The organism is Streptomyces sp. CBMA123 (genome assembly GCF_014596465.1).
GTDB lineage: Bacteria > Actinomycetota > Actinomycetes > Streptomycetales > Streptomycetaceae > Kitasatospora.
Genome location: NZ_MECK01000257.1, coordinates 1 through 52,571, shown reverse-complemented (window position 1 = coordinate 52,571; position 52,571 = coordinate 1). Strand labels below are relative to the sequence as shown.

Genomic DNA, 52,571 nt, shown 5'->3' with positions numbered 1-52,571 from the left:
CCCGCAGCGCCCCGGCGACCGCCAGCAGCGCCGCCCCCGGGTAGGTGGCCGAACCGGCCGCCACCCCGACCACGCCGCGCCGGTACTTGTCGCTCTCCGCGCCCGGCAGCGGCAGCAGCGCCGCCACGTCCGCGTGCTGCAGGGCCGTCACCTCCGGCTCCGGCGGCGCCAGCCCGATGTCCACCAGCTGTACGGCGCCCGCGCAGGAGGCCCCCGGGTCGATCAGCAGCCCGGGCTTGTACGTGCCGAAGCAGACCGTGACGTCCGCGCGCAGTACCTCGCCGGGCACCTCACCGCTGTCCGCCGCCACCCCGCTGGGCAGGTCCACCGCCACCACCAGCCCGCGGCGCCCGGCCCGGGCGTACGGGACGGCCTCGGGGCGCAGCCCGCCCCGGCCGCCGATGCCGATGATGCCGTCCAGCACCAGGTCCGCGCGCGAGAAGTCGGCCAGGCCGACTTCCTGCTCCGCCGTCACCCGCCCACCGGCCGCCCGCAGAGCGGCCAGCCCACCCCGGTGTTCCTTGCCCGGCGCGAGCAGCACCGCTGTCACCCGCGCCCCCCGCCGGGCCAGCGCAGCCCCGGCGTACAGCGCGTCGCCCCCGTTGTCCCCGCTGCCCGCCAGCACCGTCACCCGGCTGCCGTACACCCGCCCCCGACGCCGGATCAGCAGCCGCGCACAGGTCGCCGCCAGCCCGGCGGCCGCCCGCTGCATCAACGTGCCCTCCGGCAGCCGCGCCATCAGCTCGGCCTCCGCGGCCCGGACGATGTCCACAGGGTGTGCATGACGCATGGGGAGAACTCCTTCAGCAGTCGGCTACCGCCGACGCTAGCCCGCGCCACCACCCCACGGCAGCCGGGCCTGCGGCACACTTTCGAGTGACACCCACGTCGATGCCCCACCGATGTCGGTCCGTACGCCCACCTTGTGGCTCGGCACGGACCCACACAGGAGGGAGAAGGGCCATGGTCGCCATGCCGGCAGTCGAGCGTCCGCTGGACCAGGACGGGCTTCTCCAGGCGTTTCTGGAGCTGGACACTCCGCCCGGATTCAAGGCCGAGCTCATCGAAGGGGAGATCACTGTGACGCCACCGCCGGACGGGCCGCACGAGGGCGCGTTCTCGAAGGTCGCCAAGCAGTTCTTCCGGAACGCCGCGATCGAACTGGACATCGCGGGTAACAAGGGCCTCATCACTCCCGGAGGCCGCTTCATCCCCGACGGCACGGTGGTCCCGGAGGACCACTTCGATCACTTGGACTCCTGGGCGCCGGCAGAAGGAGTCCTGCTCGTGTTCGAGATCACCTCGACCAACCCGCAGAAGGATCGCGAGCCGAAGCGCCGGGGCTACGCCGCCGCGGGCATCCCCTGCTACCTGCTGATCGACCGCACCGCAGGCAAGGTCACCCTGTTCACCGAGCCCGAGAACGGCGACTACAGGGCACTCTCCCAGACCGACTTCGGCAAGCCGATCGACCTGCCCGCCCCGTTCTCCTTCACGCTCGACACGGCGCCCCTGCGGTAGGGCACAGCCACCGCAGGGGCGCCACGAAGAGCCGGGCGGCTACTCGACGGTGACCGACTTCGCCAGGTTGCGCGGCTGGTCGACCTCGTGGCCCTTGGCCGTGGCCAGCTCGCAGGCGAAGACCTGGAGCGGGACGGTGGAGACCAGCGGCTGGAGCAGGGTCGGGGTGACCGGGATGCGGATCAGGTGGTCCGCGTACGGCACGACGGCCTCGTCGCCCTCCTCGGCGATCACGATGGTGCGGGCACCGCGCGCACGGATCTCCTGGATGTTGGAGACGATCTTGTCGTGCAGGATCGACCGCCCGCGCGGCGAGGGCACGACCACCACGACCGGCAGCCCCTCCTCGATCAGCGCGATCGGGCCGTGCTTGAGCTCGCCCGCCGCGAAGCCCTCGGCGTGCATGTAGGCGAGCTCCTTGAGCTTGAGCGCGCCTTCCAGGGCCACCGGGAAGCCGACGTGGCGGCCGAGGAACAGCACCGAGCGGGCGTCGGCCAGCGAGCGGGCCAGCTCGCGCACCGGCTCCATGGTCTCCAGCACCTGCTCGACCTGCTTCGGCGCGTCGCCGAGCTCGCGGATGATGGTGAAGATCTCGTCGCCCCACTTGGTGCCGCGCACCTGGCCCAGGTAGAGGGCGACCAGGTAGCAGGCGACCAGCTGGGTGAGGAACGCCTTGGTCGACGCGACGGCGACCTCCGGCCCGGCGTGGGTGTACAGCACCGCGTCCGACTCGCGCGGGATGGTCGAGCCGTTGGTGTTGCAGATCGCCAGCACCTTGGCGCCCTGCTCGCGGGCGTGCCGCAGCGCCATCAGGGTGTCCATGGTCTCGCCGGACTGCGAGATGGCGATGACCAGCGTGCCGGGGCCCATGATCGGGTCGCGGTAGCGGAACTCCGAGGCGACCTCGACCTCGCAGGGGATGCGGGTCCAGTGCTCGATCGCGTACTTGGCGATCATGCCCGCGTGGAACGCGGTGCCGCAGGCGACGATGACGACCTTGTCGACCGAGCGCAGGTCCGCGTCGGAGATGCGCAGCTCGTCGAGGGTCAGTCGGCCGTCGGTGCCGATCCGGCCGAGGAGGGTGTCGGCGACGGCCTTCGGCTGCTCGGCGATCTCCTTGAGCATGAAGTAGTCGTAGCCGCCCTTCTCGGCGGCGGAGGCGTCCCAGTCGACGTGGTACTCGCGCACGTCGGCCGGGGTGCCGTCGAAGTTGGTGACGGTCACGCCCTCCCGGCGCAGCTCGACGACCTGGTCCTGGCCCAGCTCGATCGCCTCGCGGGTGTGCGCGATGAACGCGGCGACATCCGAGGCGAGGAAGTTCTCGCCCTCACCGCGGCCCACCACCAGCGGCGAGTTGCGGCGGGCGCCGACCACCACGTCGGGCGCGTCCGCGTGGACCGCGACGAGGGTGAAGGCGCCGTCCAGCCGGCCGCAGACCACGCGCATGGCCTCGGCCAGGTCACCCTGGTACGCCTCGCCGAGCAGGTGGGCGACGACCTCGGTGTCGGTCTCCGACCGGAGGGTGTGACCGCGCTCGGCGATCTCGGCGCGCAGCTGGGCGAAGTTCTCGATGATGCCGTTGTGGACGACGGCCACCCGGAGGTCGTCGTCCAGGTGGGGGTGGGCGTTGGCGTCCGTCGGGCCGCCGTGGGTGGCCCAGCGGGTGTGGCCGATGCCGGTGGTGCCGCCGGGCAGAGGGGACTCGGCGAGCGACTTCTCCAGGTTGGCGAGCTTGCCCGCCCGCTTGTCCGTGACGAGACTCCACTGCCCCTCGGAGTCCTGCGCCTGCACCGCGACACCGGCCGAGTCATAGCCCCGGTACTCCAGTCGCTGCAGGCCCGCGATTACTACGTCGAGGGCGGACTGCGCGCCCACGTATCCAACAATTCCGCACATGCGTGCCAGCATAAGGGCGGTTCTGTGGCCGTTTTCCCGCCCCTCGCCAACGCTGCGTGACCGACACCACAGCCACGGTGAACACCGTGACGGCTCACAATGGAGCATGTGCTGACCGAACTGTGTACGCGGGGCGCCGCCGCGCCCGGCCCGTCCCCGTCCCCCTACGTGGACCTCAGCCGGGCCGAGTGGAGCGCGCTGCGCGAGCGTACGCCACTGCCGCTGACCGCCGAGGAGGTGGAGCAGTTGCGCGGTCTCGGCACGGCTCTCGACCTCGACGAGGTACGTGACGTCTACCTGCCCCTGTCCCGGCTGCTGAATCTGTACATCCACGCCACGCACGAGCTGCGCGGCACGCTGGGCACCTTCCTGGACACCCCGGACACCGAGCGCACCCGCACGCCGTTCATCATCGGCGTGGCCGGCTCGGTGGCCGTCGGCAAGTCCACCACCGCCCGCCTGCTCCAGGCCCTGCTGGCCCGCTGGCCCGAGCACCCCCGGGTCGAGCTGGTCACCACCGACGGCTTCCTGCTGCCCAACGCCGAGCTGCGCCGCCGGGGCCTGATGGCCCGCAAGGGCTTCCCGGAGTCGTACGACCGCCGGGCGCTGATGCGCTTCGTGGCGGACGTGAAGGCGGGCAAGGACCGGGTCACCGCGCCGGTGTACTCGCACCTGGTGTACGACATCGTGCCGGACCAGCGGCTGACGGTGGAGCGCCCGGACATCCTGATCGTCGAGGGGCTGAACGTGCTCCAGCCGGCCCTGCCCGGCACCGACGGCCGCACCCGCCTCGCGGTGGCCGACTACTTCGACTTCTCGATCTACGTCGACGCCCGCACCGACGACATCGAGCACTGGTACCTGGACCGCTTCCGCAAGCTGCGGCAGACGGCCTTCCAGGACCCGAACTCCTACTTCACCCGCTTCACCGAGGTGCCGGAGGAGGAGGCGATGGAGTACGGCCGCCAGGTCTGGCGCACCATCAACAAGCCCAACCTGGTGGAGAACGTGCTGCCCACCCGCGGCCGGGCCACCCTGGTCCTGCAGAAGGGCTCGGACCACAAGGTCCGCCGGGCGCTGCTGCGCAAGCTCTGAGACCCCCTCGAAACCCCACGGACGGGCAACACGGACGGCCCCCACCGGCCGGCTTCGAACCGAAGCCGACCGGTGGGGGCCTTCGCCGTACGGGGGCCTCAGCCCAGGTGGGTGCGCACTGCCTCGGCCAGGCGCTGCCCGACCGCCTCGGCCTGCGCCGGGTCGGCGGCCTCGACCATGACCCGGACCAGCGGCTCGGTGCCGGAGGGGCGCAGCAGCACCCGGCCGGTGGCGCCCAGCTCGGTCTCGGCCGCGGCGACGGCGGCGGCCAGCTCGGTGCTGGTCCGCACCCGGCTCTTGTCGACGCCCTTGACGTTGATCAGCACCTGCGGCAGCCGGGTCATCACGGCGGCCAGGTCGGCCAGCGGCTGCTTGGTGGCAGCCAGTCGGGCGCCCAGCATCAGGCCGGTCAGGGTGCCGTCGCCGGTGGTGGCGTGGTCCAGCAGGATGACGTGGCCGGACTGCTCGCCGCCCAGCGCGAAGCCGTGCTCCTTCATCGCCTCCAGCACGTAGCGGTCGCCGACGGCGGTCTCCACCAGGTCGATGCCCTCGCGCTCCATCGCCAGCTTGAAGCCGAGGTTGGACATCACGGTGGCGACCGCGGTGTTGCGGCGCAGGGTGCCGGCCTCCTTCATGGCGACGGCGAGGATGGCGATGATCTGGTCGCCGTCCACCTCGTTGCCCTCCGCGTCGGCGGCCAGGCAGCGGTCGGCGTCGCCGTCCAGGGCGATGCCGAGGTCGGCCTGGTACTCCTTCATCGCGACCCGCAGCCGGTCCAGGTGGGTGGAGCCGACGCCGTCGTTGATGTTGAGGCCGGTGGGCTCGGCGCCCAGGGTGTGGACGACCTCGGCGCCGGCCCGGGCGAAGGCCTCGGGGGCGACGTACGCGGCCGCGCCGTGGGCGCCGTCGATGACGACCTTGATCCCGTCCAGGCGGTTGGGCAGCACGCCGATCAGGTGGGCGACGTACTTGTCGAAGCCCTCGGTGTACTCGCGGACCCGCCCGACGGCCGCGCCGGTCGGGCGGTTCCAGTCCTCGCCGTCGACCGTGTGCTTGCGGTAGTGGGACTCGATCGCGTCCTCGATCCGGTCGTCCAGCTTGTGGCCGCCGCGGGCGAGGAACTTGATGCCGTTGTCCGGCATGGCGTTGTGGCTGGCGGACAGCATCACGCCGAAGTCGGCGCCGAGGGCGCCGGTGAGGTAGGCCACGGCGGGGGTGGGCAGCACGCCGACCCGGAGCACGTCGACGCCGGAACTCGCCAGGCCGGCGATGACCGCGGCCTCCAGGAACTCGCCCGAGGCGCGGGGGTCACGGCCGACCACCGCGACCGGCCGGTGCCCGTCGAAGGCGCCGGCCTCGCCGAGCACGTGGGAGGCCGCGACCGACAGGCCGAGCGCCAGTTCCGCCGTCAGGCCCTCGTTGGCCACGCCGCGTACGCCGTCCGTACCGAAGAGTCGTCCCACTGTCCCGTCCTCCATCACCATGCTCGGAACCCACCGATGATCCCGGCCGCCGCACGTTAGCCGGGGAACACGTCGCCCCGGAGTACACGAGGTACTCCGGGGCGACGGTTTGCGCAACCAGGGGGTGCGCCGCCAGGGCGGACCGCACCCCCGGGGACGCGATTAGCGCTTGCTGTACTGCGGCGCCTTGCGGGCCTTCTTCAGACCGGCCTTCTTGCGCTCGACGGCGCGGGCGTCACGAGTCAGGAAGCCGGCCTTCTTGAGGGCGCCGCGGTTGTTGTCCACGTCGGCCTCGTTCAGGGCACGGGCCACGCCGAGGCGCAGCGCGTAGGCCTGGCCGGAGACGCCGCCACCGCTGATGCGGGCGACGACGTCGTAACGGCCGTCCAGCTCGAGGAGCTTGAAGGGCTCGTTCACGGTCTGCTGGTGCACCTTGTTCGGGAAGTAACCCTCGAGGGTGCGACCGTTGATCTTCCACTGGCCGGTGCCGGGGACGATGCGCACGCGGGCGATCGCCTCCTTGCGACGGCCGAGGCCGGCGCCCGGGGTGGCCTCGCCGAAGCGGCCGGCCAGGGACTCGGAGGTGTAGCTCTCCTCGGAGGTGTACTCGCCCTCGACGGCCTCAGCGGCCTCGTCGAAGTCGACCTCAAGGGTTTCAGTGGTCTCGGCCACGATGTTCCTCAGCTCTTTTCAGTGTTGGGGGGCTTGGTGGCCGAATTACTGCGCGACCTGGGTGATCTCGAACGGCACCGGCTGCTGGGCAGCGTGGGGGTGCTGGTCGCCCGAGTAGACCTTCAGCTTCGAGAGCATCTGGCGGCCCAGGCTGTTCTTGGGGATCATGCCCTTGATGGCCTTCTCGACGGCCTTCTCCGGGTTGTTCGCCAGCAGGTCGTCGTAGCGCACCGAGCGCAGACCGCCCGGGAAGCCCGAGTGGCGGTAGGCCAGCTTCTGGGTCTTCTTGTTACCGGACAGGTGCACCTTGTCGGCGTTGATGATGATGACGAAGTCACCAGTGTCAACGTGCGGCGCGTAGATCGCCTTGTGCTTGCCCCGGAGGAGGTTGGCGGCCTGGGAGGCCAGGCGGCCGAGCACGACGTCGGTCGCGTCGATGACGTGCCACTGACGCTGGACGTCGCCGGGCTTGGGGCTGTACGTACGCACGGTCGTAGCCTTCGCTTTTCAGTGAGTGAGTCCTGACAGGAGCACCCGGACGGATGAGCAGCCTGGCCAACCTTGGACGCAATTCAAGGGGGGACCGCTGGTCGTCGACCTGATGTCTCCGGCGTACCGACCTCTCACGTGAGATAGAGCGAGCCAATACGCACATCAAGCGTCCAGGTTACCGGGCGGGCGGGAAGCGGTCAAAATCGCCGGCCGCCCACCCCGCGGTCACTCAGCGTTCGCGCTCGACCCGGGTGACGTCCCAGACCGGCTCGGCCGATTCGAAGACCCGCCCGTCCGCCCCGAACACCAGGAAGCGGTCGAAGGTCTTCGCGAACCAGCGGTCGTGGGTGACACACAGGACGGTGCCCTCGAAGGCCTCCAGCCCGGCCTGCAGCGCCTCGGCGCTCTCCAGGTCCAGGTTGTCGGTCGGCTCGTCGAGCAACAGGGCCGTCACACCGTCGAGTTCGAGCTTGAGGATCATCAGCCGGGCCTGCTGTCCGCCGGACAGCGACTCGAACTTCTGCTCCTCCTGCCGGTCCAGCTCGTACCGGCGCAACGCGCCCATCGCGGCGCCGCGGCTGAGCGCGTGCTCCTCCTCGATGATCGAGCGGACGGTGCGCCCGAACAGCTCCGGGTGGGCGTGGGTCTGCCGGAAGTGACCGGGGACGACCCGGGCGCCGAGCTTCCAGTCGCCGGTGTGGGCCACGCTGTCGTCGCCCGCGAGCAGCCGCAGCAGGTGCGACTTGCCGGCGCCGTTGGCGCCCAGCACCCCGATCCGCTCGCCGTAGAAGACCTCCAGGTCGAAGGGCTGCATCAGCCCGGTGAGCTCCAGCCGCTCCATGGTGAAGGCGCGCACACCGGTGCGCCCGCCCTTGAGCCGCATGGTGATGTTCTGCTCGCGCGGGGGCTCCTCCGGCCGGCCGGCCTCCTCGAACTTCTTCAGCCGGGTCTGCGCGGCCGCGTAGCGGGTGGCGAGGGCGTGGCTGACCGAGGCGGCCTGGCGCAGGGTCACCACGAGCTTCTTGAGCTTGGCGTGCTCCTCGTCCCAGCGCCGCCCCAGCTCCTCGAAGCGCGCGAACCGGTCCTTGCGGGCCTCGTGGAAGGAGTCGAAGCCGCCACCGTGCACCCAGACGCTGCTGCCGGCGGCACCGGACTCCACACTGATGATCTTCTCGGCGGTGCGGGAGAGCAGCTCGCGGTCGTGTGAGATGTACAACACGGTCTTGGAGGTCGCCTTGATGGCCTCCTCCAGCCAGCGCTTGCCCGGAACGTCCAGGTAGTTGTCCGGCTCGTCGAGCAGCAGCACCTCTTCGGGGCCGCGCAGCAGCGTCTCCAGGACGAGGCGCTTCTGCTCGCCGCCGGAGAGGGTGTTCAGGCCGCGCCACTGGGCCTTGTCGAAGGGCATCCCGAGGGCCGCCATGGTGCAGACGTCCCAGTCGGTCTCGTAGTCGTAGCCGCCGACGTCCGCCCAGTCGGAGAGCGCCTGGGCGTAGGCCATCTGCGTCTTCTCGTCGTCCTGGGCGATCATCGCCAGCTCGGCGGCGTCCACCGTCCGGGCGGCCTTGGCGATCCGCTCCGGGGCGACCGAGACCAGCAGGTCGCGCACCGAGGCGTCGGCGGGCAGGGCGCCCGGGGTGGCGCTCTGGTCCTCGCGGCCGGTGGTGCCGACGAACTGGCGCATCACGCCGAGCCCGCCGCTGATCGTCACCGTGCCGCCGTGCGGCTGGATGTCCCCCGCGATCATGCGCAGCAGGGTGGTCTTGCCGGCCCCGTTGGCGCCGACCAGGGCGACCGCGGCGCCCTCGCCGACCCGGAAGGACGCGTCGTCGAACAGCACCCGCCCGTCCGGCAGGTAGTACTCCAGGTGCGAAATCTCGACGTGTCCCATGGAAGGGATTGTCCCAAGCGGACGCCCCGGGCCAAAACGGATTACAGGGCGGCGGGCTGTCCGGGGAGCGTGCGCATCCGCCTGGCCTGCCGGTTCCGCTCGGCCAGCTGGTCGTCCGGCGGGTAGCCGACCTCTTCCAGGGTGAGCCCGTACGGTCGGATCACGTTGACGGCCGAGTTGCGGACCCCGCCGGCCAGCACCTCGCCGGGGAACTCCACCGGCCGGTGCCCGTCGCCGACCAGCAGCATCGCGCCGACCAGCGCCCGGACCATGTTGTGGCAGAAGGCGTCGGCCCGGACGGTGGCCACCGCCAGGGTGCCCTCCTGGCTCGCGTAGGCGTCCACCGGGACCCGCTCCCAGTGCAGCTCCAGCAGGGTGCGGATGGTGGTGGCGCCCTCGCGCTTCTTGCAGTACGCGGCGAAGTCGTGCTCGCCGAGCAGCAGCTTCGCGGCCTCGTTCATCCGGTCCACGTCGAGCGGCCGGTCGTGCCAGAGCACGTGCCCGCGCAGCAGCGGGTCGACCCCGCCGGGGTGGTCCGCGACCCGGTACGCGTACCGGCGCCAGATCGCCGAGAAGCGGGCGTCGAACCCGGCCGGCGCCTCGCCGACCCGGTAGATCCGGACGTCCCCGGGCAGCCGTCCGGCCAGCCGGCGGAGCAGCTTCTCCCGGTGCGCCTCCCACAGCTCGGCCGGCAGGTCGACATGGGCGACCTGGCCGCGGGCGTGGACACCGGCGTCGGTGCGGCCGGCCACGGTCAGCGGGAAGAGCTCCTGGCTGCGGGTGACGACCTGCAGCGCGCTCTCGATCTCCTCCTGGACCGTCCGGCGGCCGCCCTTCTGCCGGGCCCAGCCGGAGAACTCGGCGCCCTGGTAGGCGAGGTCGAGCCGGACCCGGACGTACCCGTCGGCCGGGCCGTCCTTCACCGGCGGCTGCTCGGCGCAATCGTTGACCACTTGCTCCCGCTCCTACGAATAAGGAACGGGCCCGCTCCCCCATCGCTGGGAGAGCGGGCCCGCATCACACCTGGAGGTGTCAGGCCTGCTCGGCGGCCTCGGCCTCGTCGGCCTTGGTCTCGACGGCGGCGGCCTCATCGGCCTCCTTGACGGCACGCTTGGCGGCGGCCTCGGCCTCGCCGACGGCGGTCTGCGCGACGGTCAGCGCCTCGACCAGCTCGATCACGGCCATCGGGGCGTTGTCGCCACGACGGGGACCGATCTTGGTGATACGGGTGTAACCACCCGGGCGGTTCTCGTAGCGCGGCGCGATCTCGGTGAAGAGGGTGTGCAGCACCGAGACGTCGGTGATGGTCTTGCGCACCAGGCGACGGTTGTGGATGTCGCCCTTCTTCGCCTTGGTGATCAGCTTCTCCGCCAGCGGGCGCATCCGACGGGCCTTGGCCTCGGTCGTGGTGATGCGGCCGTACTGGAACAGCTCCCGGCACAGACCGGCGAGCAGCAGCGGCTCGTGGTGCGGGCCGCCGCCGAGGCGGGCACCCTTGGTGGGACGCGGCATGGTGACTCCTTGAATCTCCGACTACGGCCGTATCAGGTACCGCAGCGGGCGTACCGGCACTGTTGCCCGTACGGCTTTCCATGACGACGGGGGCGGCTCCGTGGAACCGCCCCCGCGGCCAAATCTCTTAGTACTGCTCGGTCTCCGCGTAACCCGCGTCGTCCAGGTCGTCGGCGCCGAAGGCGTCGGCGGCGGCGGTCGGGTCGAACCCGGGCGGGCTGTCCTTGAGGGCCAGGCCCATGCCGGCCAGCTTCGCCTTGACCTCGTCGATCGACTTCGCACCAAAGTTGCGGATGTCGAGCAGGTCGGCCTCGGAGCGGGCGACGAGCTCACCCACGGTGTGGATGCCCTCGCGCTTGAGGCAGTTGTAGGAGCGGACGGTGAGTTCCAGCTCCTCGATCGGCAGCGCCAGGTCGGCGGCCAGGGCGGCGTCCGTCGGGGACGGGCCCATGTCGATGCCCTCGGCGTCGATGTTCAGCTCGCGGGCGAGGCCGAACAGCTCCACCAGGGTCTTGCCGGCCGAGGCCATGGCGTCGCGCGGACGCATGGCGGGCTTGGTCTCGACGTCGACGATCAGCTTGTCGAAGTCGGTCCGCTGCTCGACACGGGTGGCCTCGACCTTGTAGGTGACCTTCAGCACGGGGCTGTAGATCGAGTCGACCGGGATGCGGCCGATCTCCTGGCCGGAGGCCTTGTTCTGGACGGCGGAGACGTAGCCGCGACCGCGCTCGACGGTCAGCTCCATCTCCAGCTTGCCCTTGCCGTTCAGGGTGGCGAGGACCAGCTCGGGGTTGTGCACCTCGACACCCGCCGGCGGGGCGATGTCGGCGGCGGTCACGACGCCCGGGCCCTGCTTGCGCAGGTACATCACGACCGGCTCGTCGTGCTCCGAGGAGACGACCAGCTGCTTGATGTTGAGGATGAGGTCGGTCACATCCTCCTTGACGCCCGGCACGGTGGTGAACTCGTGCAGGACGCCGTCGATGCGGATGCTGGTGACAGCGGCACCCGGGATCGACGACAGGAGCGTGCGGCGCAGGGAGTTGCCGAGGGTGTAGCCGAAGCCCGGCTCGAGCGGCTCGATCACGAACCGCGAGCGGAACTCGTCGACGACCTCTTCGGTCAGCGAGGGGCGCTGAGCGATAAGCATGGGGGATGTTCCTCCAGTTGTCTTCGGCACCCACTATTTGATGCCGACAGGACCAAGCGTACGGGGTCCCGCAGAAAACGAGACCCCGTACGTGGTTTAAAGCAGGACCAGCGTGCCCGAAGGCGCTGCGTCAGACGCGGCGGCGCTTCGGCGGACGGCAGCCGTTGTGCGGGGTGGGGGTGACGTCCTGGATCGAGCCGACCTCCAGGCCGGTGGCCTGGAGCGAACGGATCGCGGTCTCGCGGCCGGAGCCCGGACCCTTCACGAAGACGTCAACCTTGCGCATGCCGTGCTCCTGCGCGCGACGGGCAGCGGCCTCGGCGGCCATCTGCGCGGCGAACGGGGTGGACTTGCGCGAGCCCTTGAAGCCGACGTGGCCGGCGGAGGCCCAGGAGATCACGTTGCCCGCGGGGTCGGTGATCGAAACGATGGTGTTGTTGAACGTGCTCTTGATGTGCGCGTGGCCGTGAGCGACGTTCTTCTTTTCCTTGCGGCGGATCTTCTTCGCGCCGGCAGCCTGACGACCCTTGGGGGGCATAAGTCTGTTCTCCTACTGAGGTGGTCGGTCCGCTGACCCGCGGGCCGGAGGGATGTCCGGTTACGGGACGGACTACTTCTTGCCCGGCTTCTTCTTGCCGGCGATCGCGCGACGCGGGCCCTTGCGGGTACGCGCGTTGGTGTGGGTGCGCTGGCCGCGGACCGGCAGGCCACGGCGGTGACGCAGACCCTCGTAGCAGCCGATCTCGACCTTGCGGCGGATGTCGGCGGCCACCTCACGGCGGAGGTCACCCTCGACCGTGTAGTTGGCGTCGATGTACTGGCTCAGCTTGACCAGGTCGTCCTCGCTGATGTCGCGAACGCGGACATCCGGGTTGACACCGGTCTCGGCGAGGGTCTGCTGGGCGCGGGTACGGCCGATGCCGTACACGTACGTAAGGGCGATCTCGATCCGCTTCTCACGGGGGAGATCAACGCCGGCGAGGCGTGCCATTCATGGCTCCTGTGGTTCTTCAGAGGTCTTGCGTGCTACCTACTCCGACACCTCACGGTGAGGGAGCCCCGGCCTCTGACCGGGGGAGGCATTCCGTCCGCCTGGACGGATCGGGTAGCCCGCGTATGACGTTTTTCGCGTCGCGCGAAGTACTACGAGAAATGCGGGAGGGAGATCAGCCCTGGCGCTGCTTGTGGCGCAGGTTGTCGCAGATCACCATGACCCGGCCGTGACGGCGGATCACCTTGCACTTGTCGCAGATCTTCTTGACGCTCGGCTTGACCTTCATGTTCAGGTTCTCCGGGTCTAGATCTGACGTTCTTACTTGTAGCGGTAGACGATCCGGCCGCGCGTGAGGTCGTAGGGGCTGAGCTCCACGACGACCCGGTCGTCCGGCAGGATGCGGATGTAGTGCATGCGCATCTTGCCACTGATGTGCGCGAGGACCTTGTGACCGTTCTGCAGCTCGACCTTGAACATCGCGTTCGGAAGAGACTCGATCACGGTGCCCTCGATCTCAATGGCGCCTTGCTTCTTAGCCATGAACTGCGAGATCCACCTTCCGGGACCGGCTACCGTATGCGGAACGCTCGTGCGAACCTGGGTTCACCCCTCCCCCGGAGGGAAGAGGGCGCGCTGAAGCACGCTACGAGTGAGCCGACGGTCCATCCTACGCCAGCGCGTCCCGCGGGCCAAAACGGGGGTACCGGAAGGAGTCCACCGTCACACCGGCCGCGTCAGACCCCGGCGGGGACGGTCAGCGGGTCGACGTGGGCGGTGCAGGCCGAGCAGCGGCGGGCGGCCTGCGGGATCTCGGTCAGGCACTCGGGGCAGGGGCGCGTGAGGGTCTTCGGCTTCTGCGGCAGGTACCGCGCGGTCGCCTTGGTGACCGGCAGCACGACGCAGAAGTACAGCACCGCGGCCGTCATGACGAAGGCGATCAGCACGTTGAGGAACTGCCCGTACGGGAAGGTCACGTGGGCGATCGTCGCGGTGTACGAACTGAAGTCGCCGGCCGCGCCGATCACCACGCCGACCAGCGGGGTGAGGAACGCGGTGACGAAGCCGGTCACCACCGCGGTGAACGCGGCTCCGATGACCACACCGACCGCCATGTCGACGACGTTGCCGCGCATCATGAAGTCGCGGAATCCCTTGAGCACGTGTGCTCTCCTGCTCACTCGTAAGCCAACTGCCACTGCCAGCCGTTAAAAATAGGACAAAAGCCCTGGAGGTCCAAACCTCCAGGGCTCTGATCCCTTGTCAGCGGCGACGGTCGGCCACCGCGGCGACTACGCCAGCGGGTCCGGAGCGGCGGTGACGCCCAGCTTGGCCAGCTCGGCCTTGCCGCCGTCGAAGGCGGTCAGCACCAGCGGGCCCTGCTCGGTGACGGCCACCGAGTGCTCCCAGTGCGAGGCCCAGGTGCCGTCGTTGGTGACGACCGTCCACTCGTCGTCCAGCACCGCGGTGTGCGGGGTGCCCAGCGAGACCATCGGCTCGATCGCCAGCACGGTGCCGGGGACGAGCTTCGGGCCCTTGCCGCGGCCGCGCTCGACGTAGTTCAGCACGTGCGGCTCCATGTGCATCGCGGTGCCGATGCCGTGGCCGCCGTAGCCCTCGGTGATGCCCCACTTGCCCTTGGGCGGCAGCGGCTGGCGGCGGATGAAGCCCTCGATCGCCTTGGAGACGTCCACCAGGCGGTTGCTCTTCTTCATCTGGGCGATGCCGGCCCACATCGAGCCCTCGGTCACCCGGCTGAGCATCTCCACCTCGGGACGGACCTCGCCGACCGCGACGGTGATCGCCGAGTCGCCGTGCCAGCCGTCCAGGATGGCGCCGCAGTCGATCGAGATGATGTCGCCCTCCTGCAGCACCCGCTCGCCGGGGATGCCGTGCACGACCTCGTTGTTCACCGAGGCGCAGATCACGCCCGGGAACCACAGCCCACCGTGGTGGGCGCGGAAGTTCGAGGTGGCGCCGTGGTCGGTGATGACCTTGTCGGCGATGTCGTTGAGCTCCTGGGTGGTCACCCCGGGAGCGACCGCCTCGCGGCAGGCCTTGAGCGCCTCGGCGACGACCAGCCCGGCCGCCCGCATCTTCGCGATCTGCTCGGGGGTCTTGATCTCCACCATCAGGTCACGCCTTCCAAGTCCGGATTACCACTGCCTACCACCGTACGACGTCGAAAACGGCCGGGCCGCCCGCTCCACGGGCGACCCGGCCGTTCCACGCGTACCTCGCCGAGCGAACTCAGCCGTTCTGCTTCAGCGCCTCGATCGCGCGCTGGGTGACCTCGTCCACCTTGCCGAGGGCCGAGATGGTCGCCACCAGGCCCTGCTGGACGTAGTAGTCGATGATCGGCTCGGTCTCCGTGTGGTAGACCTCCAGGCGCGTGCGCACCTTCTCCTCGGTGTCGTCCGAGCGCTGGTACAGCTCGCCGCCGCACTCGTCGCAGACGCCCTCGACCTTCGGCGGGTTGTAGTCCACGTGGAACACGTGGCCCCCGTCGTTGCGGCACAGGCGGCGGCCGGCGATCCGGCGCACGACCTCCTCCTCGGGGACCTCCAGGTCCAGCACGCCGTCCAGCTTGATGCCCTGCTCGACCAGGAACTCGTCGAGCGCCTTGGCCTGACCCAGGTTGCGGGGGAAGCCGTCGAGCAGGAAGCCGTTGGCCGCGTCGGCCTTGAGCATGCGGTCCTTGGCCATCCCGATGGTGACCTCATCCGGCACCAGGCGACCCGCGTCCATGTAGCTCTTGGCCTCGAGCCCCAGCGGGGTGCCCTGACCGATGTTGGCGCGGAACAGGTCTCCGGTGGAGATGTGGGGGATGGACAGGGTCTTGGCGAGCAGGTGCGCCTGAGTACCCTTCCCGGCCCCGGGAGGACCAACGAGGACGATACGCATCAGCGGAGGAACCCTTCGTAATTGCGCTGCTGGAGCTGGCTCTCGATCTGCTTCACAGTTTCGAGTCCGACGCCGACGACGATGAGCACGCTGGTGCCACCGAACGGGAAGTTGGTCTGCTGTCCGAAGGCGACCAGGGCGATCATCGGGATCAACGCGATCAGGCCCAGGTAGAGCGAACCCGGCCACGTGATCCGGGTCAGCACGTAGTTCAGGTACTCGGCCGTCGGCCGGCCGGCCCGGATGCCCGGGATGAAGCCACCATACTTCTTCATATTGTCGGCAACTTCTTCGGGGTTGAAGGAGATGGCGACGTAGAAGAAGGCGAAGAAGACGATCAGCAGGAAGTAGGTGGCCATGTAGATCGGGTGGTCACCCTTGACGAAGTTCTGCTTGATCCACACCGCCCAGCCGGCCTGGCTGTTGGTCAGCTGGACCACCAGGGCCGGGATGTACAGCAGCGACGAGGCGAAGATGACCGGGATGACACCGGCCTGGTTCACCTTGAGCGGGATGTAGGTCGAGGTGCCGCCGAACGCCCGGCGGCCGATCATGCGCTTCGCGTACTGGACCGGGATCCGGCGCTGGGCCTGCTCGACGAAGATGACCAGCATCACAACGATGATGCCGACGGCCACCACGGAGAGGAACTCGACCCAGCCGCCGCCGATGGTGCCGGAGGTCTTGATGGCCCACATCGAGGACGGGAACTGCGCGGCGATCGAGGTGAAGATCAGCAGCGACATGCCGTTGCCGATGCCGCGGTCGGTGATCAGCTCACCCAGCCACATGATGACCGTGGTGCCGGCGGTCATCGTGATGACCATGACGGCGATCCGGAACACCGAGGTGTCCGGCACGATCTGGTTGGCCTGCAGGCAGCCCGAGAACAGCGCGCCGCTGGAGGCCGTCGCGACGATGCCGGTGCCCTGGAGCACGGCGAGCGCGATGGTCAGGTAGCGGGTGTACTGGGTGATCTTCGCCTGGCCGGCCTGGCCTTCCTTCTTCAGCATCTCCAGTCGCGGGATCACGACGGTGAGGAGCTGGAGGATGATGCTCGCCGTGATGTACGGCATGATGCCGAGGGCGAAGATCGTCAGCTGTAGTAGCGCGCCACCGCTGAACAGGTTGACGAGCCCGAAGAGGCCGTTGTTCTTGGTCTCCTTCACGCACTCGTTCACGGCCGTGAAGCTCACGCCCGGGATCGGAATGTGCGAGCCCAGCCGGAACAGCACCATGATGCCCAGCGTGAACAGCAGCTTCTTGCGCAGGTCGGGCGTCTGGAACGCCCGCGCGAACGCACTGAGCACGGTGCCTCCTGCGCCTCCCGCGCGTCGTCGGCGGGAGGGTCGGTCCTGAATGGGGAGTTTGCGGTACGGGCCCCCGTACAGACGGCACAGGCGAGCCTACGCGCAGCCTACAAGGGAACTCCACGGACTCTAACAGTGCGCGGCCACTCGAAAGAAGCGCGTACCGTCCCTCCCCCACTCACGGGGGTACGGGATGCCCGGTTTTGCCACACAAAAGAACGAGCGCCGGTACCGCCGGATTTCGGCCCGGAGGTGAAAGCCGCGGTAAAAGCACGAGCCCCGCACCTCCCGAAGGAGGTGCGGGGCTCGAAGCCGGGTGTCGGCGGGTTCAGCGGGCTCAGACGAGCTCGGTGACCGTACCGCCGGCGGCCTTGATCTTCTCGGCGGCCGAGCCGGAGACGGCGTCGACCGTCACCTGCAGCGCAACCGAGACCTCGCCGGTGCCGAGCACCTTGACGAGGGAGTTCTTGCGAACCGCGCCCTTCGCGACCAGGTCCTCGACCGTGACCTCTCCACCCTGCGGGTAGAGCTCGGCCAGCTTGTCGAGGTTGACGACCTGGAACGTGATCTTGAACGGGTTCTTGAAGCCCTTCAGCTTCGGCAGGCGCATGTGGAGCGGCATCTGGCCACCCTCGAAGCGCTGCGGAACCTGGTAGCGGGCCTTGGTGCCCTTGGTACCACGACCGGCGGTCTTACCCTTGGAGCCCTCACCACGACCCACACGGATCTTGTCGGTCTTGGCACCCGGGGCGGGACGCAGGTTGTGGATCTTGATCGGGTTGTCGCCCATGATCAGTCCACCTCCTCAACCGTCACCAGGTGACGGACCGTGTGGGCCATCCCGCGGATCTCGGGACGGTCCTCCTTCACCACGACGTCGTGCATGCGCTTGAGACCAAGCGAACGCAGGGTGTCACGGTGATTCTGCTTGCTGCCGATGTACGACTTGGTCTGCGTGATCTTCAGGCGAGCCATCAGGCGCTCACCCCAGCAGCACGCGCCCGCAGCAGAGCGGCGGGGGCCACGTCCTCCAGCGGCAGGCCACGACGCGCGGCGATCTCCTCGGGGCGCACGAGGCCCTTCAGAGCAGCCACGGTGGCGTGCACGATGTTGATCGCGTTGTCCGAGCCGAGCGACTTCGACAGGATGTCGTGAATGCCGGCGCACTCCAGGACGGCGCGCACCGGACCACCGGCGATAACACCGGTACCGGGGGCGGCGGGCTTCAGGAGCACGACGCCGGCGGCCTTCTCACCCTGGATCGGGTGCGGGATGGTGCCCTGGATACGGGGGACCTTGAAGAAGTTCTTCTTGGCCTCCTCAACACCCTTGGCGATGGCGGCCGGAACCTCCTTCGCCTTCCCGTAACCGACACCCACGGTGCCATCGCCATCGCCCACCACGACCAGCGCGGTGAAGGAGAAACGACGGCCACCCTTGACAACCTTGGCGACACGGTTGATCGCGACGACGCGCTCGACGTAAGCGGTCTTCTCGACGGCGGGGGCGTTACCCCGGTCGTCACGCTTACGGTCACGCCGCTCGCCACCGGTGCCGCCGCCGGCGCCGCTACCGCGGCGCTGGGGTCCAGCCATTGGAATTACCTCTCTCGATTACGTCCGCCGACAGAGTCGACGAGCGGCTTAGAAGTCGAGCCCGGCCTCGCGAGCCGCGTCCGCCAGGGCGGCGATGCGGCCGGCGTACCGGTTGCCCGCGCGGTCGAAGACGACCGCCTCGATGCCGGCAGCCTTGGCGCGCTCGGCGACCAGGCTCCCGACCTTCTTGGCCAGCTCGGTCTTGTCGCCCTCGGCGCCCTTGATGGACACGTCGAGGGTGGACGCCGACGCCAGGGTGTGACCCTTGGCGTCGTCGATGACCTGGGCGACCATGTGACGGTTCGAGCGCGTCACAACGAGGCGCGGACGCACCTCGGTGCCGACGACGCGCTTGCGAACGCGGATCGCGCGGCGCTTGCGAGCGGCGCTCTTGTAGGCGTTGCCCTTGCCGATCTTGACAGAGACACTCATCGCTTACTTACCACTCTTTCCGACCTTGCGGCGGATGACCTCGCCCGCGTACTTGACGCCCTTGGCCTTGTACGGGTCGGGCTTGCGCAGCTTGCGGATCTTCGCAGCGACCTCGCCGACCTTCTGCTTGTCGATGCCGTCCACGTGGAACTTGGTGGCCGACTCGACGACGAAGGAGATGCCCTCGGGGGCCTCGACCAGGATCGGGTGGCTGTAGCCCAGCTGGAACTCCATGTCGGAGCCCTTCGCCAGAACTCGGTAGCCGACACCGCTGATCTCCAGCGACTTGCGGTAGCCCGCGGTCACGCCGGTGATCATGTTCGCCACCAGCGTGCGGGAAAGACCGTGCAGGGCCTTCGACTGACGCTCGTCGTTGGGGCGGGTGACGAGCAGCGTGCCGTCCTCGCCCTTACCGATCTCGATCGGCGCGGCGACAACGTGGGTGAGGGAGCCCTTCGGGCCCTTCACCGAGACCGCCTGGCCATCGATGGTGACGTCCACGCCAGCGGGGACCTGGATGGGCAGCCGTCCAATGCGCGACATTGCTGTACCTCCGTTTCCCGAATTACCAGACGTAGGCGAGGACTTCTCCGCCTACGCCCTTCTTGGCGGCCTGCTTGTCGGTCAGGAGGCCGGAGGACGTGGAGATGATCGCCACGCCCAGGCCGCCGAGAACCTTCGGCAGGTTGGTGGACTTTGCGTAAACGCGCAGACCCGGCTTGCTGATGCGCTTGATGCCGGCGATGGAGCGCTCACGGTTGGGGCCGAACTTGAGCTCGATGGTCAGCTTCTTGCCGACCTCGCCCTCAGTCGGCTCCTCAACCTTGTAGGAGGAGATGTACCCCTCCTGCTGCAGGATCTGGGCGACGTGCGCCTTGATCTTGCTAGCCGGCATCGCCACGGTGTCGTGGTACGCCGAGTTCGCGTTACGCAGACGCGTGAGCATGTCTGCGATGGGGTCGGTCATGGTCATGATGGCCTCAGGCCTCTCTCGCCGCGGTTTCTCCGCGCCAGGTCCCCCTGCCGCACTCTTTCGAGTGCGTCAGAGGCACAAGCGCAGGGGACCTGCGACGTCGTAAGACTGGGTGCGAGCCCTCCCGTAAGAGGGCCACGGACATCCATGGGGAAGCCGTGGCAGGGGGCCCGACCCCACTACCTTACGGGAATCCGTACGGCAGGCCCAAAACGGGCCGGTGTGGGATCGGGCACCTCTGCTTCGCTGGCTGTGCCTAAAGCTCTGGCCGTCTTCTGGAAGAAGAGGACTACCAGGAGCTCTTGGTCACGCCCGGCAGCTCGCCGCGGTGTGCCATCTCACGGAGGCAGACACGGCACAGGCCGAACTTGCGGTACACCGAGTGCGGACGGCCGCAGCGCTGGCACCGGGTGTAAGCCCGGACGCCGAACTTCGGCTTGCGCTCGGACTTCGCGATGAGGGACTTCTTCGCCATTGGCTCACGCCTCCTTGAACGGGAAGCCCAGAGCGCGCAGGAGCGCCCGGCCCTCGTCGTCGGTCTGAGCGGTGGTCACGACGGTGATGTCCATACCGCGCTGACGGTCGACCTTGTCCTGGTCGATCTCGTGGAACATAACCTGCTCGGTCAGACCGAAGGTGTAGTTGCCACGGCCGTCGAACTGCTTCGGGGAGAGGCCACGGAAGTCACGGATACGCGGCAGGGCCAGCGACACCAGACGGTCCAGGAACTCCCACATGCGGTCACCGCGGAGGGTGACGTGCGTGCCGATCGGCTGGCCCTCGCGCAGCTTGAACTGCGCGATGGACTTACGAGCCTTGGTCACGGCCGGCTTCTGACCGGTGATCGCGGTCAGGTCGCGGATCGCGCCCTCGATCAGCTTGCTGTCACGGGCGGCCTCGCCGACACCCATGTTGACGACGACCTTGACCAGGCCGGGCGTCAGCATGACGTTCTCGTACGAGAACTGCTCCTGCAGCTGACCCTTGATCTCGGAGTTGTAACGCTCCTTGAGACGGGGGGTCACCTTCTCAACAGTCGTCTCAGACATCAGATGTCCTCACCGGTTCGCTTGGCAACGCGGATCTTGTTGCCCTCGTCATCGAAGCGGTAGCCAACGCGGGTGACGACCTTCTTGCCGTCCTTCTCCACGACCAGCTGGACGTTGGAGACGTGCACCGGGGCCTCGACGGTGACAATGCCACCCTGAGTGCCCGGGCCCGGCTTGGTGTGCTTCTTGACCCGGTTCACACCCTCGACCAGGACCTTGTTCTCAGCCGGCATGGCCTGGATGACCTTGCCCTGCTTGCCCTTGTCCTTGCCGGTGATGACCTGAACCAGGTCACCCTTCTTGATCTTCATGCTGTTCGCCATGAGTTAGAGCACCTCCGGCGCAAGCGAGATGATCTTCATGAACTTCTTGTCACGCAGCTCGCGGCCCACCGGGCCGAAGATGCGGGTGCCACGGGGGTCACCATCGGTGTTCTTCAGAACGACCGCGGCGTTCTCGTCGAAGCGGATGTACGAGCCATCCGGACGACGACGCGACTTCACGGTACGGACGACGACGCACTTGACGACGTCACCCTTCTTCACCGAACCGCCGGGGATCGCGTCCTTGACGGTCGCGACGATGACGTCCCCGATACCGGCGTAGCGGCGACCGGAGCCACCGAGAACGCGGATGCAAAGGATTTCCTTCGCGCCCGTGTTGTCGGCGACACGCAGTCGCGACTCCTGCTGGATCACAGCTTTCTCCTGATCGTCAACGAGAGCTGACGGGCCGGCCGCTGCTCACACCAGCGCCCGCGAGGAGCCTGGTGCACATACGGCCGTACCGCATCAACTTCGTTACTTGGCCTTCTCGAGGATCTCGACGACGCGCCAGCGCTTCGTCGCGGACAGCGGGCGGGTCTCCGCGAGGAGGACCCGGTCGCCGATGCCGCAGGCGTTCGCCTCGTCGTGCGCCTTCAGCTTGTTCGTACGGCGGATGACCTTGCCGTACAGAGCGTGCTTGACGCGGTCCTCGACGGCGACGACGACGGTCTTGTCCATCTTGTCGCTGACGACGAGACCCTCACGGGTCTTGCGGAAACCGCGCGTCTCGTTGGTGTTCTCAGTCATCAGGCGCTCTCCACCGTCTCGATGCCCAGCTCGCGCTCGCGCATCAGGGTGTAGATCCGCGCGATGTCCTTACGGACGAGCTTGAGCCGTCCGTGGTTGTCGAGCTGCCCGGTCGCCGCCTGGAAGCGGAGGTTGAACAGCTCCTCCTTGGCCTCACGGAGCTTGGCAACGAGACCCTCGTTGTCCAGCTCGCGGAGGTCAGCAGCCTTGGTGCCGGCCGACATCAGCTCTCACCTGCCTCGCGCCGGATGATCCGGCACTTCATCGGGAGCTTGTGAGCAGCGCGGGTCAGCGCCTCACGAGCCACCTTCTCGTTGGGGTACGACAGCTCGAACATGACCCGACCCGGGTGCACGTTCGCGATCCACCACTCGGGCGAACCCTTACCGGAACCCATGCGGGTCTCGGCCGGCTTCTTGGTGAGCGGACGGTCCGGGTAGATGTTGATCCAGACCTTGCCGCCACGCTTGATGTGACGGGTGACGGCGATACGAGCGGACTCGATCTGCCGGTTCGTCACGTAGGCCGGGGTGACGGCCTGGATGCCGTACTCGCCGAAGGCGAGCTCGGTGCCACCCTTGGCAGCGCCGCGGCGCTTGGGGTGGTGCTGCTTGCGGTGCTTGACCCGACGGGGGATCAGCATTGGGGTCAGGCCTCCGTTCCGGTGTTCTCGGCAGCCGGAGCCTCGGCGACCGGGGCCGCGGAGGCCTCGGCAGCGGCGGGGCGACGGCCACGGCCACCGCGCTCGCCACCACGGCGCTCGCCACCGCGGGCGGGACGACCACCCTCGGGACGGGCCGGGCGGTTACCCGAGCGGGCAGCGGCGTTCTCAGCGCGGACCTCGGCGATGTTCTTGACGTCGCCCTTGTAGATCCAGACCTTCACGCCGATGCGGCCGAAGGTCGTCTTGGCCTCGAAGAAGCCGTAGTCGACGTTCGCGCGCAGGGTGTGCAGCGGCACACGGCCCTCGCGGTAGAACTCCGAACGGCTCATCTCGGCGCCGCCGAGACGACCGGAGCACTGGACCTTGATGCCCTTGGCGCCGGACTTCATGGTGCCCTGCATCGACTTGCGCATGGCACGACGGAAGGAGACGCGCGAGGACAGCTGCTCCGCGACGCCCTGAGCCACGAGCTGGGCGTCCAGCTCGGGGTTCTTGACCTCGAGGATGTTCAGCTGGACCTGCTTGCCGGTCAGCTTCTCCAGGTCGCCGCGGATGCGGTCGGCCTCGGTGCCACGGCGACCGATGACGATGCCGGGGCGAGCGGTGTGGATGTCGACGCGGACGCGGTCGCGGGTGCGCTCGATCTCGACCTTGGAGATGCCGGCGCGCTCCATGCCCTTCGTCATCATGCGACGAATGGCAACGTCTTCCTTGACGTAGTCCTTGTACAGCTTGTCGGCGTACCAGCGGGACTTGAAGTCCGTGCTGATGCCGAGGCGGAACCCGTGCGGGTTAACCTTCTGGCCCATTACCGGGTCCCTTCCTTGCTGCTGACGACCACGGTGATGTGGCTGGTCCGCTTGCGGATCCGGTAGGCACGGCCCTGGGCACGCGGACGGAACCGCTTCAGGGTCGGGCCCTCGTCAACGTACGCCTCGCTGATGACGAGATCGTCCACGTTGTTGTGGTTGTAGTTGTGCACGGCGTTGGCGATGGCGCTGTCAAGCACCTTGCCGACCGGCACGGTGGCGGCCTGCGGAGCGAAACGCAGGACCGCCTGGGCCTCCGTGGCGTTCAGGCCACGGATGAGGTCCACCACGCGGCGGGCCTTCATGGGCGTGACGCGGATGTACCGCGCCTGGGCCCTGGCTTCCATGGTTGTCCCCTTGCTGGTGTAAGTCATTGAGTCGGTAATCTCGCTGGCGACTAGCGACGCTTCGACTTGCGGTCGTCCTTGACGTGACCGCGGAACGTGCGCGTCGGCGCGAACTCGCCGAGCTTGTGGCCGACCATCGACTCGGTGACGAACACCGGGACGTGCTTACGGCCATCGTGCACCGCGATCGTGTGGCCGAGCATGGCCGGGAAGATCACGGAGCGACGGGACCAGGTCTTGATGACGTTCTGGGTACCCGCCTCGTTCTGCGCGTCCACCTTCTTGAGAAGGTGGCCGTCGATGAAGGGGCCCTTCTTGAGACTGCGCGGCATCTGACCTGCTCCTAGCGCTTCTTGTTGGTCTTGCGGCGGCGCACGATGAGAGCGTCCGACGCCTTCTTCGGGCGACGGGTACGACCCTCCTTCTGGCCCCACGGCGAGACCGGGTGGCGGCCACCAGAGGTCTTACCCTCACCACCACCGTGCGGGTGGTCGATCGGGTTCATGGCGACACCACGCACGGTCGGGCGGACGCCCTTCCAGCGCATACGGCCGGCCTTGCCCCAGTTGATGTTCGACTGCTCGGCGTTGCCGACCTCGCCGACGGTCGCGCGGCAGCGCGCGTCGACCAGGCGGATCTCACCGGAGGGCATGCGCAGGTGCGCCATCTTGCCCTCACGCGCCAGCAGCTGGATGCCGGAGCCGGCCGAGCGGGCCAGCTTGGCACCGCCGCCGGGACGCAGCTCCACCGCGTGGATGGTGGTACCGACCGGGATGTTGCGCAGCGGCAGGTTGTTGCCCGGCTTGATGTCGGCGCCAGCGCCGTTCTCGATCCGGTCACCCTGCGCGATGCCGCGCGGCGCGATGATGTAGCGCTTCTCGCCGTCCAGGTAGTGCAGGAGCGCGATGCGCGCGGTGCGGTTCGGGTCGTACTCGATGTGAGCGACCTTGGCCGGCACGCCGTCCTTGTCGTGACGACGGAAGTCGATCACGCGGTAGGCGCGCTTGTGTCCGCCACCCTGGTGGCGAGCGGTGATACGACCGGCGTTGTTACGGCCGCCCTTGCTGTGCAGGGGGCGAACCAGCGACTTCTCCGGCGTGGACCGCGTGATCTCTACGAAGTCGGCCACGCTGGAGCCGCGACGGCCCGGCGTAGTCGGCTTGTACTTGCGGATGCCCATTTGGCTCTCTCGTCCTCGTCCTTATCGACGATCCGAGTCTCCGTTAGGAGACCGGACCCCCGAAGATGTCGATGCGGTTGCCCTCGGCCAGCGTCACGATGGCGCGCTTGGTGTCCTTGCGCTTGCCAAAGCCCGTCTTGGAGCGCTTGCGCTTGCCCTGACGGTTGAGCGTGTTGACCGACTCGACCTTGACCGAGAAGACCGCCTCGACGGCCTGCTTGATCTGGGTCTTGTTGGCGCCCGGCGACACGATGAACGTGTACTTGTTCTCGTCGAGGAGCGAGTAGCTCTTCTCCGAGATGACCGGCTTCACCAGGACGTCACGGGGGTCCGTGAACGTCTTGCTCGTGATCTCTGCAGCCATCAGGCGGCGCTCCCTTCGAGCTCGCCCTCAGCAGCCACGGCCTTGGCGGACGCGGCCGGACCGGCCACGAAACGCTCGAAGGCGGCCTGGGTGAAGACCACATCGTCGGAGACGAGCACGTCGTAGGTGTTCAGCTGACCGGCGTCCAGGATGTGGACGTTCGGCAGGTTGCGGGCGCTCTTCAGACCCAGCTCGTCGGCACGCTCGACGACGAGGAGGATGTTCTTGCGCTCGGTGATCTTGCCGAACAGACCCTTGGCGGCCTTGGTCGACGGCGCCTCGGTCGCGATCACGTCGGTGACGACGTGAATGCGGTTGTGGCGGGCCCGGTCGGTGAGCGCACCGCGCAGGGCGGCGGCGATCATCTTCTTCGGGGTCCGCTGCGAGTAGTCACGCGGCACGGGACCGTGCACGACGCCACCGCCGGCGAACTGCGGCGCACGGGTCGAGCCCTGACGGGCGCGGCCGGTGCCCTTCTGGCGGTACGGCTTCTTGCCGCCACCGCGGACCTCGCCACGAGTCTTGGTCTTGTGGGTGCCCTGACGGGCCGCAGCGAGCTGCGCCACGACGACCTGGTGCATCAGCGGAACGCTGACCTTCGCGTCGAAGATCTCGGCCGGCAGCTCGAGGCTGCCGGTCTTGTCGCCCGAGGGCGACAGGATGTCAATGGTGCTCATATCCTCACAGCCCCTTCGCCGCGGTGCGGACGAGGACGAGGCCGCCGTTCGGGCCCGGGATTGCGCCCTTGATCAGGAGCAGCCCCTTCTCCGCGTCAACGGCATGGATGGTCAGGTTCTGGGTGGTCACACGCTCGTGGCCCATCCGGCCGGCCATCCTCACGCCCTTGAACACGCGACCCGGGGTGGCGCAGCCACCGATCGAGCCGGGCGAGCGGTGCTTGCGCTGCACACCGTGACCGGCGCCGAGGCCCCGGAAGTTGTGGCGCTTCATGACACCGGCGAAGCCCTTGCCCTTGGAGGTGCCGGTCACGTCGACCTTGACACCTGCCTCGAACAGCTCCGCGGTGATCTCCTGGCCGAGGGTGTACTCGGACGCGTCCGAGGTACGGAGCTCGACCAGGTGACGGCGCGGGGTGACACCGGCCTTGGCGAAGTGGCCCGCGAGGGGCTTGTTCACCTTGCGGGGGTCGATCTCGCCGAAGCCGAGCTGGACGGCGCTGTAGCCGGCCGCGCTGTCGGCGGTGTGGACCTGGGTCACGACATTGGGCCCAGCCTTGACGACGGTCACCGGGACAACCCGGTTGTTCTCGTCCCAGACCTGGGTCATGCCGAGCTTCTCGCCCAGGATGCCCTTAATCTGCTTAGCCATCTTCGGTGCGCCTCTCAGAGCTTGATCTCGATGTCGACGCCCGCCGGCAGGTCGAGACGCATGAGCGAGTCAACCGTCTTCGGCGTGGGGTCGAGGATGTCGATCAGACGCTTGTGAGTACGCATCTCGAAGTGCTCGCGCGAGTCCTTGTACTTGTGCGGCGAGCGGATGACGCAGTACACGTTCTTCTCAGTGGGCAGCGGCACCGGGCCCGCGACCTGCGCACCAGTACGGATCACCGTCTCGACGATCTTCTTCGCCGAAGAGTCGATGACCTCGTGGTCGTAGGCCTTGAGCCGGATGCGGATCTTCTGTCCCGCCATGGCTACTCAGTAGTCCTTTGTCCTTATTTGCCACACGACTGCCCCTCCGACCCCCGCGCTCGGGCGTGTCGCCTTCGCGCTTGCAAAAAACCGGCGAAGTACTTCGTCGGTTTCGAACTTTCGGGGTGGGGGGAGCCGGGTCGAGGCCCCGCACACGCTTCCCGGAAGATTCCCGTACTTTCGCCCCGCAGCTGCCGTGGCGTAGAACTCACGCTTGACGGCCATCACGGGAACGACGAGTACATGGGACTCGCTTCCAGTCCTCCCGGCGGGAGGCGCGCAGCATCGGCACTCAACCGAGCAACTTGGACATACTGCCACATGGAGCAGCCCGGATGCCAATCGGGGCCGGTGAGGCGTACCTCACCGGCCCCGACCGTCGCTCGTGCGGGTTACTTCTTCTCCCCGGTCACCCAGGGGGCCTGCCGGCCGCAGACCGTGGGCCAGTCCTCGGTGGTCACGTTGGCGCACCAGATGAAGCGCGTGTCGGGGTTCGGCTTCCAGTCCTTGGTGATGATGTCCGCGCACTTCGCCACCGGCGAGTACTTCGGGCAGGTGCCGTCCTTCTTCTTGATCGTGTGGGCCCGCCAGGCGTCCAGGCCCATGCTGTTGGTGGACTCCGGCTGCGGCATGTAGCGGTCCACCGACCAGGAGGCCCCCATGGTCGCGAACAGCGCCAGGGCGCAGATCAGGCCGGCCGTCAGCTGCTTGACCACCCGGTGCGGGATCACCGGCCCCGCGGAGGGAGCGCGGCCGCTGGAACGGAACAGCCGCCCCAGCCAGCCGACACCGCGCTCCAGGCTGGTCATCAGCCCGACGACCGCGAGGATCAGCAGGCAGTACATGATGATCCAGGTGGTCCGCGGGTACAGCTGGATCATCTGGGAGTGCGCCATGTGCGAGGCGAACCAGAACCGCATCAACCAGGCGCCGGCCAGCACCGCAGCGGCGAGCCGGACCATCAGGTTGCGCAGGCCCAGGCCCACCCCGATGCCGACGGCGGCGATCAGCATGACCGCGAATCCGGTCTGGCCGACCAGCTCACCCGCCTGCGGCCAGTTGTGATAGGTCGACGTGCCGTTGCGGTCGGACATCCAGCCCAGCACGTAGGCCGGGTCGACGTAGGTGGCGATGTAGGCGTAGCGGTCCGGGGTGTCCGCGCCCTGCCTGACGATGTTGTAGAGCAGCGGCGAGCCGATCGCCCCGGCGGTGGCCAGCACGACCGCCAGGAACAGCAGGGCGCGGCGGGTGGCCCGCCGGCCGGCGCGCCAGGGGAAGAGGAACAGGCTCAGCAGGAAGACGCCCGGCGCCGCCCAGAGGTACCAGCCCGAGTACCAGAGGAACAGGATCCCGAACACGGCGCCGAACCCGAGGCCGCGCAGCCACAGCGACCGGGTCGACAGCTCTTCCGCCCGGCGCAGCTCGCGGAGGCAGGCCGCCAGCAACGGCAGCAGGACGATCATCGTGACGTGGCTGTACGGGCGGATCGGGTCGAGGAAGACGAGCGCCGACGGCACCGCGATGGCCAGCGCCCAGAACGGCCTCAGCATCAGCCGCCAGGCCAGGTAGCTCATCGGCCCCACCAGCGCGCTGCAGACGATCTGAAGGTCGTGCAGGGCGAAGCCGGCGCCGCCGACCCCGCCGTAGTGAAGCTCGGACCAGAGCGCCATCGCCGCCGGGAACAGCGGCGGGTAGACCCCGGAGATCCCCTTGCCGTGCATCATCGACGTCGCCATGTCGACCAGGACGCTCGGGTCGCCCTCCTGTCCGCCGAGCGGCCAGGGGGTGCCGCGCAGCGCGACCACGACGCCGCCGGCCACCACGCCGGTGGCCAGGCCGGCCAGGGCGGCACAGACCAGCCGCTGGACGATGCCGTGCCGGCGCAGCCCGCCGCGGTAGGCGGTGTACACCAGGACGGCGAGGATCGGCAGCCCGATCATGGCCGCGTACTGCTGGATCTTGGCCAGGCCGCTGACCTGACCGATCCGGTTCAGCGGGTTCACGCTGATGTGGCGGCAGAGCAGCGTGAAGCCGAGCGCCGCCACCACGCTGACCAGGATCTCTCCGGCCACCAGGACCCGGCGCTGCTCGAACCAGCGGTAAGTGGCCGCCTGGCCGACGGAACGGGCGCTGCCGTCGCCATCTGGTCTCGCATCCGGTCCGCTGAGCCGGTCGGTTGCCAGATCGGTCATGTCGCTTCACTTCCGTAGGACTGCGGACTCCACAGGGCTGTTCCGGGCACCCGGCGCCTTGGAGACACTACCTCGCTCCGGTGAGCCCCAACGGGCGTGCCGCCCAAGGAATCCGCGCTCCCCCGACCCCCGTCGGAGTTCATTCCAACGGTTTGATCACAGTCGACTGCCGCCTCCACCGGATATCCGCACATGTGTCCGATCCGGGGGAAAGCGGCATCCGTGCCCCTGGCAGAATCGGTCGAGCAGTTGAGCGACCGGTCCCGGACGCTCGGCACCGTCCGCCCACCGTCCACGCCCGGCTCCGAAGGACCACCCAGTGACCAGCCTCCAGACCGCGGCTCCTCCGGCCGACCACATACGAGGTCCCGTACGGCGCCAGGGCTCGCGCGGACCGGTCCGCAACGGCTTCCTGCTCTGGGTCCTCGAAGGCCTGGTCGCACTGGCCGCGAGCCTGCTGATGACCGGCCTCGCACGGTTCGTCCACCTCGACCCGATGTCCCGGATCGGCCAGGTCAGCGGCCTGGCCGCACTGCAGCTCCAGCTGGTGCTGCTGCTCGGCCTCGTCCTGGTGGTCTGCCTCCCGGCGATGCGCCGCTGGCCGCAGACCCCGCTGCGGTTCGCGGCGGCAGCCGTCGCCGGGCTCGCCTCCGGCGTCGTCGCGGCCGGCGTCTCGCTCGCCCTGCGCGACACCTTCTGGCCGCTGTACGCCCAGGGCGGCGACTCCGGCACGCTCCAGGCGTGGGCCGGAGCCCTCATGCACGGCAGGCCCCTCGACGGCGCCTACCCGCCGATGTTCCCGCACCTGGTCGCCTGGACCGCCGAGGCCTTCACCGGGGGCGACGTCGGCTACGCGATGAAGCTGCTCTCCCTGCTCTTCACCGGGCTGCTCGGCCCGGTCGCCTACCTGGCGTGGCGGCTGCTGCTGCCGCCGCTGTGGGCGCTGGGCATCGGTGTCACCGCGTCGCTGCCGATGATGCAGCCCTACAAGCCGTACACCACCCTGGTCCTGGTGGCGCTGGTGCCGGTCCTCGGCAAGCTCGTCCAGCTGCTCCAGCACTCCAAGGAACTCCCCCGCCGCCGCGCCGCGGCTCAGGGCGCCGGCCTCGGCCTGGCCGTCGGCCTGATGTTCATCCTCTACTCCGGCTGGTTCGTCTGGTCGGCGCTCGGCGTGATCGTGCTGGCCGCGATCCTCCTCGTCCGGGTCTGGAAGGACGGCGGGACCCGGGCGCTGGCCACGGCCGGGACCACCCTCGCGGCGACCACCGTGGTCTTCCTCGCGGTGGCCGGCAGCTACCTGGTGCGGATGCTCGGCTCGGCCGGATCCACCGTCGACCGGTACTGCTACTTCGACACCTACGTCGAACCGACGTACTTCGCGATGTGGCGGGACGACCTCCCCGGCACGGACGCCTGGAGCACCTGGCCGATCCCCGGTGAGCTGGGCGGGGTCGGACTGTTCTCCGTCGTCCTGCTCGCCGGCCTCGGCTTCGCCCTGGCGCTCGGCATCAACCGCGCCTCCGTCCTGGTGACCGCCGCCTGCGCGGCCAGCGCCCTGCTCATGCGGTACTGGTACGCCTCCCACATGGAGCGCGACCAGGCCGTCATGCTCTACCCCCGCACCAGCGCCCAGCTGCTGTACTGCACGCTCGTGCTCGTCGGCCTCGCCTGCTACCTGGCCGCCCAGCGGTTCGGCGCCCGGCGCGACGCGGCCGCCGAGATCGCGCCGGTCCGCGTGCTCCCCCGGTTGACCCCGCGCGCGGTCGCCACGGGCGCGCTCTGCGCCCTCGGCCTGCTGTACGGGATGGCCGGCTCCGCCACCGCCGACCGCTTCATGCCCACCACGCAGACCGACACCGGCCACCTCGCCCTGGCCTCGCAGACGACCGAGAGCCTCAACGGGCACTGCTCCGCGTACGCGCCGAACAACAAGTGCTCCAAGCCGGGCGACCTGTCCGGACGGCTCGTCCAGGGCCCGGACCAGGGCACGCTGGGCTGCTCCCCGAACAGCCCGTTCCCCACCCGCCCGAAGGCCTCCGGCGCGCTCCGGAGCGTGCTGACGACCCTGTCGGCGGGCTGACCCGCCGCGCAACGGAAGGAGCCCGGTCCCCTGCTGAGCAGGGGACCGGGCTCCTTCACGTGAGCGCGGGGCCGCGCGTCAGTGCCGCTGCCCCGCGGTGAACGCGTGCTTGGCCAGTACCTTGACGCCGGCCGTCTGACCGCGACGCAGCGCGCCGGGGAGCATCGTGAGCGCGTGGAAGCGGGAGGCGCTGCGGACCCGGGCCGCGCGGGCGGCCTTCGGCCAGCCACGGCTGTCCATGCGCTCGGCCACCGCGTTGAAGTAGCGTTCCGCCTCGGTGAAACGGGTGCCCGAGAAAGCCTGCACCGATGACTCGCTGACCGCGTGGCGGCGGTACTGGAAGACGACCGTGGTGTTGTCGATCATCATCGACTCGCCCCGCTCCAGCAGGTCGACCACCAGGGCCAGGTCCTGGATCACCGAGTACTCGTCGCGGAAGCTGACCGCACGCAGAGCGTCGCCGCGCCAGCAGATCGACGGGAAGTACAGCCAATTGCCGCGCAGCACGCTGGCCGCGAGTTCCTCGCCGCCCATCAGGCGCCGGCCGCTGACGTTCGGGGCGTACAGCTTGCCCTTCACGTTGTCGGCCAGGCCCGAGCTGACCACGCCGTCCCCGTCGATGACCTCGACGCCCGGCTGGACCATGCCCAGGCCGGGGTTGGCCGCCAGAATCGACCGGACGGTCTCCAGGTAGTGCGGGTGCAGCAGGTCGTCGCAACCCATGATCACCACGTGGTCCGCAGTCGACAGCTCCACGCACTTCTGGAAGTTCTTGGTGATCCCCAGGTTCTGCTCGTTGCGCAGGTAGCTGACCCGGTCGTCGCCGAGTTCGGCGAACCAGCCCGGGACGTCCGGCTCCTTGCCGTCGTCGATGACGGTCATCCGGAAGTCCGGGTCGGTCTGTCCCAGGATGCTGCGCACCGCGGCCTGCATCAACGCCACGTCGCCGTAGTACGGCAGCATGAACTCGAAGGTGGCCATGGGGCTCAGGCTCCGTCGCTCTTCACCGGGGCGGAGACCGGCAGGTCCAGGTCGAAGCGCTCCCCGTTCAGCCGGGCACCCTCGTTGATCGCGACGGTGCGGGCCAGATCGGTGATCTTCTTCTCCAGCGAGCGGAACCGCAGGAAGGTGTTCAAGGTCAGGAAGCCCATGGCCAGGACCATGACGTACAGCACCAGGTCGGTGCCGCGGCCGACGCCGAACTTGTGGGCCACCCAGGTGACATCGCTCGGACGCAGGATCGCGTAGATGTTCGCGATCACGAAGACGGAGAACGCGATGCGCTTCCACGCCCGGGTGTTGGCCGCGTCCCAGCGCCGGATGAACATGAACGCGAGGGTGACCGCACCCACGATCAGCACCAGCTGGATCCAGAAGTAGTTCATCGGCGGCCACGCTCCCGAAGCGAGATGTCGAAGATGATGTTGACGCCGTTGATCAGGGACTGACCCTTGGCGCGTGAGTAGTCGGTGTAGAGGATGTCCACCGGGAGTTCGGCCACCCGGAGGTCGGCGCCGGCCAGGAAGCCGACGATCTCCGAGGCGTGGGCCATGCCGTTCATGGTGATCCGGATCCGGCTCGCGGCCTCACGGTTGAGCACGCGCAGGCCGTTGTGCGAGTCGGTGAGCTTGAGCTTGCGCGCCGTTGGGCTGACCGTCGCGGCGGTCCTCAGCACCACGCGCTTGATCCACGGCACCTGGCCGTTCTGCTCGATGAAGCGCGAACCGAGGACCACGTCCGCCTCGCCCGTGCGGAGCAGGGCGACCATCTTCTCGACGTCGGCCGTCTGGTGCTGGCCGTCCGCGTCGAAGGTGGCGAAGTACTTGGCCCCCGGCTGGGCGAGCGCGTAGGCGAGGCCGGTCTGCAGCGCGGCGCCTTGACCGAGGTTGACCGGGTGCCGCACCAGGTGGGCGCCCGTCGTCATGATGTGCTTGGCGGAGTCGTCCGCACTGCCGTCATCGACCACAACGATGTTCGGGAACGTCTTGCGCGCTCCCTCCACAACGTCAGCGATCACCTGACCTTCGTTGTAGGCCGGGATCACCAGCCAGACGTCGTCGTACTGGGACACGGGGGCTCCATGTTCGGGGTGTCTCCCGCGCTCGTGCGCGGCAATCTGTATGTTGCGGGGCGGTGCGGTCATTCGCCGACCACCCCGGCAGTCGCGGAGGGTGCGGCCTGCTCCGATGTGCTCCGCACGGTGTCGGTCGCCGTCGAACCGGGGAAGCTGCGCCTGAGCGCAGCCAGCATACCGAGCACCGTGACCACCGATCCTGCCGTGTAGGCCACGACCACGCGGGTGGCCACGTCGCCGGGCAGGAAGGTGACGCCGGCGAGGAACGCGGTGCCGACCGCCCAACAGAGCAACTGCAGGTTGTGACGCTTGAATACCATCAGCGCCTGACCGAGCACCATCGCGAACATGTACGCCACGGTGCCGGCGGACATCCAGAAGAAGTCCAGGCAGCCGAGCACCGGCTTGGCGCTGAAGAGCACCTGGATCAGCCAGGGGCCGAGTGCCACCGCCGGGATCCCGCCGAGCACGCCGAGGCCGCCGACCACGAGGCCGATCCGGCGGAGCATACCGGTGAAGGCCGCACGGTCGCCGACCGCGATCGCCGAGGACAGCCCGCTCAGCAACGAGGCCTGGAGCGATCCGAACACGAACAGCGGGACTCGGGCCAGCACCAGCGCGTTGAGCAGCGCGGCGATCAGGGCGGAGTTCGAGGGAGCGAGCAGCTTGGTGCTCACCACGGCGGCGTTCACCACGACCTGGGAGAGCAGGGTCGAGCAGATCAGCAGGCCGAGCCCGGAGCAGAGCTCCGACCACGGCACCCGTGGGCCGGGCCGGACGGCCCGGAACAGCGGCGGCAGGGTCAGCAGGGTGGCCGCGACCGGTGCGACGGCCAGGATCAGGCTGAAGGCCAGCGCCGAGTGCACCCCGCCGACCGCGGCGCCCGCGGCGAGCCCGATCCGCAGGCCGCCGTCGATGCCCAGCTGAGTGCCGTACGCGCCGAACCGGCCGAGGCCGGCCAGCACACCGCGGGTGAGGTAGCAGACCGCCATGCCGAGGAAGGCGCCGCCCAGTGCCAGCACCAGCGAGCGGTCCCCGTGGAACATGGCGTCGGCGATCGGCCGGGCTCCGATCCCGAGCGCCAGCAGCACGGTGGCGAGGATCCCGGCGGTCAGCAGGGTGGCGCGGCGCAGCACCGGGGCGGCACCGTGCCCGAGCGCGGCGCGGGCCGCGACGATCCGGGTCAGCTCCTGCTCGATCGGGAAGAAGACGCCGATGCCGACGGACATCACGATGGTCCACAGCAGGGACACGTTCGCCATGTCGTCGACCGAGAGGCTGTGGCCCGCCACACCGAGGTGGATGTACGAAGCCGCGCCCAGCACGACAGTGCCGCCCGCCACCGCCAGGGTTCCCGGCGGCAGCGCGGCGGCTACCTTGGCCAGCGGATTCCTCACTGCAGTCTGTCGCTCTCGATCGCCCGAGCCGTGGCAGCCAACTCGGTGAACACGGGGGTACCGAGCGCCTCGGCGAGTTGCTCGCGCCAGTCCGGCTGCGGGTTGAGGCCCGCCGCGGCCCACCGGTCGTGGCCCAGCACGCTGAACGCGGGCCGGGCGGCGGGCGTGACGTACGCCGCGGAGGTGGTCGGACGGATCCGCTCCGGGGCGAGGCCGCTCAGCCGGTAGGCCTCGCGCGCCAGTCCGCACCAGGTCGTCCGGCCGGCCGCGGTGCCGTGGTAGACCCCGGCCGGGGCGCGCCCGGCGAGCGCGGCGGTGCCGAGCTCCACGAGCTGCCGGGCCAGGGCCAGCGACCAGGTCGGCTGGCCCTGCTGGTCGTCGACGACATCCAGCGTCTCGCGCTGGGCGGCGAGCCGCAGCATGGTGGCGACGAAGTTCTTGCCGTGCTCGCCGTACAGCCAGGCGGTGCGCACCACGTAGCCGTGCTGCGGGAGCAGCTCCGCCACGGCCTGCTCGCCGACCAGCTTGCCGCGACCGTACGCGTTGACCGGGCCGGTCGGCGCGGTCTCGGCGTACGGCTCGGTGGCGTCCCCGGGCAGCACGTAGTCGGTCGACACCTGGAGCATCCGGGCGCCGGTCTTGGCGCAGGCGGCGGCGAGGTGGCGCACACCGGTGCCGTTGACGGCGGTGGCGGCCTCCTCCTCGGTCTCGGCCGCGTCGACCGCGGTCCAGGCTGCGCAGTTCACCACGATGTCGTGGCCCTCCACAGCGGCCAGCACGGCCTCCGCGTCGGTGATGTCGAGGTCGGCGCGGCCGAGGGCGGTCACTTCGGCCGTCGGGTCACCGGCGAGGACCGTCAGCAGGTCCTGGCCGAGCATGCCGGCGGCGCCGGTGACGAGCCAGCGGACCCGGCCCGAGGAGGTGTCGCTCACTTCTGCAGCGCCGCCTTCTGCTTCAGCGGCTCCCACCAGGCGCGGTTCTCGCGGTACCAGGCGATGGTCGCGGCGAGGCCGTCCTCGAAGCGGACCTGCGGCTCGTAGCCGAGCTCCTCGCGGATCTTGCTGATGTCGATCGAGTAGCGCAGGTCGTGGCCCTTGCGGTCGGCGACGTGCTCGACCATCTCCCAGCCGACACCGGCGGCCTCCAGCAGCAGGCCGGTGAGCTCCTTGTTGGTCGCCTCGGTGCCGCCGCCGATGTTGTAGACCTCGCCGGCGCGGCCGCCGCGCATGACCAGCTCGATGCCCCGGCAGTGGTCCGAGACGTGCAGCCAGTCGCGGACGTTGCCGCCGTCGCCGTACAGCGGGACCTTCTTGCCGTCGATCAGGTTGGTGGTGAAGAGCGGGATGACCTTCTCGGGGAACTGGTAGTGCCCGTAGTTGTTGGAGCAGCGCGTCACCACGACGTCCATGCCGTGGGTGCGGTGGTAGGCCAGCGCGAGCAGGTCGGAGGAGGCCTTGGAGGCCGAGTACGGGGAGTTCGGCTCCAGCGGCCAGGTCTCGGTCCAGGAGCCCTCGTTGATGGAGCCGTACACCTCGTCGGTGGAGATGTGGACGAAGCGGCCCACGCCGTGCTTGCGGGCGGCGTCCAGCAGGACCTGGGTGCCGACGACGTTGGTCAGCACGAACGGGCCGGCACCAGCGATCGACCGGTCCACGTGGGACTCGGCGGCGAAGTGCACCACGACGTCGTGGCCGGGCATCACGGCGTCGACGGCGTCGACGTCGCAGATGTCCCCCCGGACGAAGGAGTAGCCGCTGTGACCCGCCACCGGTGCCAGGTTGGCCTCGACGCCCGAGTAGGTGAGCTTGTCGAAGACGGTGATCTGGTCAGTGGAGTCGGCGCCGAGAAGCTGGCGAACGAATTCAGAACCGATGAAGCCGGCACCGCCGGTCACGAGGATGCGCATAATACGCCGTAGTCTACCGGCGCGCCGGAGACCCGCCGACCCGGGCCTCACCCGCCCCTTCGGACTCGAATAGGGTGCACTCCATGCGTGGAATCCTTCTGGCCGGCGGCACCGGCTCGCGGCTCTGGCCGCTGACCCGAGCGGTGTCGAAGCAGCTCCTCCCGGTCTTCGACAAGCCGATGATCTACTACCCCCTCTCGACCCTGGTGATGGCGGGGATCAGCGAGATCCTGATCATCACGACCCCGAACGACCGGGACCAGTTCGAGCGCCTGCTGGGCGACGGCTCCCAGCTCGGCCTCCGCCTGGAGTACGCCGTCCAGGAGCGCCCCGAGGGCATCGCCCAGGCGTTCCTGCTGGCCGCCGACTTCATCGGCGACGAGCCGGTGGCGCTGATCCTCGGCGACAACATCTTCCACGGCAGCGGCCTGGGCACCCGGCTCTCGGAGCACACCGACGCCAAGGGCGGCCGGGTCTTCGCCTATCCCGTGGCGGACCCGACGGCGTACGGCGTGGTCGAGTTCGACGAGGACGGCCAGGTCATCTCGATCGAGGAGAAGCCGACCGAGCCCAAGTCCCGGTACGCCGTCCCCGGCCTGTACTTCTACGACAACCGGGTGGTCGAGATCGCCCGCGGCCTGAAGCCGAGCGCCCGCGGCGAGCTGGAGATCACCGCCGTCAACGAGGCGTACCTCACCTCCGGCGACCTCCACGTGACCATCCTCGACCGCGGCACCGCCTGGCTGGACACCGGCACCTTCGTCTCGATGGTGCAGGCGTCGGAGTTCGTCCGGGTCATCGAGGAGCGCCAGGGCTTCAAGATCGGCTGCATCGAGGAGGCGGTCTGGCGGGCCGGCCTGATCGACGACGCGCAGCTGCGCGAGCTCGCCGAGCGGCTGCTGAAGAGCGGCTACGGCCAGTACCTGGTGGCGCTGCTGGACGAGGCGGCGGGCCGGTGAAGTTCCGTGAGCTCTCCATCGAGGGCGCCTTCGAGATCACCCCGCAGGTGCACGGCGACCCGCGCGGCCACTTCACCGAGTGGTACCGCTTCGACCTGCTCGCCGAGGTGGTCGGCCACCCGCTGAACCTGGCGCAGGCCAACCTGTCGCTCTCCGCGAAGGACGTCGTGCGCGGCATCCACTTCGCCGACGTCCCGCCCGGCCAGGCCAAGTACGTGGCCTGCACCCGCGGCGCGGTGCTGGACGTCATCGTGGACCTGCGGGTCGGCTCGCCGACCTTCGGCCGCTGGGAGGGCGTGCGCCTGGACGACACCGAGCGCAAGGCCGTCTACATCGCCGAGGGCCTCGGTCACGGCTTCTGCGCGCTCACCGACGACGCCACGCTGACCTACCTCTGCTCGGCGACGTACAACCCGACCGGCGAGCACGGCGTGCACCCGCTGGACCCGGACCTCGGCATCGAGTGGCCCGCCGACGCTCCGCAGCTCTCCGCCCGCGACGCGGCGGCGCCCTCCCTCAAGGAGGCCATCGCCTCCGGCCTGCTCCCGACCTACGAGGCCTGCAAGGCCTACACGGACTCGCTCGACGTGCGGTAACGGCGACCCGGGACCGACCGGAGGGGGCGCGTGCATCGGCACGCGCCCCCTCCTTCGCATGCGGTACCGGCGCGGCGCGCCGGTCCGGCCCCGCTCAGCGGTTCCGGAACACCCACAGCTTGAGCAGGACGAACCGCGCCAGCGTGGCCAGCCCGTTCGCCACGACGAGCCCGGCCACCTCGACCATCCGGGAGGCGTGCGGCACCGCCAGGTCGAGCAGTGCCAGCGCACCGCTGCTGAGGCCGAGCCCGATCAGGAACGCCACCGCGCCCTGCAGTTGGTCGCGGACCATGCCCTTCGAGCCGACGACCCCGAAGGTGAAGCGGCGGTTGGCCGCCGTATTGGCCACCGCGCTGACCGCCAGCGCGATCAGGTTCGCCGCCTGCGGGTTGGTGAACCACCGCGCGGCGACGAACAGCCCCAGGTAGAAGAGGGTGCTCAGGACGCCGATGACCAGGAAGGACGGCAGTTGCCGCCGGGTCTTCGGGGCGGGCTCGGCAGACTCCTCGGTCAAGGTCACCGGCCCGGGTCCCGCTCGTGGTCCTCCGCCGAGTCGTACCCGATGAAGTAGGCCGGGCGGTCTTGCACCGCCGAGTAGATCCGGCCGACGTACTCCCCCAGCAGCCCGACGCAGATCAGCTGCACACCGCCGAGGAACAGCATCCCGATGAACAGCGAGGACCAGCCCGGCACCGTCGACCCGAGCGCGTACGAGACGGTGGCGTGGATCGCGAGCCCGATGCAGACCACGAAGCTCACCAGGCCGAGGTAGGTGGCCAGCCGGAGCGGGGCGGCGGAGAAGTTGGTGATGCTGTCCAGCGCGAGCCGCACCATCTTGGCCAGCGGGTAGTGGGTGGCGCCCGCCACCCGTTCCTCGCGGACGTAGACCACCTCGCCGCTGGGGAAGCCCAGCCACGGCACCAGGAGCCGGTAGACCGGCTGGTGCTCGGGCAGCGCCTTGAGCGCATCCACCGCCGCCCGGCTGAGCAGGCGGTAGTCGCCGGCCTGGTTGGGCATCCGCTTGCCGACGAGCTTGCGCATCAGCCAGTAGTACGCGCCGGCCGTGCGCCGCTTGAAGGAGCTGTCGCTGCCGCGGTCCCCGCGCACGCCGTAGACGATGTCGAGCTGCTCGTCCCGGGCGAGCGCGAGCATCTCCGGGATCTTCTCCGGCGGGTCCTGCAGGTCCGCGTCGATGCTCACCACGTAGTCGCCGAACGCCCGGTCCAGGCCCGCCTTGAGCGCGGCCTGGTGGCCGGAGTTGCGGGAGAAGCGGATGGTCCGGAACTGGGGCCAGTCCTGCCGGATCTTCTGCATCAGCACCGGAGTGGCATCGGTACTGCCGTCGTCGACGCCGACCACCTCGTAGTCGACCCCGAGCCCGTCGAGGATCGGCCGCAGCCGCTCGACGGTCAGCGGAAGCGCGTCCTGCTCGTTGTAGATCGGCATGACGACCGACAACTGAGGCGCTGTCGACATGAATTGGTCCCGCTTTCCGCTGTGGGGCTGGATCGTGGCGACAATAGCAGCCGGTTGTGAGCCCCCGATGAGTCCGATGAGTGCGGGGTGAGATCGGTTCGACGGCGCCGGAGGCCGGAGAACGGACGGGGCACCGCCCGGCTCGGACGGTGCCCCCACCTGCAGTCACTCCGGCACCGCCGGGTCCCTGATCAGTCCCCGGGGAAACTCCGGTTCCACGGCTCGGTCCAGTTGTTGCCCGGCTTCTCGACCACGGTGACCCGCGGCTGGAAGCCGGTCAGCTCCTTGCGCAGCCGCTCGCCGGTGGCCCGGTCGGCGACCACCACGGTCATCGGCTGGCCGAGCTTCTCCGCGGCCGTCTTCACGTGGGCCAGCGCCGCCTCGTGCTCCGCGTCCTTGCGCGGCTCGGCGCCGATGTTCACCCAGTGGGTCTCGTAGAGCGCCCGCATGTCACCGCCGCGCCCGCGCAGCAGGGCCGCCACCCAGGTGGACTTCAGGTTCTTGTAGTCGTCGTTGGAGTACAGCACCATCATCGGCTCGTGGATGCCGTCGAGGTCCCCCAGGACGGTGGCGCCGCCCCGCGGGCCGATGTCGCTCCAGGAGTCGCCCCGGCTCCAGGCCATCAGGGAGTTCTGGTGCCAGGCCGTGGGAGCCGCCTTGAAGGACTCCATCCCCCACTGCACCCCGGCGAACAGGCTGAGCGCGGTCGCCACCGAGATCACCGAGAGCACGCCGTCACCGATCCGGCGCCGCAGCACCGGGACCCGGGTGGGCGGGGTGGCCCGCAGGAGCGGCCCGATCGCGCCGATCGAGACCAGCGCGACCACCACGCCGGTGCCGGCCAGCTTCTCGAAGTAGTACGAGACGTGCCCGATGGTGTGCATCTGCCACCAGGCGAAGCCGCAGATCACCGCGCCCGTGCCGATCACCACCGCCAGGTGCGCCTGCCCGGTGCCGGTGCGCCGGTTGGCGGGCACGGCCGCGGCCAGCAGGGCCAGCAGCAGGCCGCCGACCAGGATCGTCCGGTCGGCCCCGACACTGGGCCCGCCCAGGTTGGACGTGCTGGCGACGTCCAGGTCGGAGAGCACCGAAACCACGCTCGGCAGGGCGGCCAGGCCCAGCGTGAGGACCCCGGCGAGGGCGTACAGCAGCCAGCGCGAGCGGCGCAGGCGCCGCCGGTGGACCAACAGTGCGGCCACCACGCCGACCCCGGCGACGGCGCCGAACAGGTTGTAGACGTAGGTGACGGTGATCAGACCGGCCGCGGCGAGCACCAGGAAGTCCGGCGTCCGCAGTGCGGGGCGGACCAGGAAGGCGGTCAGCAGGGCCACCATCAGCAGGCCGATGACCGTCGAGTCGAAGCCGTGCGTCACCAGGTCGGTGTAGTTGCTGGAGAACACCAGGGCCGCGACCGTCCCGCACACCGCCGCGGTGCGCCAGCCGCGCAGCCGCGGGCCACCGATCCAGCGGGCCGCCCAGACCAGCGCCACGCCGAGCAGCGCGTAGGCGGCCAGGACGTAGAGCAGGTAGCGGTTCATGGTGTCCAGCGGCGACCCCAGGTCCGCCGAGGAGCGGAACAGCGAGTCGATCCAGGCCAGCAGGAAGTGCGAACCCTGCGGGTACACCCCCTCGCCGGACATCATGTACGCCTTGGCGGCCTCCTGGTGCAGGAAGTTGTAGCCGCCGACGTGCTCGATGCCGACGAAGTAGGAGAAGTGGTTGAGCCGGTCCTCGGAGGTGGTGAGGAACTCCAGCCGCCAGCCCGGCCCCTTGCCGACCAACGGCTTGTGCAGGTAGTGCCACATCACGTAGCCGGTGCCGACGACCATCAGGTCCGAGGGCCGGAAGCGCATCGGCAGCCTCGGCGCCCGGCGGCTCAGCCAGCCGGTCAGGGCCACCACGGAGAACAGCACGCCGGAGGTCGGGATGGGGTCGATCCCCCACGGCCAGAGCGAGAACAGCAGACCGAACACCAGCACGCCGCCGGCGATGACCAGGGCGGCCGCCACCAGCCGGTCGAGCAGCCCTCCGCCGACCCGGAGGATCGCGGCGACCGCCAGCACCAGCAGCGGCAGGACCAGGAAGCCGAGGCCGACCGAGATCAGCGCGGTGGGCACCAGCCAGGACGCGAGCAGCGCGCCGGCCAGGAACGGCAGGCTGCGGGCCGGTCTGCCCGCTGGGCGCGGCGGAGATCCGGGGCTGCCACCCGGCGCGGCCTCCTCGGGCGAGGCGGTGGCCGCCATGGTGCGGAGAGTGTCCATCGAGAGCCCGAAATCCCATCCCCTACAGGGGGCGCGCTCCCGCGCCCGGCTTCGCTCCGGCGTACGCCGCGAGCATAGTTGACGACTTTTCTGCACAACGAAGGAGGGCTTGGTGAAGATCCGGGGATCTTCACCAAGCCCTCCTCCTCGACCGAAGGTCAGACGTCGGGGACGTCAGAGCATCAAATTACTTGATGATCTTGGTGACCTGGCCGGCGCCGACGGTGCGACCACCCTCACGGATGGCGAACTTCAGGCCCTCCTCCATGGCGATCGGCTGGATCAGCGCGACGGTCATGGCGGTGTTGTCGCCCGGCATGACCATCTCGGTGCCCTCGGGGAGGGTCACGACGCCGGTCACGTCCGTGGTACGGAAGTAGAACTGCGGGCGGTAGTTGTTGAAGAACGGGGTGTGACGGCCACCCTCGTCCTTCGACAGGATGTAGGACTGGGCCTCGAAGTCGGTGTGCGGGGTAACCGAACCCGGCTTGATGATGACCTGGCCGCGCTCGACGTCCTCGCGCTTGATGCCACGGAGCAGCAGACCGACGTTCTCACCGGCCTGGCCCTCGTCGAGCAGCTTGCGGAACATCTCGATGCCGGTGACCGTGGTGGTGGTCTTGGTCTCCTTGATGCCGATGATGTCGACAGTCTCGTTGACCTTGAGGATGCCACGCTCGATACGACCGGTGACGACGGTGCCACGACCGGTGATCGTGAAGACGTCCTCGATCGGCATCAGGAACGGCTGGTCCACGGCGCGGGCCGGGGTCGGGATGCTCTCGTCGACGGCGTGCATCAGGCCGAGGAGCTTCTCGCCCCACTCCTTGTCGCCCTCCAGCGCCTTCAGCGCGGAGACGCGGACGACCGGCAGGTCGTCGCCCGGGAACTCGTACTCGGAGAGGAGCTCACGGACCTCGAGCTCGACGAGCTCCAGGATCTCCTCGTCGTCCACCATGTCGGCCTTGTTCAGGGCGACGACGATGTAGGGGACGCCGACCTGGCGGGCCAGGAGGACGTGCTCCTTGGTCTGCGGCATCGGGCCGTCGGTGGCGGCGACGACGAGGATCGCACCGTCCATCTGGGCCGCACCGGTGATCATGTTCTTGATGTAGTCCGCGTGACCCGGGCAGTCGACGTGGGCGTAGTGACGCGCCTCGGTCTGGTACTCGACGTGCGCGATCGAGATGGTGATACCGCGCTGCCGCTCCTCCGGCGCCTTGTCGATCTGGTCGAACGGCGTGAAGGGGTTGATCTCCGGGTACGCGTCGTGCAGCACCTTGGTGATGGCCGCGGTAAGGGTCGTCTTACCGTGGTCAATGTGACCGATGGTGCCGATGTTGACGTGGGGCTTCGTCCGCTCGAACTTCGCCTTCGCCACTGCAGTCCTCCTGAGGACAGATCCTGTACGCCGTGCTGACGTCAGTTGGTCTTGTATCGGGCTTGGTCCGCGGTGCCGGAGCACCTCGTACCGTCCCGCGGGTGGGGGCCGGAGGCCCGGGAGGATCCGCCTGGATCCTCCCGGTTCGCCTCCTCATAGCCTAAGGGGTCGGAATCAGCCCGAATGTCGGACTGGTTCCGGACCGGCGGAGCCGGACCTACTCGCCCTTGGACTTAGCGATGATCTCCTCGGCCACGGCCTTGGGGACCTCGGCGTACGAGTCGAACTGCATCGAGTAGCTGGCGCGGCCAGAGGTCTTGCTGCGCAGGTCACCGACGTAGCCGAACATCTCGGAGAGGGGCACCAGCGCCGCGACGACGCGGGCACCGTGACGCTCGTCCATGGACCGGATCTGGCCACGGCGAGAGTTGATGTCACCGATCACGTCGCCCATGTAGTCCTCGGGCGTGGTGACCTCGACGGCCATCATCGGCTCGAGGAGAACCGGCTTGGCCTTCCTCGCGCCTTCCTTGAAGGCCATCGAACCGGCGATCTTGAACGCGAGCTCGGAGGAGTCGACGTCGTGCGACTGGCCGTCGAGCAGGCTCACGCGGACACCCTGGAGCGGGTAGCCGGCGAGGATGCCGAACTCCATGGCCTCCTGGCAACCGGCGTCGACCGACGGGATGTACTCCCGCGGCACGCGGCCACCGGTGACCTTGTTGACGAACTCGTAGCCCTCGGCCTGCTCGAGCGGCTCGATCGCGATCTGCACCTTGGCGAACTGACCGGAACCACCGGTCTGCTTCTTGTGGGTGTAGTCGATGCGCTCGACGGCCTGACGGATCGTCTCGCGGTACGCGACCTGCGGCTTGCCGACGTTGGCCTCGACCTTGAACTCACGCTTCATACGGTCGACCAGCACCTCGAGGTGCAGCTCGCCCATACCCGCGATGATGGTCTGGCCGGTCTCCTCGTCCGTGTTGACCTGGAAGGACGGGTCCTCCTCGGCGAGACGCTGGATGGCAACACCCAGCTTCTCCTGGTCACCCTTGGACTTGGGCTCGATCGCGACGCGGATGACCGGGGCCGGGAAGTCCATGGACTCCAGGATGACCGGGTTCTTCTCGTCGGACAGCGTCTCACCGGTGGTGGTCTGCTTCAGGCCCATGACGGCGACGATGTCGCCGGCGCCCACCGACTCGATCTCCTCACGCTTGTTCGCGTGCATGCGGTAGATCTTGCCGATGCGCTCCTTCTTGCCCTTCACGGCGTTCAGCACCGAGGTGCCGGACTCCAGGCGGCCGGAGTAGATCCGGACGAAGGTGAGCTTGCCCAGGTGCGGGTCGGACATGATCTTGAACGCCAGCGCGGCCAGCGGCTCGTCGTCCGAAGCCTTGCGGGAGATCTTGGTCTCCGGGTCGTTCGGCTTCGTGCCCTCGACGGACTCGATGTCCAGCGGCGACGGCAGGTACTTGACGACCGCGTCGAGCAGGGGCTGAACGCCCTTGTTCTTGAAGGCGGTACCACAGAAGATCGGGGTGAAGTCCGAGTTCAGGGTGCCCTTGCGGATCGCGTCCTGCAGCAGCTCGACCGGGATCTCCTCGCCCTCCAGGGCGAGCTCCATGATCTCGTCGCTGACGTTCGAGACGGTGTCGATCAGCTGCTCGCGGTACTCGTCCGCCTGCGCCTGCAGCTCGGCCGGGATGTCGACGATGTCGTACATCTCGCCCTTGGCGGCCTCGGTGGACCAGACCAGCGCCTTCATGCGGACCAGGTCGACGACGCCCTGGAAGTCCGCCTCGGCACCGATCGGCAGCTGCATCACCAGCGGGGTGGCGCCGAGGCGCTCCACGATGGTGTCGACGCAGAAGAAGAAGTTCGCGCCCGTGCGGTCCAGCTTGTTGATGAAGCAGATGCGCGGGACGCCGTAGCGGTCAGCCTGCCGCCACACGGTCTCGGACTGGGGCTCGACACCGGCGACACCGTCGAACACCGTGACGGCACCGTCGAGGACACGCAGCGAGCGCTCCACCTCGACGGTGAAGTCGACGTGGCCCGGGGTGTCGATGATGTTGATGGTGTTGTCGACGCCGTCGACCGTCCAGTGACAGGTCGTCGCGGCCGACGTGATCGTGATGCCGCGCTCCTGCTCCTGCTCCATCCAGTCCATGGTGGCAGCGCCATCGTGGACCTCACCGATCTTGTACGAGACACCGGTGTAGAACAGGATCCGCTCGGTGGTGGTGGTCTTGCCCGCGTCGATGTGCGCCATGATCCCGATGTTGCGGACCCTGGCGAGGTCAAGGGAGGTTGCAGCCATGGTGGCTCGTTCTCTCTCTGTCTAGTGACGGGGTACGGACTACCAGCGGTAGTGCGCGAAGGCCTTGTTGGACTCGGCCATCTTGTGGGTGTCCTCGCGACGCTTCACGGAAGCGCCCAGGCCGTTGCTGGCGTCGAGGATCTCGTTCATCAGGCGCTCGGTCATGGTCTTCTCGCGACGGGCGCGGGAGTAACCGACCATCCAGCGCAGCGCCAGGGTGCTGGCGCGGCCCGGACGGACCTCGACCGGAACCTGGTAGGTCGCGCCACCGACACGGCGGGACTTGACCTCGAGGGCCGGCTTGACGTTCTCCAGCGCGCGCTTCAGCGCGACGACCGGGTCCGCGCCGGTCTTCTCACGAACGCCCTCGAGGGCGCCGTAGACGATCCGCTCGGCGGTGGAGCGCTTGCCGTGCAGCAGGATCTTGTTGACCAGCTGGGTGACGACCGGGGAGCCGTAGACCGGGTCGATGATGACCGGGCGCTTCGGGGCGGGGCCCTTACGAGGCATTCTTACTTCTCCTTCTTGGCGCCGTAGCGGCTGCGAGCCTGCTTGCGGTTCTTGACACCCTGGGTGTCAAGCGAACCGCGGATGATCTTGTAGCGGACACCAGGAAGGTCCTTCACACGACCACCGCGCACCAGCACGATGGAGTGCTCCTGCAGGTTGTGGCCCTCGCCCGGGATGTAAGCGGTGACCTCGATCCCGCTGGTGAGGCGCACACGGGCGACCTTGCGAAGCGCCGAGTTCGGCTTCTTCGGGGTGGTCGTGTACACACGCGTGCAGACCCCACGGCGCTGCGGGGAGCCCTTCAGCGCGGGAGTCTTGTTCTTCTCGACCTTGTCCTGCCGGCCCTTTCGGACCAGCTGCTGGATCGTAGGCACCGTTTCTCCGTTTTCTGTGTGCCAAGGCTTGGTGGAACTAACCTGCGGTGTCTCCCTTGCACCCGACCCCGTGGTCGACCCACGCGGTCGGGTGTGTTGGGCGTTTTCCGACACGGAATCCCATGGCTGATGTACAGCGACGGCGCTCAACGCGCGGCGCGCCTGAAGGCGCTCCGGCTCGGCGCGGCGGCCGGTGTGCATGCACGCACAAGGACCCGGGGACACCCCAGGCACAAGGTCAGAGCGTACCTAGCGCATGGGGCGCGGTCAAAACAAATGCAACGCCGCAGGTCGTGACGCTCCCCACCGGACAGGCGGTGGAAATCGATGCGAGGCGGAGCCATTACCACAACCGGGCACCGCCCGCACCGCCAAACACTACGCCTCGCCCAGAGCCCCGGCGAGCCGGGCGCGGCCCTCCCCGGCGCGGCCCTCGGGGCCTCCCGGCGGCGGCGACACCGCGGCTGCCCGGTTGTCCGACACCGCGGTGAACAGCCCCAGCGCCAGCGCGGCCACCGTGTACACCGCGAGCCAGAGCACCCAGCCACCGGGCGGCGACCAGTGGGCCGGGCTGATCAGCAGCGGCCCTTCGGTGCCGACCGTGTTGCGGCGCAGCGCCCAGAGGAAGGCGGCGGCATTGACCAGGGCGAGCGAGAAGCCGGAGAGCACCAGCAGCCGCCGCCAGGCGAAGCCGCCCCACGGCAGCCGCTCGTGGCAGAGCGCGGCACACATGATCGGCAGCCCCACGGCGAACGGCAGCAGGTAGCGGCCCTGCCAGATCATGCCCAGCTGGCGCGCCTGGACGGCCTGGGCCGCTATCGGGATCACGACGATCCCGACCAGCACCCCCACGACGGCCAGGGTGTCGCGGAACCGGGCGTAGCACAGTGCGAGCAGCGCCAGGGCGATCACCACGGAGCACCACACCAGCAGCGTCGCGGCCGGCGGCTGCGCGTCCAACCAGCCGAAGTAGCCGACCATTTGCTTCATGTACAGCAGGCCGTTGTCGAACGTTGCCCGGGCCGCGACCCGTGGGGTCAGGTCGCTCGGGGTGTTGATGACCGAGTTGTCCGGATGGCTCGACGCCCAGAGGAGCGCCGACCCGGCCGCCACCACCGCCGCGGCGCCCCAGAACCAGGTGGACCGCCGGCGCGCCACCGCACGCACCGCGCCCTTCTTGGCCAGCAGCAGCGCGAAGAACAGCGCCCCGCCGAACCAGATCAGGCCCAGCGGCCGGATGTCGATCAGCACCAGCGCGCCCACGCCCAGCCGGGCCAGCCGACGGTTCAGCAGGTAGGGGTCCGGGCTCATCAGCATCGGCAGCCCGGCGCTCCAGACCAGGATGCCCGCGGCGATCTCCGGACCGCTCGGGTTGACCACACCGAACATGAACAGCGCCATCGGGGTGGCTGCGGTGGTCACGCCGAGCAGGGTGAACGAACGCCGTCGCCACTCCGCCGCGGAGACCACCGCGCTCGCCACCAGCGCGGAGCAGATCAGCGCCGACATCAGGCGCATCAGGGAGAAGGCCGCCTCGCCGTGGACGAACAGGCTGGGCCAGCCCACCGCGAAGTAGTACGCCGGGTGGTAGCGGCCCGCCGCGGTGGTCACCAGGGTCGTCCCGGGTGTGTCCTTCAACACCGGGGCGCAGGAGGCCGACTGCTGGGGCTGGCCGACGTAACAGGCGTTGACGTCCTTCAGTGCCTGGTAGATGGGCGGGAGCTCGACGCCGGACTCGGCGAACCGCCCCTCGATGGAGGCCACCATGTGGGGGACCATGACCTCGCGGCCCTCGAGCTGACCGCGGGCGACGGCCGCCGCCCGGATGAGGTGCGCGTGCTCGTCCGGTGACGCACCGGTCGGCGTGGCGAGCGACCAGGACGCACTCAGGGCGAAGAGGATCGCGAACGCGACGGCCCACAGGCGCCTCGGCGAGGCGACGAGCCGGTCGGCAAGACCCTTGACTGCGGTGATCATCATCTGGAGTGGGCCTTCGGGTCAGCTCGGTTCGTCGGACGGGGCACGTCACCTGATCATGCCCTGTCGGCTTCTGCGCGGTCACATCGACGGTGCGGACGCGGCAGGCACTCCCCCGCCGGTCGATGGTGGGTGGACATCGACGGCGGGACCGGATCGAGCCGGTGACGGGGAGCGAACACCGTACCCACGGCGGCGGTCCGCGGACCGGGCGGGTCCCGGGGTTCGAGGACGGACCCTAGGCGAAGGCCAGCAGGATCATCAGGAACCAGAACGAGCTGCCCAGGTAGCCGAGCACCAGCCCGAGGACGGCCGCCCAGTCCCCGTCCATGTTGCGCTCCCGGATCTGCGCGCGGGCGATGTGGCCGGTCACCACCGCGGGCACCGCCATGACGAAGGTCAGGCTGCACACCAGGGAGACCACCGCCAGCACGCTGGTCGGCCGGGCCTGCGGCAACGGCGGCGGCGGCGCCAGGAACGTCGCCGGGACCGGCTGCGCGGCCTGGACCGGCGCCGGCATCGGCCCGGACGGCAGATCGGCCACCAACACGGCCAGCTCGCCGTAGGTGACCGCCCGGGCCGCGGCCTCGTGGCGCTGCCCGTACTCCTCTGCGGACAGCCGGCCCTCGGCGAACCCGGCCTTCAGCACGTCCACCGTCCGGTCCCGGTCCGCATGGCTCGCCCGCATCGCCGCCTGCGGGGACGGCGCGGGCTGCCAGCCGCCGACCCCCGGCCCCTGGCCGTACCGATCGGCGGGACGGGACTCGCCCCACGGTTGAACGGACATCCGCCACCTCCCGGCGCCACGGCACCCCCGCGCTCACTGTTCCTCATAGTGCAGGACGAACAACGGAACTGAGTAGTTGCCGAATCGGACCGGCAGCTGCCGGAGGCCGGCCGCCGGGCGCGCCACCCGTTCGGCGGACACGCTCAGGGGATGCTCAAAGCGGGCGACAGCCCGTACGGGCGGTGACACGCTGGGCTCCGGAGCAATCGCCCGAGCATCCGTACGTCCGCCCACGACCACAGACAGAAGGCCGCCATGGCGTCAGCACCGTCGCCCTCCGAACCGACCCCGACCGGCCGCACCGGACCGGACGCCCCGTCCGCCGTCAGCATCCAAGGACTGTGGAAGCACTTCGGCGGCCAGGCCGCCGTCGCCGGGCTCAGCCTGGAACTGCCCGCCGGGGGGTTCATCGGCCTGGTCGGGCCGAACGGCGCGGGCAAGACCACCACGCTGTCCATGATCACCGGCCTGCTCCGGCCCGACCAGGGCACCGTGCTGGTGCACGGCACCGACGTGTGGGCCGACCCGGTCACGGTCAAGGCCCGGATCGGCATCCTGCCCGAGGGCCTGCGGATGTTCGAGCGGCTCAGCGGGCGCGAACTGCTCCAGTACACCGGCCGGCTGCGCGGCCTGCCCGCCACCGAGGTGGACCGCCGCGCCGAGGAACTGCTGGCCGTCCTGGACCTCGGCCGGGACGCCGACAAGCTGGTCGCCGACTACTCCACCGGCATGCGCAAGAAGATCGGCCTGGCCGCCGCGCTGCTGCACAACCCCGACGTGCTGTTCCTGGACGAGCCCTTCGAGGGCGTCGACCCGGTCTCCGCCCAGACCATCCGCGGCGTGCTCAAGCGGTACGCGGCGGCCGGCTCCACGGTGGTCTTCTCCAGCCACGTGATGGAACTGGTCGAGCAGCTCTGCGACTGGGTGGCCGTGATCAACGCGGGCCGGGTGATCGCCCAGGGCCCGCTGGACTCCGTCCGCGGCGCCCGCAGCCTGCACGAGGCCTTCCTGGAGCTGATCGGCGTCCGCGAGGACGACGGCCAGGCCCTCGGCTGGCTCGGCGGCGGGAGCGCCCGGTGACGACCGCCGCGGTGCCCGACGGGCGGACGGTGGTCCGCGGCCTGGTGGCCCTCAAGCTGCGACTGCTGCGCAACGGGCTGCGCCGCAGCCCCGGCCGGACCGCCGTGTACGTCATCGGCGGCGTCCTCGGCCTGGCCCTCGCGGCCGGCCTGGCCTTCGGCATGGCGATGCTGAACGGGCGCTACGCCGGCTCCGGGAACACCGGGGTGATGCTGCTCGGCGTGGTCACCCTGGGCTGGGCCGCACTGCCGCTGTTCCTGTTCTCCAGCGACGAGAGCTCCGACCCGACCAGGCTCACCATGCTGCCGCTGCGGCCCGGCCCGCTGCTGCGCGGCTCCCTGCTGGCCGCGCTGATCGGGCCCGGCCCGCTGATCAGCCTGGTGCTGGTGACCGGCGCGGTGCTGTCCGGCGCGAACGGCGGCGCCTCGGCCGCCACCGCGGTGGTCGCCGTGCCGCTCGCGCTGCTCTGCCTGGTCACACTGTCCCGGGCGGTCGCGGCCGGGAACGCCCGGATGCTCTCCAGCCGGCGCGGCAAGGACTTCGCGATCTTCGGCGGACTGGCCTTCGCCCTGCTCGTCCAGGCCGCCAACGTCGGCTCGCAGAGCATCTTCGGCCGTCAGCACGACAAGGACCTCGACCTCAGCCCGCTCAAGCCGATCGCCGCGGTGCTGCGCTGGATCCCGCCGATCAGCGCGGCGGACGCCCCCCGCAGCGTCGGCGAGGGCGAGTACGCCGTGGCGCTGCTCCAGCTGGCCGCGGCCGCCGTGCTGCTCGTCCTGCTGCTGCGCTGGTGGCGCGCCAGCCTGCAGCAGCTGATGGTGACCGCCGACTCCTCCACCCTGGAGGTGGCCCGCGGGGTGCAGAACACCCCCGGCTGGCGCTTCCTGCCCCAGGGCCGCACCGGCGCGGTGATGCAGCGCCACCTGCGGTACGCCTGGCGCGAGCCCCGGGCCAAGGCCGCGCTGTTCACCAGCGTCGGGATGACCCTGGTGATCTGCCTGCTGTCGGTGGTCCAGGGCTGGTCCAGCGTCTACCTGCTGGCGATGACCGGGAGCTTCCTCGGGCTGCAGATGCTCAACCTGTTCGGCATGGACGGCTCGGCGTTCTGGATGGTCGCCGCCACCCTGCGCACCCCGGCCGACGCCCGGGACGAGCTGCGCGGCCGGGCGTACGCGGTGCTGTCGTACGCCGTCCCGGTCGCGCTGGTGCTCGGGCTGGTGCTGGCCGCCGCCACCGGCGACTGGGCCGGGCTGCCGTCCGCGATCGGCCTGGCGCTGGCGGTGCTCGGCTGCGGCATCGCGCTCGGCTCGGTGTTCAGCGTGCTCGCGCCGTACACCATGCCGGCCGACAGCAACCCGATGCGCAACGCCGCCCCCGGGCAGGGCGGGCTGATCCTGCTCAACCAGTTCGGCTCGATGCTCGGCGTCGCGGTGCTCGCCCTGCCGGTCGGCGGCTACCTGCTGTGGGCGCTGACCTCGGACGGACCGACCTGGCCGCTGCTGCCGCTCGGCCCGCTCTACGGCGCCCTGGTCGCCACCCTCGGCATCCGGCTGGCGGCCGCCAAGCTGCTGGACCGTGTGCCGGAGATCATGGCCAAGGCCATCGAGCGGTAGACGTTTCGCCTCGCCCCCTCCGGCATCATGGGCCGGAGGGGCCGGGCCGTCGAGCAGAGCCCGGGCCGTCGAGGAGAGCAGGGACACACCGTGGGCAAGCGCGCGCAGCAGGGCGACGGGAACGCCGGGCCGCTGCTGGAGCAGGCGGTGCGCTCGGTGCTCACCGCCCCCGACGACGCACTGGACCTCGCCCTGGACACCGGGGCCTCGCTGCTGGCCGCCTCGGCCGGGCAGTGGCCGGCCGTCAGCCGGGCGCTGCTCGGCTACGCGGACACCGCGGTGGGCCGCTGCTGGTCCGCCGGATGGCGCCCGGCCGACCTGGTGCGGGTGGTGCGGCGCGGGCTGAAGCCCGTCCACCTGGCACTCGCGGTGGACCTGATCGCCGCCGAGGGCCGCCGCCACCCCGACGCGGGCCTGGACCGGCGCTGGCAGGAGCAGCTGCGCGAACTGGAGGCCGAGGTCTGGTGGCCGGCCGACGAGCAGTACCTCGGCGCCTTCGCCCACCGGCACCGGCTGGACCGCTTCGCGCTCGCCGCCGCCCTCCTGGAGCTGC

At 69.4% G+C, this 52,571-nt stretch carries 61 protein-coding genes and 1 pseudogene; 8 read left to right on the top strand and 54 right to left on the bottom strand.

Going from position 1 to position 52,571, the window contains the following annotated elements; translation table 11 throughout:
- Window positions 1-790 (bottom strand): NAD(P)H-hydrate epimerase (locus BG452_RS26030; RefSeq protein WP_188306777.1); only part of this gene is annotated, 790 nt, incomplete at its 3' end.
- 173 nt (window positions 791-963) lie between these two features.
- Between BG452_RS26030 and BG452_RS26025 the strand changes: the two genes are divergently transcribed.
- Window positions 964-1,521, top strand: coding sequence for a Uma2 family endonuclease (locus tag BG452_RS26025; RefSeq protein ID WP_188306776.1), 558 nt, complete (start codon window positions 964-966; stop codon window positions 1,519-1,521).
- A 39-nt stretch (window positions 1,522-1,560) separates the two neighbouring features.
- Here the strand turns inward: BG452_RS26025 and glmS are convergent, their stop codons facing one another.
- Window positions 1,561-3,417 (bottom strand): glutamine--fructose-6-phosphate transaminase (isomerizing), encoded by a 1,857-nt coding sequence (gene glmS, locus BG452_RS26020; protein ID WP_188306775.1) that lies wholly within the window; start codon window positions 3,415-3,417, stop codon window positions 1,561-1,563.
- Between the two features lie 99 nt (window positions 3,418-3,516).
- On the opposite strand from glmS, the gene coaA reads away from it, so the two are divergent.
- Window positions 3,517-4,512, top strand: coding sequence for a type I pantothenate kinase (gene coaA, locus BG452_RS26015; RefSeq protein WP_188306774.1), 996 nt, complete (start codon window positions 3,517-3,519; stop codon window positions 4,510-4,512).
- 98 nt (window positions 4,513-4,610) lie between these two features.
- Here coaA and glmM read toward each other — a convergent pair whose 3' ends face one another.
- From glmM to BG452_RS25830, 37 genes are all read right to left on the bottom strand, one after another.
- Window positions 4,611-5,975 carry a phosphoglucosamine mutase gene (glmM, locus tag BG452_RS26010; protein ID WP_188306773.1) on the bottom strand — a complete coding sequence of 455 codons (1,365 nt, stop codon included), beginning with the start codon at window positions 5,973-5,975 and terminating at the stop codon, window positions 4,611-4,613.
- A 162-nt stretch (window positions 5,976-6,137) separates the two neighbouring features.
- Window positions 6,138-6,647 carry a 30S ribosomal protein S9 gene (gene rpsI, locus BG452_RS26005; RefSeq protein WP_317621235.1) on the bottom strand — a complete coding sequence of 170 codons (510 nt, stop codon included), beginning with the start codon at window positions 6,645-6,647 and terminating at the stop codon, window positions 6,138-6,140.
- 45 nt (window positions 6,648-6,692) lie between these two features.
- Window positions 6,693-7,136: a 50S ribosomal protein L13 gene (rplM, locus tag BG452_RS26000; RefSeq protein ID WP_030055846.1), complete on the bottom strand. Its 444-nt coding sequence runs from the start codon at window positions 7,134-7,136 to the stop codon at window positions 6,693-6,695.
- 232 nt (window positions 7,137-7,368) lie between these two features.
- The gene (locus BG452_RS25995) at window positions 7,369-9,027 is read right to left on the bottom strand and encodes an ABC-F family ATP-binding cassette domain-containing protein (RefSeq protein WP_188306772.1); all 1,659 of its coding nucleotides are present in this window, start codon (window positions 9,025-9,027) and stop codon (window positions 7,369-7,371) included.
- Window positions 9,028-9,068: 41 nt separating this feature from the next.
- A complete protein-coding gene (truA, locus tag BG452_RS25990; RefSeq protein ID WP_188306771.1) occupies window positions 9,069-9,980 on the bottom strand; it encodes a tRNA pseudouridine(38-40) synthase TruA in 912 nt (303 codons plus the stop codon).
- Between the two features lie 79 nt (window positions 9,981-10,059).
- Window positions 10,060-10,539 carry a 50S ribosomal protein L17 gene (gene rplQ / locus BG452_RS25985; protein ID WP_188306770.1) on the bottom strand — a complete coding sequence of 160 codons (480 nt, stop codon included), beginning with the start codon at window positions 10,537-10,539 and terminating at the stop codon, window positions 10,060-10,062.
- A 127-nt stretch (window positions 10,540-10,666) separates the two neighbouring features.
- Entirely contained in the window at window positions 10,667-11,689 is a 1,023-nt protein-coding gene (locus BG452_RS25980) for a DNA-directed RNA polymerase subunit alpha (RefSeq protein ID WP_030055844.1), read from the bottom strand.
- 130 nt (window positions 11,690-11,819) lie between these two features.
- Window positions 11,820-12,227: a 30S ribosomal protein S11 gene (gene rpsK / locus BG452_RS25975; protein ID WP_030232513.1), complete on the bottom strand. Its 408-nt coding sequence runs from the start codon at window positions 12,225-12,227 to the stop codon at window positions 11,820-11,822.
- A gap of 72 nt (window positions 12,228-12,299) precedes the next feature.
- The gene (gene rpsM / locus BG452_RS25970) at window positions 12,300-12,680 is read right to left on the bottom strand and encodes a 30S ribosomal protein S13 (RefSeq protein ID WP_188306769.1); all 381 of its coding nucleotides are present in this window, start codon (window positions 12,678-12,680) and stop codon (window positions 12,300-12,302) included.
- A gap of 175 nt (window positions 12,681-12,855) precedes the next feature.
- Window positions 12,856-12,969, bottom strand: coding sequence for a 50S ribosomal protein L36 (rpmJ, locus tag BG452_RS25965; protein WP_003956441.1), 114 nt, complete (start codon window positions 12,967-12,969; stop codon window positions 12,856-12,858).
- A 32-nt stretch (window positions 12,970-13,001) separates the two neighbouring features.
- Complete coding sequence (gene infA / locus BG452_RS25960; RefSeq protein WP_003956442.1) at window positions 13,002-13,223, bottom strand: translation initiation factor IF-1; 222 nt, start codon at window positions 13,221-13,223, stop codon at window positions 13,002-13,004.
- Window positions 13,224-13,417: 194 nt separating this feature from the next.
- The gene (gene mscL, locus BG452_RS25955; RefSeq protein ID WP_188306768.1) at window positions 13,418-13,843 is read right to left on the bottom strand and encodes a large conductance mechanosensitive channel protein MscL; all 426 of its coding nucleotides are present in this window, start codon (window positions 13,841-13,843) and stop codon (window positions 13,418-13,420) included.
- Window positions 13,844-13,972: 129 nt separating this feature from the next.
- Window positions 13,973-14,812, bottom strand: a complete 840-nt coding sequence (gene map / locus BG452_RS25950; protein WP_188306767.1) for a type I methionyl aminopeptidase — start codon at window positions 14,810-14,812, stop codon at window positions 13,973-13,975.
- A gap of 118 nt (window positions 14,813-14,930) precedes the next feature.
- A complete protein-coding gene (locus BG452_RS25945) occupies window positions 14,931-15,584 on the bottom strand; it encodes an adenylate kinase (RefSeq protein ID WP_188306766.1) in 654 nt (217 codons plus the stop codon).
- Window positions 15,584-16,894, bottom strand: coding sequence for a preprotein translocase subunit SecY (gene secY / locus BG452_RS25940; RefSeq protein ID WP_188306765.1), 1,311 nt, complete (start codon window positions 16,892-16,894; stop codon window positions 15,584-15,586). The genes BG452_RS25945 and secY overlap by 1 nt, the downstream gene beginning before the upstream one ends.
- Before the next feature lie 337 nt (window positions 16,895-17,231).
- Window positions 17,232-17,684, bottom strand: coding sequence for a 50S ribosomal protein L15 (rplO, locus tag BG452_RS25935; protein WP_030280790.1), 453 nt, complete (start codon window positions 17,682-17,684; stop codon window positions 17,232-17,234).
- A gap of 2 nt (window positions 17,685-17,686) precedes the next feature.
- Complete coding sequence (gene rpmD, locus BG452_RS25930; RefSeq protein WP_030055835.1) at window positions 17,687-17,869, bottom strand: 50S ribosomal protein L30; 183 nt, start codon at window positions 17,867-17,869, stop codon at window positions 17,687-17,689.
- Window positions 17,869-18,489, bottom strand: coding sequence for a 30S ribosomal protein S5 (rpsE, locus tag BG452_RS25925; protein WP_030393306.1), 621 nt, complete (start codon window positions 18,487-18,489; stop codon window positions 17,869-17,871). Before rpsE ends, rpmD begins: the two co-directional genes overlap by 1 nt.
- A gap of 48 nt (window positions 18,490-18,537) precedes the next feature.
- Window positions 18,538-18,921, bottom strand: coding sequence for a 50S ribosomal protein L18 (rplR, locus tag BG452_RS25920; RefSeq protein ID WP_030232494.1), 384 nt, complete (start codon window positions 18,919-18,921; stop codon window positions 18,538-18,540).
- A gap of 3 nt (window positions 18,922-18,924) precedes the next feature.
- Complete coding sequence (gene rplF, locus BG452_RS25915; RefSeq protein ID WP_188306764.1) at window positions 18,925-19,464, bottom strand: 50S ribosomal protein L6; 540 nt, start codon at window positions 19,462-19,464, stop codon at window positions 18,925-18,927.
- A gap of 22 nt (window positions 19,465-19,486) precedes the next feature.
- On the bottom strand, window positions 19,487-19,894 hold the full coding sequence (gene rpsH / locus BG452_RS25910; protein WP_188301635.1) for a 30S ribosomal protein S8: 408 nt from the start codon (window positions 19,892-19,894) through the stop codon (window positions 19,487-19,489).
- Window positions 19,895-20,183: 289 nt separating this feature from the next.
- Entirely contained in the window at window positions 20,184-20,369 is a 186-nt protein-coding gene (locus BG452_RS25905; RefSeq protein WP_030055830.1) for a type Z 30S ribosomal protein S14, read from the bottom strand.
- A 4-nt stretch (window positions 20,370-20,373) separates the two neighbouring features.
- Window positions 20,374-20,943: a 50S ribosomal protein L5 gene (gene rplE / locus BG452_RS25900; protein WP_030393302.1), complete on the bottom strand. Its 570-nt coding sequence runs from the start codon at window positions 20,941-20,943 to the stop codon at window positions 20,374-20,376.
- Window positions 20,943-21,254, bottom strand: a complete 312-nt coding sequence (rplX, locus tag BG452_RS25895; protein ID WP_030232484.1) for a 50S ribosomal protein L24 — start codon at window positions 21,252-21,254, stop codon at window positions 20,943-20,945. Before rplX ends, rplE begins: the two co-directional genes overlap by 1 nt.
- Window positions 21,255-21,269: 15 nt before the next feature.
- Entirely contained in the window at window positions 21,270-21,641 is a 372-nt protein-coding gene (gene rplN / locus BG452_RS25890; protein ID WP_030393301.1) for a 50S ribosomal protein L14, read from the bottom strand.
- Window positions 21,642-21,743: 102 nt separating this feature from the next.
- Window positions 21,744-22,016 (bottom strand): 30S ribosomal protein S17, encoded by a 273-nt coding sequence (rpsQ, locus tag BG452_RS25885; protein ID WP_030055826.1) that lies wholly within the window; start codon window positions 22,014-22,016, stop codon window positions 21,744-21,746.
- Window positions 22,016-22,240, bottom strand: coding sequence for a 50S ribosomal protein L29 (gene rpmC, locus BG452_RS25880; protein WP_049649042.1), 225 nt, complete (start codon window positions 22,238-22,240; stop codon window positions 22,016-22,018). Before rpmC ends, rpsQ begins: the two co-directional genes overlap by 1 nt.
- Window positions 22,240-22,659, bottom strand: coding sequence for a 50S ribosomal protein L16 (rplP, locus tag BG452_RS25875; RefSeq protein WP_030055824.1), 420 nt, complete (start codon window positions 22,657-22,659; stop codon window positions 22,240-22,242). The genes rpmC and rplP overlap by 1 nt, the downstream gene beginning before the upstream one ends.
- A 5-nt stretch (window positions 22,660-22,664) precedes the next feature.
- Complete coding sequence (gene rpsC / locus BG452_RS25870) at window positions 22,665-23,489, bottom strand: 30S ribosomal protein S3 (protein WP_188306763.1); 825 nt, start codon at window positions 23,487-23,489, stop codon at window positions 22,665-22,667.
- Window positions 23,489-23,836, bottom strand: a complete 348-nt coding sequence (rplV, locus tag BG452_RS25865; protein ID WP_033824229.1) for a 50S ribosomal protein L22 — start codon at window positions 23,834-23,836, stop codon at window positions 23,489-23,491. Before rplV ends, rpsC begins: the two co-directional genes overlap by 1 nt.
- Before the next feature lie 50 nt (window positions 23,837-23,886).
- Window positions 23,887-24,168: a 30S ribosomal protein S19 gene (rpsS, locus tag BG452_RS25860; RefSeq protein WP_030055821.1), complete on the bottom strand. Its 282-nt coding sequence runs from the start codon at window positions 24,166-24,168 to the stop codon at window positions 23,887-23,889.
- Between the two features lie 11 nt (window positions 24,169-24,179).
- Window positions 24,180-25,016 (bottom strand): 50S ribosomal protein L2, encoded by an 837-nt coding sequence (gene rplB, locus BG452_RS25855; protein ID WP_188306762.1) that lies wholly within the window; start codon window positions 25,014-25,016, stop codon window positions 24,180-24,182.
- A 43-nt stretch (window positions 25,017-25,059) separates the two neighbouring features.
- Window positions 25,060-25,380, bottom strand: a complete 321-nt coding sequence (gene rplW, locus BG452_RS25850; protein ID WP_411293020.1) for a 50S ribosomal protein L23 — start codon at window positions 25,378-25,380, stop codon at window positions 25,060-25,062.
- Complete coding sequence (gene rplD / locus BG452_RS25845; protein WP_188306761.1) at window positions 25,380-26,057, bottom strand: 50S ribosomal protein L4; 678 nt, start codon at window positions 26,055-26,057, stop codon at window positions 25,380-25,382. Before rplD ends, rplW begins: the two co-directional genes overlap by 1 nt.
- A 4-nt stretch (window positions 26,058-26,061) precedes the next feature.
- Entirely contained in the window at window positions 26,062-26,709 is a 648-nt protein-coding gene (gene rplC, locus BG452_RS25840) for a 50S ribosomal protein L3 (RefSeq protein ID WP_188306760.1), read from the bottom strand.
- A 14-nt stretch (window positions 26,710-26,723) separates the two neighbouring features.
- Entirely contained in the window at window positions 26,724-27,032 is a 309-nt protein-coding gene (gene rpsJ, locus BG452_RS25835; protein WP_012785157.1) for a 30S ribosomal protein S10, read from the bottom strand.
- Between the two features lie 392 nt (window positions 27,033-27,424).
- Window positions 27,425-29,224, bottom strand: coding sequence for a hypothetical protein (locus tag BG452_RS25830; protein WP_188306759.1), 1,800 nt, complete (start codon window positions 29,222-29,224; stop codon window positions 27,425-27,427).
- A 319-nt stretch (window positions 29,225-29,543) separates the two neighbouring features.
- Between BG452_RS25830 and BG452_RS25825 the strand changes: the two genes are divergently transcribed.
- Window positions 29,544-31,304, top strand: a complete 1,761-nt coding sequence (locus BG452_RS25825) for a hypothetical protein (protein WP_188306758.1) — start codon at window positions 29,544-29,546, stop codon at window positions 31,302-31,304.
- A 78-nt stretch (window positions 31,305-31,382) separates the two neighbouring features.
- On the opposite strand, the gene BG452_RS25820 is transcribed toward BG452_RS25825, so the two are convergent.
- From BG452_RS25820 to rfbB, 6 genes are all read right to left on the bottom strand, one after another.
- Window positions 31,383-32,285, bottom strand: coding sequence for a glycosyltransferase family 2 protein (locus BG452_RS25820; protein ID WP_188306757.1), 903 nt, complete (start codon window positions 32,283-32,285; stop codon window positions 31,383-31,385).
- A 5-nt stretch (window positions 32,286-32,290) separates the two neighbouring features.
- Window positions 32,291-32,689, bottom strand: a complete 399-nt coding sequence (locus BG452_RS25815; protein WP_188306756.1) for a DUF2304 domain-containing protein — start codon at window positions 32,687-32,689, stop codon at window positions 32,291-32,293.
- Window positions 32,686-33,375 carry a glycosyltransferase family 2 protein gene (locus BG452_RS25810; RefSeq protein ID WP_317621234.1) on the bottom strand — a complete coding sequence of 230 codons (690 nt, stop codon included), beginning with the start codon at window positions 33,373-33,375 and terminating at the stop codon, window positions 32,686-32,688. The genes BG452_RS25815 and BG452_RS25810 overlap by 4 nt, the downstream gene beginning before the upstream one ends.
- A 68-nt stretch (window positions 33,376-33,443) precedes the next feature.
- Window positions 33,444-34,775, bottom strand: a complete 1,332-nt coding sequence (locus tag BG452_RS25805) for a lipopolysaccharide biosynthesis protein (RefSeq protein ID WP_188306754.1) — start codon at window positions 34,773-34,775, stop codon at window positions 33,444-33,446.
- Complete coding sequence (gene rfbD, locus BG452_RS25800) at window positions 34,772-35,707, bottom strand: dTDP-4-dehydrorhamnose reductase (RefSeq protein ID WP_411293019.1); 936 nt, start codon at window positions 35,705-35,707, stop codon at window positions 34,772-34,774. Before rfbD ends, BG452_RS25805 begins: the two co-directional genes overlap by 4 nt.
- Entirely contained in the window at window positions 35,704-36,681 is a 978-nt protein-coding gene (gene rfbB / locus BG452_RS25795; RefSeq protein ID WP_188306753.1) for a dTDP-glucose 4,6-dehydratase, read from the bottom strand. Before rfbB ends, rfbD begins: the two co-directional genes overlap by 4 nt.
- 83 nt (window positions 36,682-36,764) lie before the next feature.
- Between rfbB and rfbA the strand changes: the two genes are divergently transcribed.
- Window positions 36,765-37,640, top strand: a complete 876-nt coding sequence (rfbA, locus tag BG452_RS25790) for a glucose-1-phosphate thymidylyltransferase RfbA (RefSeq protein WP_188306752.1) — start codon at window positions 36,765-36,767, stop codon at window positions 37,638-37,640.
- Window positions 37,637-38,236 (top strand): dTDP-4-dehydrorhamnose 3,5-epimerase, encoded by a 600-nt coding sequence (rfbC, locus tag BG452_RS25785; protein WP_188306751.1) that lies wholly within the window; start codon window positions 37,637-37,639, stop codon window positions 38,234-38,236. The genes rfbA and rfbC overlap by 4 nt, the downstream gene beginning before the upstream one ends.
- Window positions 38,237-38,330: 94 nt before the next feature.
- Here rfbC and BG452_RS25780 read toward each other — a convergent pair whose 3' ends face one another.
- The 9 genes from BG452_RS25780 to BG452_RS25740 form a co-directional block, all read right to left on the bottom strand.
- A complete protein-coding gene (locus tag BG452_RS25780) occupies window positions 38,331-38,756 on the bottom strand; it encodes a GtrA family protein (RefSeq protein WP_317621232.1) in 426 nt (141 codons plus the stop codon).
- Window positions 38,753-39,712 carry a glycosyltransferase family 2 protein gene (locus BG452_RS25775; protein ID WP_188306750.1) on the bottom strand — a complete coding sequence of 320 codons (960 nt, stop codon included), beginning with the start codon at window positions 39,710-39,712 and terminating at the stop codon, window positions 38,753-38,755. Before BG452_RS25775 ends, BG452_RS25780 begins: the two co-directional genes overlap by 4 nt.
- A gap of 191 nt (window positions 39,713-39,903) precedes the next feature.
- On the bottom strand, window positions 39,904-41,973 hold the full coding sequence (locus tag BG452_RS25770; protein ID WP_188306749.1) for a hypothetical protein: 2,070 nt from the start codon (window positions 41,971-41,973) through the stop codon (window positions 39,904-39,906).
- Window positions 41,974-42,160: 187 nt separating this feature from the next.
- The gene (gene tuf / locus BG452_RS25765; protein WP_031063092.1) at window positions 42,161-43,354 is read right to left on the bottom strand and encodes an elongation factor Tu; all 1,194 of its coding nucleotides are present in this window, start codon (window positions 43,352-43,354) and stop codon (window positions 42,161-42,163) included.
- A gap of 217 nt (window positions 43,355-43,571) precedes the next feature.
- On the bottom strand, window positions 43,572-45,677 hold the full coding sequence (gene fusA, locus BG452_RS25760; protein ID WP_188306748.1) for an elongation factor G: 2,106 nt from the start codon (window positions 45,675-45,677) through the stop codon (window positions 43,572-43,574).
- A 39-nt stretch (window positions 45,678-45,716) separates the two neighbouring features.
- Entirely contained in the window at window positions 45,717-46,187 is a 471-nt protein-coding gene (gene rpsG / locus BG452_RS25755) for a 30S ribosomal protein S7 (protein ID WP_188306747.1), read from the bottom strand.
- A gap of 2 nt (window positions 46,188-46,189) precedes the next feature.
- Window positions 46,190-46,561, bottom strand: a complete 372-nt coding sequence (rpsL, locus tag BG452_RS25750) for a 30S ribosomal protein S12 (protein WP_014144289.1) — start codon at window positions 46,559-46,561, stop codon at window positions 46,190-46,192.
- A gap of 378 nt (window positions 46,562-46,939) precedes the next feature.
- Complete coding sequence (locus BG452_RS25745) at window positions 46,940-48,541, bottom strand: DUF2142 domain-containing protein (RefSeq protein WP_188306746.1); 1,602 nt, start codon at window positions 48,539-48,541, stop codon at window positions 46,940-46,942.
- Window positions 48,542-48,776: 235 nt separating this feature from the next.
- A complete protein-coding gene (locus tag BG452_RS25740; protein WP_223242733.1) occupies window positions 48,777-49,325 on the bottom strand; it encodes a DUF1707 and DUF4190 domain-containing protein in 549 nt (182 codons plus the stop codon).
- A gap of 255 nt (window positions 49,326-49,580) precedes the next feature.
- Between BG452_RS25740 and BG452_RS25735 the strand changes: the two genes are divergently transcribed.
- The 3 genes and pseudogenes from BG452_RS25735 to BG452_RS25725 all read left to right on the top strand — a co-directional run.
- A complete protein-coding gene (locus BG452_RS25735) occupies window positions 49,581-50,405 on the top strand; it encodes an ABC transporter ATP-binding protein (protein ID WP_188306745.1) in 825 nt (274 codons plus the stop codon).
- Window positions 50,402-52,018 carry a transporter gene (locus BG452_RS25730; protein WP_188306744.1) on the top strand — a complete coding sequence of 539 codons (1,617 nt, stop codon included), beginning with the start codon at window positions 50,402-50,404 and terminating at the stop codon, window positions 52,016-52,018. Before BG452_RS25735 ends, BG452_RS25730 begins: the two co-directional genes overlap by 4 nt.
- A 90-nt stretch (window positions 52,019-52,108) precedes the next feature.
- Window positions 52,109-52,571, top strand: a pseudogene (locus tag BG452_RS25725) (DUF2786 domain-containing protein); the annotation flags it as partial.

Coding starts and splice junctions, on each gene's coding strand:
- BG452_RS25815 (WP_188306756.1), bottom strand. CDS start 32,689: ATGAACTACTTCTGGATCCAGCTGGTGCTGATCGTGGGTGCGGTCACC.
- rplP (WP_030055824.1), bottom strand. CDS start 22,659: ATGCTGATCCCCCGTCGGGTCAAGCACCGCAAGCAGCACCACCCCAAG.
- BG452_RS25735 (WP_188306745.1), top strand. CDS start 49,581: ATGGCGTCAGCACCGTCGCCCTCCGAACCGACCCCGACCGGCCGCACC.
- rfbA (WP_188306752.1), top strand. CDS start 36,765: ATGCGTGGAATCCTTCTGGCCGGCGGCACCGGCTCGCGGCTCTGGCCG.
- rpsJ (WP_012785157.1), bottom strand. CDS start 27,032: ATGGCGGGACAGAAGATCCGCATCCGGCTCAAGGCCTACGACCACGAG.
- rpsG (WP_188306747.1), bottom strand. CDS start 46,187: ATGCCTCGTAAGGGCCCCGCCCCGAAGCGCCCGGTCATCATCGACCCG.
- BG452_RS25775 (WP_188306750.1), bottom strand. CDS start 39,712: ATGTCGACAGCGCCTCAGTTGTCGGTCGTCATGCCGATCTACAACGAG.
- BG452_RS25905 (WP_030055830.1), bottom strand. CDS start 20,369: ATGGCGAAGAAGTCCCTCATCGCGAAGTCCGAGCGCAAGCCGAAGTTC.
- infA (WP_003956442.1), bottom strand. CDS start 13,223: ATGGCTAAGAAGCAAGGCGCCATTGAGATCGAGGGCACCGTGATCGAG.
- BG452_RS25830 (WP_188306759.1), bottom strand. CDS start 29,224: ATGACCGATCTGGCAACCGACCGGCTCAGCGGACCGGATGCGAGACCA.
- rplD (WP_188306761.1), bottom strand. CDS start 26,057: ATGAGCACCATTGACATCCTGTCGCCCTCGGGCGACAAGACCGGCAGC.
- BG452_RS25740 (WP_223242733.1), bottom strand. CDS start 49,325: ATGTCCGTTCAACCGTGGGGCGAGTCCCGTCCCGCCGATCGGTACGGC.
- rplB (WP_188306762.1), bottom strand. CDS start 25,016: ATGGGCATCCGCAAGTACAAGCCGACTACGCCGGGCCGTCGCGGCTCC.
- BG452_RS25980 (WP_030055844.1), bottom strand. CDS start 11,689: ATGCTTATCGCTCAGCGCCCCTCGCTGACCGAAGAGGTCGTCGACGAG.
- rpsK (WP_030232513.1), bottom strand. CDS start 12,227: ATGCCCCCCAAGGGTCGTCAGGCTGCCGGCGCGAAGAAGATCCGCCGC.
- rplO (WP_030280790.1), bottom strand. CDS start 17,684: ATGGGCGACAACCCGATCAAGATCCACAACCTGCGTCCCGCCCCGGGT.
- rpmD (WP_030055835.1), bottom strand. CDS start 17,869: ATGGCTCGCCTGAAGATCACGCAGACCAAGTCGTACATCGGCAGCAAG.
- rplW (WP_411293020.1), bottom strand. CDS start 25,380: ATGGCTGCAGAGATCACGAGCAAGACGTTCACGGACCCCCGTGACGTC.
- BG452_RS25770 (WP_188306749.1), bottom strand. CDS start 41,973: ATGGACACTCTCCGCACCATGGCGGCCACCGCCTCGCCCGAGGAGGCC.
- rpsH (WP_188301635.1), bottom strand. CDS start 19,894: ATGACCATGACCGACCCCATCGCAGACATGCTCACGCGTCTGCGTAAC.
- BG452_RS25945 (WP_188306766.1), bottom strand. CDS start 15,584: ATGCGTATCGTCCTCGTTGGTCCTCCCGGGGCCGGGAAGGGTACTCAG.
- BG452_RS25820 (WP_188306757.1), bottom strand. CDS start 32,285: ATGGCCACCTTCGAGTTCATGCTGCCGTACTACGGCGACGTGGCGTTG.
- rplE (WP_030393302.1), bottom strand. CDS start 20,943: ATGTCTGAGACGACTGTTGAGAAGGTGACCCCCCGTCTCAAGGAGCGT.
- BG452_RS25995 (WP_188306772.1), bottom strand. CDS start 9,027: ATGGGACACGTCGAGATTTCGCACCTGGAGTACTACCTGCCGGACGGG.
- rpmC (WP_049649042.1), bottom strand. CDS start 22,240: ATGTCGGCCGGCACCAAGGCTGCTGACCTCCGCGAGCTGGACAACGAG.
- glmS (WP_188306775.1), bottom strand. CDS start 3,417: ATGTGCGGAATTGTTGGATACGTGGGCGCGCAGTCCGCCCTCGACGTA.
- BG452_RS26025 (WP_188306776.1), top strand. CDS start 964: ATGGTCGCCATGCCGGCAGTCGAGCGTCCGCTGGACCAGGACGGGCTT.
- rpsS (WP_030055821.1), bottom strand. CDS start 24,168: ATGCCGCGCAGTCTCAAGAAGGGCCCCTTCATCGACGGCCACCTTCTC.
- coaA (WP_188306774.1), top strand. CDS start 3,517: ATGGAGCATGTGCTGACCGAACTGTGTACGCGGGGCGCCGCCGCGCCC.
- rpsE (WP_030393306.1), bottom strand. CDS start 18,489: ATGGCTGGACCCCAGCGCCGCGGTAGCGGCGCCGGCGGCGGCACCGGT.
- rpsM (WP_188306769.1), bottom strand. CDS start 12,680: ATGGCACGCCTCGCCGGCGTTGATCTCCCCCGTGAGAAGCGGATCGAG.
- rplX (WP_030232484.1), bottom strand. CDS start 21,254: ATGAAGATCAAGAAGGGTGACCTGGTTCAGGTCATCACCGGCAAGGAC.
- rpsC (WP_188306763.1), bottom strand. CDS start 23,489: ATGGGCCAGAAGGTTAACCCGCACGGGTTCCGCCTCGGCATCAGCACG.
- rpmJ (WP_003956441.1), bottom strand. CDS start 12,969: ATGAAGGTCAAGCCGAGCGTCAAGAAGATCTGCGACAAGTGCAAGGTG.
- rplV (WP_033824229.1), bottom strand. CDS start 23,836: ATGGAAGCCAGGGCCCAGGCGCGGTACATCCGCGTCACGCCCATGAAG.
- fusA (WP_188306748.1), bottom strand. CDS start 45,677: ATGGCTGCAACCTCCCTTGACCTCGCCAGGGTCCGCAACATCGGGATC.
- rpsQ (WP_030055826.1), bottom strand. CDS start 22,016: ATGACTGAGAACACCAACGAGACGCGCGGTTTCCGCAAGACCCGTGAG.
- rplC (WP_188306760.1), bottom strand. CDS start 26,709: ATGGCTAAGCAGATTAAGGGCATCCTGGGCGAGAAGCTCGGCATGACC.
- rplF (WP_188306764.1), bottom strand. CDS start 19,464: ATGTCGCGCATTGGACGGCTGCCCATCCAGGTCCCCGCTGGCGTGGAC.
- rfbB (WP_188306753.1), bottom strand. CDS start 36,681: ATGCGCATCCTCGTGACCGGCGGTGCCGGCTTCATCGGTTCTGAATTC.
- map (WP_188306767.1), bottom strand. CDS start 14,812: ATGGTGGAGATCAAGACCCCCGAGCAGATCGCGAAGATGCGGGCGGCC.
- rplQ (WP_188306770.1), bottom strand. CDS start 10,539: ATGCCGCGTCCCACCAAGGGTGCCCGCCTCGGCGGCGGCCCGCACCAC.
- rplR (WP_030232494.1), bottom strand. CDS start 18,921: ATGAGTGTCTCTGTCAAGATCGGCAAGGGCAACGCCTACAAGAGCGCC.
- BG452_RS25745 (WP_188306746.1), bottom strand. CDS start 48,541: ATGATGATCACCGCAGTCAAGGGTCTTGCCGACCGGCTCGTCGCCTCG.